Origin of the sequence: Brevibacterium sp. UBA7493 (genome assembly GCF_002479565.1) — a bacterium.
Lineage (GTDB): Bacteria > Actinomycetota > Actinomycetes > Actinomycetales > Brevibacteriaceae > Brevibacterium > Brevibacterium luteolum.
The window spans coordinates 267,816-320,380 of sequence record NZ_DLOD01000010.1 but is presented as its reverse complement, the minus strand read 5'-3'; the positions used below and the strand labels follow the sequence as shown (position 1 = coordinate 320,380).

48 protein-coding genes and 3 pseudogenes are annotated in these 52,565 nt (G+C 67.4%); 28 read left to right on the top strand and 23 right to left on the bottom strand.

What is annotated here, in order from left to right; all coding sequences use genetic code 11:
• The first annotated feature begins 156 nt into the window (after positions 1 to 156).
• From B4E96_RS07545 to B4E96_RS07525, 5 genes are read left to right on the top strand one after another with little or no spacing between them, the layout of a single operon-like run.
• On the top strand, positions 157 to 1,728 hold the full coding sequence (locus B4E96_RS07545; RefSeq protein ID WP_286957015.1) for a PTS transporter subunit EIIC: 1,572 nt from the start codon (positions 157 to 159) through the stop codon (positions 1,726 to 1,728).
• Complete coding sequence (locus B4E96_RS07540) at positions 1,725 to 2,177, top strand: PTS sugar transporter subunit IIA (RefSeq protein ID WP_286957013.1); 453 nt, start codon at positions 1,725 to 1,727, stop codon at positions 2,175 to 2,177. The genes B4E96_RS07545 and B4E96_RS07540 overlap by 4 nt, the downstream gene beginning before the upstream one ends.
• Entirely contained in the window at positions 2,174 to 3,406 is a 1,233-nt protein-coding gene (gene nagA, locus B4E96_RS07535; protein ID WP_286957012.1) for an N-acetylglucosamine-6-phosphate deacetylase, read from the top strand. The genes B4E96_RS07540 and nagA overlap by 4 nt, the downstream gene beginning before the upstream one ends.
• Entirely contained in the window at positions 3,403 to 4,161 is a 759-nt protein-coding gene (locus tag B4E96_RS07530) for a glucosamine-6-phosphate deaminase (RefSeq protein WP_338076765.1), read from the top strand. Before nagA ends, B4E96_RS07530 begins: the two co-directional genes overlap by 4 nt.
• Before the next feature lie 30 nt (positions 4,162 to 4,191).
• Complete coding sequence (locus tag B4E96_RS07525; RefSeq protein WP_217006354.1) at positions 4,192 to 4,839, top strand: HAD family hydrolase; 648 nt, start codon at positions 4,192 to 4,194, stop codon at positions 4,837 to 4,839.
• Positions 4,840 to 5,039: 200 nt separating this feature from the next.
• On the opposite strand, the gene B4E96_RS07520 is transcribed toward B4E96_RS07525, so the two are convergent.
• Together B4E96_RS07520 and B4E96_RS07515 are read right to left on the bottom strand one after the other, a co-directional pair.
• Complete coding sequence (locus tag B4E96_RS07520) at positions 5,040 to 5,927, bottom strand: pirin family protein (RefSeq protein ID WP_349680645.1); 888 nt, start codon at positions 5,925 to 5,927, stop codon at positions 5,040 to 5,042.
• A 110-nt stretch (positions 5,928 to 6,037) separates the two neighbouring features.
• The gene (locus B4E96_RS07515; RefSeq protein ID WP_102161976.1) at positions 6,038 to 6,577 is read right to left on the bottom strand and encodes a YceI family protein; all 540 of its coding nucleotides are present in this window, start codon (positions 6,575 to 6,577) and stop codon (positions 6,038 to 6,040) included.
• Positions 6,578 to 6,791: 214 nt separating this feature from the next.
• Here B4E96_RS07515 and B4E96_RS07510 point away from each other — a divergent pair, with 214 nt between their 5' ends.
• The gene (locus tag B4E96_RS07510; protein WP_217006357.1) at positions 6,792 to 7,283 is read left to right on the top strand and encodes a CrcB family protein; all 492 of its coding nucleotides are present in this window, start codon (positions 6,792 to 6,794) and stop codon (positions 7,281 to 7,283) included.
• On the top strand, positions 7,280 to 7,675 hold the full coding sequence (locus B4E96_RS07505; protein ID WP_102161974.1) for a fluoride efflux transporter FluC: 396 nt from the start codon (positions 7,280 to 7,282) through the stop codon (positions 7,673 to 7,675). The genes B4E96_RS07510 and B4E96_RS07505 overlap by 4 nt, the downstream gene beginning before the upstream one ends.
• 76 nt (positions 7,676 to 7,751) lie before the next feature.
• On the opposite strand, the gene B4E96_RS07500 is transcribed toward B4E96_RS07505, so the two are convergent.
• The 7 genes and pseudogenes from B4E96_RS07500 to B4E96_RS07470 all read right to left on the bottom strand — a co-directional run bounded on the left by B4E96_RS07500 (position 7,752) and on the right by B4E96_RS07470 (position 15,999).
• Entirely contained in the window at positions 7,752 to 8,948 is a 1,197-nt protein-coding gene (locus tag B4E96_RS07500) for a phenylacetate--CoA ligase family protein (RefSeq protein ID WP_170274457.1), read from the bottom strand.
• A 21-nt stretch (positions 8,949 to 8,969) separates the two neighbouring features.
• Positions 8,970 to 9,821 carry an ABC transporter ATP-binding protein gene (locus tag B4E96_RS07495; RefSeq protein WP_170274456.1) on the bottom strand — a complete coding sequence of 284 codons (852 nt, stop codon included), beginning with the start codon at positions 9,819 to 9,821 and terminating at the stop codon, positions 8,970 to 8,972.
• Positions 9,818 to 10,957, bottom strand: a pseudogene (locus B4E96_RS07490) (ABC transporter substrate-binding protein). The gene B4E96_RS07495 and the pseudogene B4E96_RS07490 overlap by 4 nt, the downstream one beginning before the upstream one ends.
• A gap of 136 nt (positions 10,958 to 11,093) precedes the next feature.
• Positions 11,094 to 12,158 (bottom strand): branched-chain amino acid ABC transporter permease, encoded by a 1,065-nt coding sequence (locus B4E96_RS07485; protein WP_286957010.1) that lies wholly within the window; start codon positions 12,156 to 12,158, stop codon positions 11,094 to 11,096.
• 3 nt (positions 12,159 to 12,161) lie between these two features.
• A complete protein-coding gene (locus B4E96_RS07480) occupies positions 12,162 to 13,034 on the bottom strand; it encodes a branched-chain amino acid ABC transporter permease (RefSeq protein ID WP_286957009.1) in 873 nt (290 codons plus the stop codon).
• Positions 13,031 to 15,085 (bottom strand): AMP-binding protein, encoded by a 2,055-nt coding sequence (locus B4E96_RS07475; protein WP_286957008.1) that lies wholly within the window; start codon positions 15,083 to 15,085, stop codon positions 13,031 to 13,033. Before B4E96_RS07475 ends, B4E96_RS07480 begins: the two co-directional genes overlap by 4 nt.
• Positions 15,082 to 15,999, bottom strand: coding sequence for an ABC transporter ATP-binding protein (locus B4E96_RS07470; RefSeq protein WP_259856920.1), 918 nt, complete (start codon positions 15,997 to 15,999; stop codon positions 15,082 to 15,084). The genes B4E96_RS07475 and B4E96_RS07470 overlap by 4 nt, the downstream gene beginning before the upstream one ends.
• A 219-nt stretch (positions 16,000 to 16,218) precedes the next feature.
• Between B4E96_RS07470 and B4E96_RS07465 the strand changes: the two genes are divergently transcribed.
• From B4E96_RS07465 to B4E96_RS07435, 8 genes and pseudogenes are all read left to right on the top strand, one after another.
• Positions 16,219 to 17,004, top strand: a complete 786-nt coding sequence (locus B4E96_RS07465; protein WP_286957007.1) for an IclR family transcriptional regulator — start codon at positions 16,219 to 16,221, stop codon at positions 17,002 to 17,004.
• On the top strand, positions 16,997 to 18,841 hold the full coding sequence (locus B4E96_RS07460; protein ID WP_286957006.1) for an acyl-CoA synthetase: 1,845 nt from the start codon (positions 16,997 to 16,999) through the stop codon (positions 18,839 to 18,841). The genes B4E96_RS07465 and B4E96_RS07460 overlap by 8 nt, the downstream gene beginning before the upstream one ends.
• A 48-nt stretch (positions 18,842 to 18,889) precedes the next feature.
• On the top strand, positions 18,890 to 19,651 hold the full coding sequence (fabG, locus tag B4E96_RS07455; protein WP_259844569.1) for a 3-oxoacyl-ACP reductase FabG: 762 nt from the start codon (positions 18,890 to 18,892) through the stop codon (positions 19,649 to 19,651).
• A 186-nt stretch (positions 19,652 to 19,837) separates the two neighbouring features.
• Positions 19,838 to 20,242: pseudogene (locus tag B4E96_RS07450) on the top strand (alcohol dehydrogenase catalytic domain-containing protein); the annotation flags it as partial.
• Positions 20,243 to 20,375: 133 nt separating this feature from the next.
• The gene (locus B4E96_RS07445; RefSeq protein WP_102161970.1) at positions 20,376 to 21,503 is read left to right on the top strand and encodes an SPFH domain-containing protein; all 1,128 of its coding nucleotides are present in this window, start codon (positions 20,376 to 20,378) and stop codon (positions 21,501 to 21,503) included.
• A 369-nt stretch (positions 21,504 to 21,872) separates the two neighbouring features.
• A pseudogene (locus B4E96_RS13375) lies at positions 21,873 to 22,115 on the top strand (type II toxin-antitoxin system RelE/ParE family toxin); the annotation flags it as partial.
• Positions 22,081 to 22,422, top strand: coding sequence for a helix-turn-helix domain-containing protein (locus B4E96_RS07440; protein WP_165883626.1), 342 nt, complete (start codon positions 22,081 to 22,083; stop codon positions 22,420 to 22,422). The pseudogene B4E96_RS13375 and the gene B4E96_RS07440, both read left to right, overlap by 35 nt.
• Positions 22,423 to 22,704: 282 nt before the next feature.
• Positions 22,705 to 24,210, top strand: a complete 1,506-nt coding sequence (locus tag B4E96_RS07435) for an NCS2 family permease (protein ID WP_257995101.1) — start codon at positions 22,705 to 22,707, stop codon at positions 24,208 to 24,210.
• A gap of 47 nt (positions 24,211 to 24,257) precedes the next feature.
• On the opposite strand, the gene B4E96_RS07430 is transcribed toward B4E96_RS07435, so the two are convergent.
• Positions 24,258 to 25,298, bottom strand: a complete 1,041-nt coding sequence (locus tag B4E96_RS07430; protein WP_286957005.1) for a ketopantoate reductase family protein — start codon at positions 25,296 to 25,298, stop codon at positions 24,258 to 24,260.
• A gap of 325 nt (positions 25,299 to 25,623) precedes the next feature.
• Here B4E96_RS07430 and B4E96_RS07425 point away from each other — a divergent pair, with 325 nt between their 5' ends.
• Positions 25,624 to 26,898: an amidohydrolase gene (locus B4E96_RS07425; RefSeq protein WP_286957004.1), complete on the top strand. Its 1,275-nt coding sequence runs from the start codon at positions 25,624 to 25,626 to the stop codon at positions 26,896 to 26,898.
• A 93-nt stretch (positions 26,899 to 26,991) separates the two neighbouring features.
• Positions 26,992 to 29,058: a threonine/serine ThrE exporter family protein gene (locus B4E96_RS07420; protein WP_286957002.1), complete on the top strand. Its 2,067-nt coding sequence runs from the start codon at positions 26,992 to 26,994 to the stop codon at positions 29,056 to 29,058.
• Positions 29,059 to 29,081: 23 nt separating this feature from the next.
• On the opposite strand, the gene B4E96_RS07415 is transcribed toward B4E96_RS07420, so the two are convergent.
• Entirely contained in the window at positions 29,082 to 29,750 is a 669-nt protein-coding gene (locus tag B4E96_RS07415) for a uracil-DNA glycosylase (RefSeq protein ID WP_286957000.1), read from the bottom strand.
• 111 nt (positions 29,751 to 29,861) lie between these two features.
• Between B4E96_RS07415 and mmsB the strand changes: the two genes are divergently transcribed.
• The 9 genes from mmsB to B4E96_RS07370 all read left to right on the top strand — a co-directional run bounded on the left by mmsB (position 29,862) and on the right by B4E96_RS07370 (position 37,835).
• A complete protein-coding gene (gene mmsB, locus B4E96_RS07410; protein WP_286956999.1) occupies positions 29,862 to 30,758 on the top strand; it encodes a 3-hydroxyisobutyrate dehydrogenase in 897 nt (298 codons plus the stop codon).
• Between the two features lie 84 nt (positions 30,759 to 30,842).
• On the top strand, positions 30,843 to 32,309 hold the full coding sequence (locus tag B4E96_RS07405; RefSeq protein ID WP_286956998.1) for an aldehyde dehydrogenase family protein: 1,467 nt from the start codon (positions 30,843 to 30,845) through the stop codon (positions 32,307 to 32,309).
• Between the two features lie 175 nt (positions 32,310 to 32,484).
• A complete protein-coding gene (locus B4E96_RS07400) occupies positions 32,485 to 32,739 on the top strand; it encodes a DUF3263 domain-containing protein (RefSeq protein WP_102161961.1) in 255 nt (84 codons plus the stop codon).
• A gap of 3 nt (positions 32,740 to 32,742) precedes the next feature.
• Complete coding sequence (locus B4E96_RS07395; RefSeq protein ID WP_102161960.1) at positions 32,743 to 33,351, top strand: LytR C-terminal domain-containing protein; 609 nt, start codon at positions 32,743 to 32,745, stop codon at positions 33,349 to 33,351.
• A 250-nt stretch (positions 33,352 to 33,601) separates the two neighbouring features.
• Positions 33,602 to 33,805: a cold-shock protein gene (locus B4E96_RS07390; RefSeq protein WP_191726470.1), complete on the top strand. Its 204-nt coding sequence runs from the start codon at positions 33,602 to 33,604 to the stop codon at positions 33,803 to 33,805.
• Positions 33,806 to 34,076: 271 nt separating this feature from the next.
• A complete protein-coding gene (groL, locus tag B4E96_RS07385; RefSeq protein ID WP_102161958.1) occupies positions 34,077 to 35,702 on the top strand; it encodes a chaperonin GroEL in 1,626 nt (541 codons plus the stop codon).
• 199 nt (positions 35,703 to 35,901) lie between these two features.
• Positions 35,902 to 36,645 (top strand): sulfite exporter TauE/SafE family protein, encoded by a 744-nt coding sequence (locus B4E96_RS07380; protein ID WP_286956996.1) that lies wholly within the window; start codon positions 35,902 to 35,904, stop codon positions 36,643 to 36,645.
• Between the two features lie 110 nt (positions 36,646 to 36,755).
• Positions 36,756 to 37,592 (top strand): hypothetical protein, encoded by an 837-nt coding sequence (locus B4E96_RS07375; RefSeq protein WP_165883616.1) that lies wholly within the window; start codon positions 36,756 to 36,758, stop codon positions 37,590 to 37,592.
• Positions 37,593 to 37,595: 3 nt separating this feature from the next.
• Positions 37,596 to 37,835 (top strand): RNA-binding S4 domain-containing protein, encoded by a 240-nt coding sequence (locus B4E96_RS07370; protein ID WP_102161955.1) that lies wholly within the window; start codon positions 37,596 to 37,598, stop codon positions 37,833 to 37,835.
• 156 nt (positions 37,836 to 37,991) lie between these two features.
• Here the strand turns inward: B4E96_RS07370 and pspAB are convergent, their stop codons facing one another.
• The 10 genes from pspAB to B4E96_RS07320 all read right to left on the bottom strand — a co-directional run bounded on the left by pspAB (position 37,992) and on the right by B4E96_RS07320 (position 48,026).
• The gene (gene pspAB / locus B4E96_RS07365; protein ID WP_286956994.1) at positions 37,992 to 38,591 is read right to left on the bottom strand and encodes a PspA-associated protein PspAB; all 600 of its coding nucleotides are present in this window, start codon (positions 38,589 to 38,591) and stop codon (positions 37,992 to 37,994) included.
• Between the two features lie 48 nt (positions 38,592 to 38,639).
• Entirely contained in the window at positions 38,640 to 39,542 is a 903-nt protein-coding gene (gene htpX, locus B4E96_RS07360) for a zinc metalloprotease HtpX (protein WP_165883615.1), read from the bottom strand.
• 40 nt (positions 39,543 to 39,582) lie between these two features.
• Complete coding sequence (gene pspAA, locus B4E96_RS07355; RefSeq protein WP_102161952.1) at positions 39,583 to 39,885, bottom strand: PspA-associated protein PspAA; 303 nt, start codon at positions 39,883 to 39,885, stop codon at positions 39,583 to 39,585.
• 2 nt (positions 39,886 to 39,887) lie between these two features.
• Positions 39,888 to 40,685, bottom strand: coding sequence for a PspA/IM30 family protein (locus B4E96_RS07350; RefSeq protein WP_286956993.1), 798 nt, complete (start codon positions 40,683 to 40,685; stop codon positions 39,888 to 39,890).
• Between the two features lie 222 nt (positions 40,686 to 40,907).
• The gene (locus tag B4E96_RS07345) at positions 40,908 to 41,198 is read right to left on the bottom strand and encodes a WXG100 family type VII secretion target (protein WP_102161950.1); all 291 of its coding nucleotides are present in this window, start codon (positions 41,196 to 41,198) and stop codon (positions 40,908 to 40,910) included.
• 153 nt (positions 41,199 to 41,351) lie between these two features.
• A complete protein-coding gene (locus B4E96_RS07340) occupies positions 41,352 to 43,079 on the bottom strand; it encodes a trypsin-like peptidase domain-containing protein (RefSeq protein ID WP_286956992.1) in 1,728 nt (575 codons plus the stop codon).
• On the bottom strand, positions 43,063 to 44,859 hold the full coding sequence (locus B4E96_RS07335; RefSeq protein WP_414632681.1) for a sensor histidine kinase: 1,797 nt from the start codon (positions 44,857 to 44,859) through the stop codon (positions 43,063 to 43,065). The genes B4E96_RS07340 and B4E96_RS07335 overlap by 17 nt, the downstream gene beginning before the upstream one ends.
• Before the next feature lie 45 nt (positions 44,860 to 44,904).
• The gene (locus B4E96_RS07330) at positions 44,905 to 45,666 is read right to left on the bottom strand and encodes a response regulator transcription factor (RefSeq protein ID WP_165883612.1); all 762 of its coding nucleotides are present in this window, start codon (positions 45,664 to 45,666) and stop codon (positions 44,905 to 44,907) included.
• A gap of 73 nt (positions 45,667 to 45,739) precedes the next feature.
• Positions 45,740 to 47,398, bottom strand: coding sequence for an FMN-binding glutamate synthase family protein (locus B4E96_RS07325; protein ID WP_414632680.1), 1,659 nt, complete (start codon positions 47,396 to 47,398; stop codon positions 45,740 to 45,742).
• A 76-nt stretch (positions 47,399 to 47,474) separates the two neighbouring features.
• A complete protein-coding gene (locus B4E96_RS07320) occupies positions 47,475 to 48,026 on the bottom strand; it encodes a CGNR zinc finger domain-containing protein (protein WP_170274437.1) in 552 nt (183 codons plus the stop codon).
• A gap of 183 nt (positions 48,027 to 48,209) precedes the next feature.
• Here B4E96_RS07320 and B4E96_RS07315 point away from each other — a divergent pair, with 183 nt between their 5' ends.
• Complete coding sequence (locus B4E96_RS07315) at positions 48,210 to 49,235, top strand: EamA family transporter (protein ID WP_286956991.1); 1,026 nt, start codon at positions 48,210 to 48,212, stop codon at positions 49,233 to 49,235.
• Positions 49,236 to 49,247: 12 nt separating this feature from the next.
• On the opposite strand, the gene B4E96_RS07310 is transcribed toward B4E96_RS07315, so the two are convergent.
• Positions 49,248 to 50,423, bottom strand: coding sequence for an MFS transporter (locus B4E96_RS07310; RefSeq protein ID WP_286957022.1), 1,176 nt, complete (start codon positions 50,421 to 50,423; stop codon positions 49,248 to 49,250).
• Positions 50,424 to 50,573: 150 nt separating this feature from the next.
• On the opposite strand from B4E96_RS07310, the gene B4E96_RS07305 reads away from it, so the two are divergent.
• Positions 50,574 to 50,792 (top strand): hypothetical protein, encoded by a 219-nt coding sequence (locus tag B4E96_RS07305; RefSeq protein WP_286956990.1) that lies wholly within the window; start codon positions 50,574 to 50,576, stop codon positions 50,790 to 50,792.
• On the opposite strand, the gene B4E96_RS07300 is transcribed toward B4E96_RS07305, so the two are convergent.
• A complete protein-coding gene (locus B4E96_RS07300; RefSeq protein ID WP_286956989.1) occupies positions 50,789 to 52,522 on the bottom strand; it encodes a DNA repair helicase XPB in 1,734 nt (577 codons plus the stop codon). The genes B4E96_RS07305 and B4E96_RS07300 overlap by 4 nt on opposite strands.
• Between the last annotated feature and the right edge of the window lie 43 nt (positions 52,523 to 52,565).

Here is a 52,565-nt window from a genome sequence, read left to right as displayed (position 1 = left end):
CGCCGTCGAGGCCGCCGGCGGGAAGGCCAAGACCGCCATCCTCATGATCCTCGCAGGCCTCGATGCGCCCGCAGCCGAAGACGCACTCGCCGCAGCCGGCGGCGTACTGCGTGAAGCCCTCACCACCCACACCCCGAACTCCCCGAAGGAGCAGTCATGACCGCATCCCCGCAGACCATCTCCCAGGAGGTGCTCGCAGCCCTCGGCGGGCCCGGCAATGTCGACTCCGTCGAGAACTGCATCACCCGCCTGCGCCTGCCGGTAAACGACCAGGACCTCGTCGACACCGCCGGCCTCAAGGCCATCGACGGTGTGCTCGGCGTCGTTGAGGACCAGACGATGCAGGTGATCCTCGGACCCGGCCTCGTCGACGAGGTCGCCGGTGAGATCGAGCGGACCCTCGCCTCGGGACCGGCAGACGATCAGGCGACCGGCACCTCGGGAACGGACACCTCGGGAACGGGCGCCGCAGCCGGAAGCACGGCCGCCAGCGCTGGCGCGGCTGCCGGAACCGCGGCAACCGAGCCTGACACGGCCGGGCGGCTGCAGCAGCGCGGCTCGGACATGAAGGCTAAGCAGAAGGAGCGCAACCGCACGCCGGTCAAGGCGTTCCTGCGCCGGGTGGCCAACATCTTCCTGCCGCTCATCCCCGCCCTCATCGCCTGCGGCATCATCGCCGGCATCAACGGCCTGCTCACCAACCTCGTGCAGAACGGCACGTGGACGTGGGCGGCCGGCGTCACCCCGATCCTCACCGCGATCGCCAGCGGATTCATGAGCCTCATCGCCGTGTTCGTCGGCATGAACGCCGCCAAGGAATTCGGCGGCACCCCGATCATCGGCGGCGCGGTCGCAGCGATCATCCCATTCGCCGGTGTCGCCGAGGTCACGATCTTCGGCACCGAGCTCGCCCCCGGACAGGGCGGGGTCATCGGCGCGCTGCTGGCCGCCGTGCTCGCCGCCTACGTCGAACGCTGGACCCGCACCTGGGCGCCGCGCTCGCTCAGCATGCTCATCGTGCCGACCTTCACCGTCCTCGTCGTCGGCGTGCTCACCCTCTTCCCGCTCATGACCGTCGCCGGCTGGATCGCCGAGGGCATCGGCGTGGTCGCCAACCAGCTGCTGCAGGTCGGCGGTGGCATCGCCGGATTCGTCCTCGCCGGGCTCTTCCTGCCGCTGGTGATGTTCGGCCTGCACCAGGCGCTCATTCCCATCCACGCCACCCTCATCGAACAGGCCGGCTTCACGGTGCTGCTGCCGATCCTCGCCATGGCAGGCGGCGGCCAGGTCGGTGCGGCCGTTGCAGTGTTCCTCAAGGTCAAGGACGCCAGCATGCGCCGGACCATCAAATCCGCGCTGCCGGCCGGTGTGCTCGGCGTGGGTGAACCGCTCATCTACGGCGTGACCCTGCCGCTGGGCCGGCCCTTCATCACCGCGTGCATCGGCGGGGCGTTCGGCGGTGCGTTCATCGGCGTGTTCAACCAGCTCGGCACCACCGTCGGGTCGACGGCGATCGGCCCGAGCGGGTGGGCGCTGTTCCCGCTGACCACCGGCAACCAAGGCATCGGCCCGGCCGTGGCGATCTACGGATTCGGTCTGCTCGTGTCCTATGTGGCAGGCTTTCTGGCAACATACTTCTTCGGGTTCTCCAAGCAGAGCCTGGCAGAGCTCAACCGGCCCGAGGCTGAGCATCCCGTCACCGACTCAGAGCAGGGAACAGCGCTATGACCACACCCATCACCGCCCCGATCTCCGGCACCGTCATCCCGCTGTCGGAGGTCCCCGACCCGGTCTTCGCCGAGGAGATCGTCGGGCCTGGTGCCGCCATCGACCCCGGTGAGGCAGCCAACCTGACCGCCGTCGCCCCGGTCGCTGGGACGCTTTCGAGCCTCAAGCCGCACGCCTTCGTCGTCTCGACCGCTGACGGCCGCGGCATCCTCGTCCACCTCGGCATCGACACCGTCGAACTCTCCGGCGCTGGCTTCGAACTCCACGCCGAGCAGGGTGCTGAGGTCGCAGCCGGCCAGAAGCTCATCACCTGGGACACTGCGCCCTCGCGTGAGGCCGGCAAGTCGCTCGTCGTGCCGGTCATCGTGCTCGAAGCCGAAGCCGGCGACCTCAAGGTCACCCCCGCCGCCGAGGTGGCCGCAGGCGACGGCCTCATCGAACTGGCATGAGCGAGTCCGCCGACCAGCAGGCCAGCACACAGCCGGGCGCGGGGACGCTGCTCATCGACGACGTCCGCCTCGTCGACGCCGAACGCGACATTGCGTCTGGCTGGGTGCTCGCCGATGCCACCGGGATCCTCGACCTCGGGGCCGGCACCGTTCCCGAGGTGCCGGCTGGCTGCCAGCGTGTGGCTGGGGCTGGCCGGGTGCTCACCCCGGGGCTTGTCGACATGCACTCCCACGGGGCCGGCGGCGGGTCCTTCGACGGCGGGCCGGAGGAGGTGGCCACCGCACTGGCCACGACTGCCGCCCACGGGGTCACCCGGTCGATGCTCAGCCTGGTGACCAGCTCGGCTGATGACATCGTCGAGACCCTGCAGTCGATCGCCGCCCACGCTGACAAGCAGGCGTCCGACGCCGGGGCAGACAGCGAGGACCCGGCTGGTGCCGGGATCCTCGGCGTGCACCTCGAAGGCCCGTTCATCAGCCCGGACAAAGCCGGCGCTCACGACGTGGCCCTCATGCAGCATCCCACCCCGGAGCTCATCGACCGGTTCGCCGAGGCCGGCGGCGGCTGGCTGCGCTATTTCACCATCGCGCCCGAACTGCCCGGCGCACTCGAATCGATCAGCCATGCCGCCAGGCAGGGCATCCGCATGGGCGTCGGCCACACCGTCGCCGACTACGCCACCACCCGCGCAGCCTTCGACGCCGGGGCGACACTGCTGACGCATGCCTTCAACGCGATGCCCGGCATCCACCACCGCGAACCCGGCCCGATCATGGCCGCCCTCGATGACGAACGGGTGACGATTGAGCTCATCCTCGACGGCGTCCACGTCGTCGAACCCGTCGCAGCCCACCTGTGGCAGGCCTGCCGCAGCCGGCTGGCACTCATCACCGATGCGATGTCGGCAGCCGGATTCGGCGACGGCAACTACATGCTCGGCAAGCTGGCCGTCACCGTCGAGAACGGCGTCACCCACCTGACCGGCACCGACACGATCGCAGGCTCCACCCTCACCCTCGATTCCGCTCTGCGCCGGGCCATCGGCCTCGGCGTCGGACTTCAGGAGGCCATCGCAGCCGCCACCTCGGTCCCGGCCGCCAGCCTCGGACTCGCCGACCGGTACGGAACTCTGGCCCCAGGCCAGGCGGCTGACTTCGTACTATGGGGTGACGACATGACCGTGACCGGCGTCTTCCGAGACGGCCGCGAGATGAGGAGTGAACAATGATGCACGTGGTGACCGGCGAGGACATCGCCGAACTCATCTCCGAAGCAGCCGACCAGGTCGAAGAGCTCGTCCGCGCCAACCCCGAGGCCGTCATCGGCATCGCCACCGGCTCAACCCCCGAACCGCTCTACGCCGAACTCACCCGCCGTGCCGGTGAGGGTCTCGACCTCTCCGGTCTGCGCATCACCTGCCTGGACGAGTACATCGGCCTGCCGGCCGAGCATCCGCAGAGCTACCGGCACTACATCGCCGAGCAGATCCTCGAACCCTGGGGCATCGACCCTGCCCACACGGTGCTGCCCGAAGGTGACGCCGCCGACCCGGACGCCGCTGCCGCTGCCTTCGAAGATGGCATCACAGGACTCGGCGGAGTCGACCTGCAGATCCTGGGGATCGGGCCCAACGGTCACATCGCCTTCAACGAACCCGGCTCACCGGCCGACTCCCGCACCCGGGTCGTCGACCTCACCGCTGAGACCCGCGAGGCCAACTCCCGGTTCTTCGACTCGATCGACGAGGTGCCCACCCAGGCGCTGACCCAGGGGATCGGCACGATCCTCGAATCGCGCAAGGCGATCATGCTCGCCTTCGGCGCAGGCAAAGCCGAGGCGGTCGCCGCGATGATCGACGGGCCGGTCGATGAGGCCGTGCCCGCCAGCGCCCTGCAGGACCACCCCGCGCTCGAGGTGTTCCTCGATGCGGCAGCCGCCTCCCGCCTCGTCAGCGGAGACCCCCGAAGCACCGACGCCGGCTGAGACCAGCAGGCTGAAGAGGAGACCGACCGCATGCGACTGACCTGCCGGGCCATCCTGTTCGACATCGACGGCACACTCGTCGACTCCACCGCCTCCGTCGAACGCACCTGGCGGACCTGGGCAGGCGAACAGGGCATCGACGCCGACGCGATCCTGCGCACCAGCCACGGCCGGCGCAGCCAGGACGTGCTCATCGAGCACATCGACGCAGACCAGGTTGAGGCGGCCATGCGCCGGCTCAACGAACTCGAAGTCAGCGACACCGACGGCGTCATCGCCCTGCCCGGCACCCGCGACATCCTCACCTCGCTTCCGGCCGGCAGCTGGGCTGCCGTGACCTCAGGCGAACGGCACGTTATGGTGCCCCGGCTCAAGATCACCGGGCTGCCGGTGCCCGAGGTGCTCGTGACGTCTGAGGACGTCGAGAACGGCAAACCCGATCCCGAGGGGTATCTCGCCGCTGCCCGTCAGCTCGGTGTCGACCCGGCCCAGTGCCTCGTCATCGAAGACGCCCCGGCCGGCATCCGTGCCGGGCTCGCAGCCGGTGCCCATGTGCTCGGAGTAGCGACCTCGCATGCGATTGATGAGCTCACCAACGCGCATGCCCGCGTGCCCGATCTGACTGCCTGCCGGTTCACTCCGGCAGACGACGGGATCATCGTCGAGATCACCGACTGATTCGAGGCCGGCTGGCTGAGCAGAGCAGCCGACAGGTCGCTCAGCTGCGTGGCCGCAGCCGGGCGTTCGGCAGCCGCGGGGCCGGCAGCGGATCCGGCGTGCCGGCCGGGAACGGACCGAAGTCCATGCCTGCTGCCGCAGCCGGAAGCTCAGTGTTTCGTGCCTCGGTGCCGGCCGCCTCGGCGTCGGGGTGACCGATCTCAGCCTGCCCGCCGGAAGGCGATGACCTCGTCATGGCTGCGGGCGACGAAGTTCCACCACATGACGATCTGCTCACCCAAAGGCCGGCCGCCGATGAGCACCGCGCGCACCGCCTCGTCACCGGCGGCGATCGTCAGCTGGTCTGAGCCCGGCGGCACATAGGCAAGCTCGCGCGACGTCACCGCGGTGGCGTCCCCGCCGGCAGACGCCACGCCGCCGCTGGCCCTCAGCTGTGCGGCACCCTGGTCGACGAGCAGCCCGAGCTCATATTCCGGGTCGACGTCGAAGCGTACCTGCTCGCCGGGTTCGACGTGGATCTGTGCGGCCAGCGCTTCGACCCGTGTCTCAACGGGGGAGCGCAGGCCGGCGCACTCACCCAGATACGTCCACACCTGCCCGCCGGGCAGTTCGACCGCCTCGGCGACATGATGCTGGGAGCCCGGCTGGCCGAAGCGCTCGGATTCCGGCAGCGCGTACCACAGCTGCACGCCGTGCAGGATCCGGGTGGCGGGGTTGGAGAACTCCGAGTGCGAGATCCCGGAGCCGGCGATCATGAGGTTGACCTCGGCGGGTCTGACGGTGTTGGCGAAGCCGGTCGAATCGGTGTGCTCGACCTCGCCGGCGAACAGCAGCGTGACCGTCGCCAGGCCGGTGTGCGGGTGCCGGGGGACGATCATCCCGCCGGTGGCGGCGACGTCATCGGGGCCGAAATGGTCGACGAAGCACCACGGGCCGATGAGCGACCGGGCCCGCTGCGGCAGCGTGCGGTGAACCGTCATTGCCCGCGGCCCGCCCAGCGGCACCTCCCGGGGTGTGAGGATCTCGGTGCCGGCCGCCTCGGTCCCGGCGCACACCCGCTCAGGCGGATCAGGTTCGGTGTTACTCATCGCAGTCCTCTCGTCTCCCTCAGTCTAGAGAGCACTCGGGCCCCGGAACAGGGTCGTTCCAGGGCCCGAGTGCGGGGCGGGCAGGCACTGACTCTGCCCGGGCTTTAGGGTCAGTCCTCGCTGCGGACGAAGGCTGCGTCGATGGTGATGGTGACGGTGTCGCCGACGAGCACACCACCGGCCTCGAGGGCGGCGTTCCAGGTGATGCCGAAGTCCTTGCGGGAGATCTTCGTCGTCGCCTCGAATCCGGCGCGGGTGGCGCCGAACGGGTCGACGGTCGCGCCGCCGAACTCGACATCGAAGGTCACCGGGCGGGTGGTGCCCTTGATGGTGAGGTCGCCGGTGAGCTCGAACTCCTCCTCGGTGCCCTCGACACCGGTGGAGACGAAGGTCATCTGCGGGTGCTGGGCGGCGTCGAAGAAGTCCTCGCCGGTGACGTGGGCGTCGCGGTTCTCATCGCCGGAGTCGAAGGAAGCGGTCTGCACGCTGGCCTCGACGCGGGAGTCGGCGATCGAGTCGCCGACGGTCAGGGTGGCGTCGGCGTCATTGAAGCTGCCGCGCACTTTGCTGATGCCAGCGTGGCGGACGATGAAGCCGATGAGCGTGTGCGACATATCAAGCTTCCAGGTGCCAGGGGTGAGAGTGGTCATGATGCTCCTTCACGAGATCGGGAATGTGCTGACGGCGGCGGTCTGCCGGCCGAACAGTCACTACTCTAACGCCATGTAATTTAAACTTCAACTAAAGGGGGTGTGTGATGCGCCACGCTGGGTGTGCTCCAGGGGCCGCGCCCGAGGCGGTGGCTGGCTTGGGTGCATCGGATAGCCTGATCCGGTCGACAGTCAGCAGGCAGGAGGGGAGCCGATGCGCACAGGCCGGGCCTCTGAGCTCTCACCGCTGCTGCTAGCCGCTGTCTTCGCAGGCACCGCCGCTGGCAGCCTCGCCCGCTGGGGGCTCGGGCTTGCGATCCCGGCCGGCTACGGGATGCTCGCGGTGCTCATCGTGAATCTGGTCGGCAGCTTCTGCCTCGGGCTGCTGCTCGAAGCACTCGCCTGGAGGCAGGACAGAATGCCGGCTGACTGGTTGCGGCTGGCGCAGCGCGGCCTGGGCACCGGGCTGCTCGGCGGGTTCACCACCTACAGCGCCCTCACCGTCGATGCCGCCGCACCATTCGCTGCAGCGCTCGCCAGGCCGGCAGCGCTGACCGGACAGGCGACAGGTCACGGAGTCGAGACCGGGATGCTGCTCTGGGCAGCCGGCAGCGTCGTCATCACGCTCATCGGCGGGGTCATCGCGGCCGCGCTCGGGATTGCTGCGGCTCGCCGGTGGACCCGACCGCGCGGGGAGGTGCGATGACTGCTGTCCTCCTCGCACTGGCCGCCGGCTGCGGCGGGGTGCTGCGCTATGCCCTCGACATCCGGCTGGCGCGTCTGCGCGTCGCGCAGGTGCCGATGGCGACGGCGCTCATCAACGTCACGGGCTCCTTCGCCCTCGGCCTGCTCACCGGACTGGCCATGGCCCTGACCCGCACAGGACTGCCGGGCAGCGCGCTGCCTGGCTGGCTCGTCATCACCGGAACCGGCTTCCTCGGCGGCTTTACGACGCTGGGCACCGCAAGCGTCGAGACCGCCCGGCTGCTGGCCGGGGGCCGGATCCGCGCCGGGCTCACCTACGGGCTCGGGATGATGCTCACCGCCCTGGCCGCCGCGGCCCTCGGGGTACTCACCGGCTGGCTGCTGGCCGGGTGAGACGACAAGACGGCCGCATGAATGTGCGACGGCGTTTGCCGGCTCCCTGCCCAGATGGGAGACCGGTTTCAAGGGTTCAGTCCCAGTTGCGGGCATCGACGAGGATGCCCTCGTCGCCGGGAAGCTCATCGACGGCACGGACCTCAGCATTGAACCGCAGGCCCGCCCGGATCTCCTCCGCCGCTGAGGCGAGAACCGCCTCGGCGTCGGCACCTGCGGCGGGCACGATCTCACACGTGACCTCATCGCGGTGGCCGGTGCGGGTGATGACGAACCGGCAGGATTCGACACCGTCGACCCGGCTCATCACCTCGGCCGCCTGGCGGGGGTGGAGGAACATGCCGCGGACCTTGATCGCCTGCCCGACCCGGCCGAGCACACCGGCCAAATAGCGGCGGCCGCGGGCATCGGTGGCCGGCTGGCCGTCACCATCGGTGACCCAGGCCGAGAGATCCCCGGTGCCGAACCGGATGAGCGGCGCCTCGGGACGCACGAGCGAGAGCACGACCTCGCCCTCGTCGGCATCGAGGCGCTCACCGGTGTCTATGCTGCACACGGCGACATCGATGCCGTCGGCGGTCACCATGCCCGGATGCTGCCCGTCCTCATAGGCGATGAGCCCAGCCTCGGCTGAGCCATAGGCCATCCGGACGCTGGGCACCCACTCGGTCAGTGCCGCACGCAGCTCATCGGGCAGCGGCTCGGCGGTCACGAGCGCCCAGCGGACCGGGAAGTCGCCCGGGGTGCCGCCGGCAGAGGCGTGGACGTCGATGAGGGCCTTGAGGTAGCTCGGCAGTCCGACGTAGCCCCGCACCCCGAGGTCGGTCAGCGCCCGGACCTGCAGCTGCTGGCTGCCGATCCCGGCCGGCAGGACGGTCGCCCCGGCGGCGCTGATCGCCTCATCGAACATCGCCCCAGCAGGGGAGAGGTGGTAGCCGAAGCAGTTGGCGACCACATCACCGGGTTCCAGCCCTGCCGCACGCAGCGCCTCGCCCCAGCGCCACGGGTCAGCGCCGGGAGGCTGCGCCTCGTAGATCGGGCCGGGGGACTGGAAGATCCGGCGCGGGGTGAAGCTCGGGCTCAGATGCGCGCGGCTGGCGAGAAGCTCGTCCTTGCTCTGCACCGGCAGCGCATCGAGGTCTGCCAGCTCAGCAGCGCCTGCCGGGTCGAAGCTGTGCTCGGCGAACCGGGCTTCAAGTTCCGGGTTGCCGGCCAGCGCCTCTTCCAGCTGCTGGGTGAAACCGGCGGGCACACGGGTGTCCTGGGCGTTCATGTTCTCTCCTCACCTCAGCGATCAGAGCCAGCGCTTGCGGCGCTTGTAGTGCTTGACGTCGCGGTAGCTCTTCTTCCCGTCGCCGCCGATGCCGAGGTAGAACTCCTTGACATCCGGGTTCTCGGCCAGTGCCTTGGCCTCGTCTTCGAGCATGATCCGGCCCTGCTCCATGATGTAGCCGTGGTGGGCCACCGACAGCGCGGTCTGCGCGTTCTGCTCGATGACGAGCACCGTCAGCCCGGTCTCGGCATTGAGCCGGCCGATCGTCTCGAAGATCTCCTCGACCAGCAGCGGGGCCAGGCCCAAGGAGGGCTCATCGAGCATGAGCAGCTTCGGTTCGGCCATGAGCGCCCGGCCGATCGCCAGCATCTGCTGCTCGCCTCCGGAGAGGAAGCCTGCGGTGCGTGAGCGCATGTCGCCGAGCTTGGGGAAGAACTCGTAGACGAAGTCGAGCTGCGAGCTGATGTTGCCCTTCTTCGTGTACCCGCCGGCGGCGAGGTTCTCGGCCACCGTCAGGTGCGGGAACACATGCCGGCCCTCCATGCACAGGCTCAGCCCGTGCTTGACCCGCTCGGGTGCGTCCATCCGGGTGATGTCGGTGCCGGCGAAGGTGATCGACCCGGAGGCGACCTCACCCTGTTCGCTCGGCAGCAGCCCGGAGACGGCCTTGAGGGTGGTCGACTTGCCGGCGCCGTTGGAGCCGAGCAGGGCGACGATCTGGCCTTCGGGCACGGTCAGCGACAGGCCGCGCAGGACGAGGATGACGTCGTCGTAGATGACTTCGATGTTGTTGATCGCCAGCAGGGCGGCGGGCTGGTCGCCGGCCCCCGGCCCCGGGCTCGCGCCCGGGGCCGTCAGCGGTTCGGCGGTCATGGGGTGACTCCCGATTCGATCTCCTCCATCGCGCCGTCCTTGACCTCGTAGAGGTTCGACGACGTCGAGCCGCGGTGGGAGTCCGCGGAGAACTCGACGGTGCCGTCGCCGATGACCTCACCGGTGTCGATGCCGCCCATGGTCTCCAGTGATTCGCGGATGTTCGCGCCGGTCAGGTCGTTGCCCTCCTTGATGGTGTGGCGGATGCCCTCGGCCATGACGTGCATCGTGTACCAGCCCTGCACGTAGCTGGTGATCTTCGAGTCCGGGTCCTCGTTCTTCTCCTCGAGGTAGGACACGATCTGCTCGTGGCCGGGCTTGTCGGCGTTGAGCGGGGCGATCGGCTGGACCATGACGTGGCCGTTGGCGGCATCACCGGCAGAGGTGATGAACAGCTCGTTGGCGCACCAGTTCAGGCACACGATCTTCTGGTCCCCGCCCTGGGCCTGCAGGTCCTTGGCCAGCTGCGCGGCAGGCGATGAGACGTTCTGGATGACGATGTACTTCGCGTCGCTGACCTGACTGAGCAGGCCGGCGTAGTTCGTGGTGCCAGCCGGCATCGCGTAGGACTTGTAGTCGATGTCGAGGCCCTTCTCATCGACCCAGGCCTTGCCGTCCTCGACCGGGGAGGTGCCGAACGGCGAGTCGTGGTGCAGCACGGCCACACCAGCATTGCCGCCGGCGTCCTCGGCGATCCAGTTGAGCGCCACACGCATCTGGTCGGAGTAGGTGGGGGCGACGAGGAAGTTGTACGGCGACTCCTCGGGATCGGTCAGGTCCTCGGCGAAGGATCCGGACATGAACGGCAGCTCGTCGTTGGCCACGCGGGTGCGCAGCGCTTCCGTGTCGCCGGTGCCTTAGCCCTGGATGGCGACGGCCTCGTCGTTGACGTAGCGGCGGTAGAGTTCCTCGGCCTTGGGGATCTCGTAGGCGTAGTCGTTCGACTCGGCCTTGATCTCCCGGCCTTCGATGCCGCCGTTGGCATTGAGGTAGTCGACGTAGGCGAGCATGCCCTGGTTGTAGGGGGCGCCGACGTCGCCGGTAGCGCCGGACTGGTCGGCGATCATGCCGATGACGATCGGCTCATCGGAGTCGGCGCTGGCCGATCCGCCCCCGCCGCATGCGCTCAGCAGCATGAGGGAGGCCGCCGACAGGGCGATTCCCGAGGTGATGGTGGTGCGTTTCATGGTTCCTCCTGATGTTGTGCACCGGTCCAGTGGTGCGGCTGCTGCGCAGCGGGTGGTGATGGTGGATGATGTCGAGGTCGGATGGTCAGTAGCGGAACGGCCAGTAGCCGAAGTAGTCCTTGATCCGCTGCCAGATCCGTTGGAGTCCGCGCGGTTCGGCGATGAGGAAGACGATGATGACAAGGCCGAAGATCGCATGCTCGAAGGCCGGCAGCTGGCGCTGCAGCATCGGTGCGACCCCGCCGAGGGCGTCGGCGACCATGCGGACCATGACCGGCAGGAAGGACATGAAGATCGCCCCGTAGATGGAGCCGGCGACCGAGCCCATGCCGCCGACGATGATCATCGCCAGGTACAGGATGGAGACGTCGATGGTGAACTTCTCCCACGAGATGATCTCCGTGTAGTGCGCCAGCAGCGCACCGGCGAGTCCGACGTAGGCGTTGGAGACGGCGAAGGCGGTGAGCTTCGTGCGGGTGAGGTTGACGCCCATCGCCGAGGCGGCGATGTCTTGGTCGCGCACGGCCATGAAGGAGCGGCCGACGCCGGTGCGGAAGAGGTTGGTGGCGGTGATGGCGACGATGACCGTGATGATGAGCAGGATGACGTACCACTGCTGTTCGAAGCTGGAGCGTTCGATCCGGAAGCCGAAGACCTCCAGCCGGTTGACGTCGACGAAGCCCTGTCCTTCGGTCAGCCAGCCCCAGCGGCGGACGATGAAGATGATGACCATCTGCGAGGCCAGGGTCGCGATCGCCAGGTACAGTCCCTTGAGCCGCAGCGCCGGCAGGCCGATGATGACGCCGATGACCGAGGTGAGCACGACGGCGCACACGATCGAGGTCGGTGCCGGCATCCCCATCCGGTCGGTGAGGATGACCGAGGTGAAGGCACCGACGGCGAGGAAGCCGCCCTGGCCCAGTGAGATCTGGCCGGTGTAGCCGACGAGGATGTTGAGGCCGATCGCACCGACGGCTGCGATGAGTGCGGTGTTGGCGATCGAGAGCCAGTAGTTGTCGAAGATGAAGGGCAGGAGGATCGCGATGACGGCCACGAGTGCCATCCGGACCATCTGCGGGCGGGTGTGCCACAGCCGCATCTCCGAGTTGTAGGACCGGTGGTGGCGACCGGTTTCGATAGCTGCAGACATGGATCAGACCCTTTCGATCCGCTTCTCGCCGAACACGCCGTAGGGGCGGACGAGCAGGATGAGCACGAGCACGATGTACGGGATGACCTCCGCCAGGCCGGGATCGAGGTAGCCGGAGACGAAGGCGGTCAGCAGGCCGATGGTCAGGCCGCCGACGATGGTGCCGGGCACCGAGTCGAGTCCGCCGAGGATGACGACGGGGAAGACGAGCAGGCCGAAGCTGACGATGTTCATCTCCACTGCGGTGACGTCGGCGAGCAGGATGCCGGCGATGAGCGCGCTGATGGCGGCCAGCCCCCACGACATCGCGAACACGCGGCGCACGGAGATGCCGACGGTCATCGCCGCCTGCTGGTCATCGGCGACCGCGCGCATCGCGATGCCGTGCTTGGACTTCTGGAAGAACAGCGTCAGCAGAGTCAGCACGATCGCGGCGATGAGCAGCACCCACAGCCGGTTGGCCGGCACCGATCCGCCGAGCAGGGACACCGAGTTCGTCGGGAACAGTGCGGGCATCGCCCGCGGCTGGGTGCCGTAGAACATCTGCACGAGCGCACTGAGCAGCCCGGCCAATCCGATCGTCACCATGATGATGGAGATGTGGCTCTGCCCGACCATCGGCCGCAGGATGAACCGCTCGACCACACCGCCGACGATGACGGCGATGACGATGCCGATGATGAGCGCGACGATGAGCGGCAGCTGGAAGATGACCCAGGCGGTGTAGAAGGTGTAGGCGCCCATGAGGAGGAACTCGCCCTGCGCGAAGTTGATGACGCCGGTGGCCTTGTAGATGAGCACGAAGCCCAGCGCGGCCAGCGCCAGGATGGCGCCCTCGGAGAGGCCGAAGATGACAAGGGTGATGAAGGTGCTCACTGTCGACCACTCCAGACTTTTCTGCGTCCCCGGCCGGCGGGAACGGTGTAGGACTCAAGATCGAAGATCCGCAGCGGGATCGACCGTTCGACGACGGAGCCGTCCTGGTAGGTGATCGCCGCGGAGATGGTGACTTCATCGACCTCCGAGGCCAGCGCCTCGATGATCGAGCCGTAGCGTTCGGCGATGACGGAGCGGCGGACCTTGCGGGTGCGGGTGATCTCATCGTCATCGGGATCGAACTGCTTGTGCAGCAGCACGAAGCGCCGGATCCGGATCGTCTCGGTCAGGTCCTCATTCGCCCGGGCGAGCTCCTCGGCGATGAGTTCGTACACCTCGGGTTTGGCGGCCAGGTCGGTGTAGGTGGTGAACGACAGCTTCTCGTGCTCGGCCCACGCAGAGACGGTCGCCGGGTCGAGCGTGACGATCGCGCACATCGGATGCTCGGCGTCGACCGTCTCGGGGTTGGTGACCCCGGTGCCGGCGAAGACGACGGATTCTTCGATGTAGGGGGAGAACTTCAGCTTGTTCTCGATGAAGGCGTGCGAGTACATGGTGCCGTCGGCTGCGGTGACGACGTCCTTGAGCCGGTCGACGACGACGAGGTGACCGGCCTCGTCGAGGTAGCCGGCGTCGCCGGTGTGCAGCCAGCCCTGCGGGGTGACGGTCTCGGCGGTGGCTGCGTCGTTGAGGTGGTAGCCGCGGAACACCGAGGAGGAGCGCAGCATGATCTCCTGGTTGTCGCCGAACTGCAGTTCGGTGCCCGGCAGCGGTTCGCCGACCGAGGTGTAGGAGACTCCGTCGTCGCGGTGGACGACGGCGATGCCGCAGATCTCGGTCTGGCCGTAGATCTGCTTGAGGTTGACGCCGATGGCGTGGAAGAACTGGAACACGTCCGGGCCCAGCGGGGCACCGCCGGTGTAGCAGCGCTTGATGCGGGTCAGCCCCAGCTGTTCGCGCACCGGGCGGGTGGCCACCGCATCGGCGATCGAGCCGATGAACTTGTCCCACCCGCTCAGCCGCTTGCCGGAGGTGCGCTTGCTCGCCAGCCGGTCGGTGATCTCATAGCCCCAGCCGAAGATGCCGCGCTTGATCTTCCCGGCCTCGTCGATGCGCACCTGCACCTCTGAGAGCATCGACTCCCAGATCCTGGGTGGGGCGAACATGACGTCGGGGCCGATCTCGCGCAGGTCGGACTTCTGGGTGGTGGCGTCTTCGGGGAAGGAGATCGTCAGCCCGCAGTACAGGCCGCAGGCGACTGCGAGCATCTGCTCGCCGATCCAGGCAAACGGCAGGATCGAGACGTAGCGGTCCTTGGCGACGATCGGGTCGATGGCTGTCAGGTGCTCGGCCATCGACAGCAGGTTGGCGTGGGAGAGCTCGGCGAGCTTCGGCTTCGAGGTCGTGCCCGAGGTGGTGCAGATGACGGCGAGGTCATCAGGGTGGCCGGCGGCGATCTGCTCATCGAGCCAGCCGGGATTCTCAGCCGCCCAGGCACGGCCGGCGTCTTCGACGTCGGTGAAGTCGAGCAGAATCTCATCGGTGTACTGCTCCAGGCCGTGCGGGTCGTAGAAGACAATGTGCTCGACGAGCGATTCAGCGCCGAGGTCGGCGTGCAGGCGCAGCAGCTTGTCGACCTGCTCCTGGTCTTCTGCCACGACGACGCGGGAGCCGGCGGTGTGCAGGATGTGGGTGAGCTCGCTGCCAAGCGAGGTCGGGTAGATGCCGACGACGCTGGCGCCGAGAGACTGGCAGGCGAGCTCTGCGATGAGCCACTCTGGGCGGTTGTCGCCGAGCACGGCGACGATGTCCCCGCGCTTGACGCCCAGCGTCACGAGCCCGTGGGCGAAGTCGCGGACCCGCTCGCGGTAGAGCTGCCAGCTCATCGGCTGCCAGATACCGTAGCGCTTCTCCTGCATCGCCACCCGGTCCGGGTGGGCGGCGGCGAGCGCGTCGAGGTACTGCGGCATCGTCTTGGTGATCGCGTGCGGGGGCCGGTCGGCGGTGAAGCCGCGGCTGCCAGTGGTGTTGTGCTCAGGTGCGGCGGTCATCGGACTGCCTCCGTTCCCAGATAGGCCTCGATGACCTGCGGATCGGCCATCACCTCAGCAGGAGTGCCGTCGGCGATGACGCGGCCGAAATCGAGGACGGTGACGCGGTTCGAGATGTCCATGACGACGTTCATGTCGTGTTCGATGAGGACCATCGAGACGCCGGCGAGTTCGTGGACGTCGAGGATGTAGCGGGCCATGTCCTCCTTCTCCTCGGCGTTCATGCCGGCCATCGGCTCATCGAGCAGCAGCAGGGCCGGCTGCAGCGCCAGCGCCCGGCCGAGCTCGACGCGCTTCTGGATGCCGTAGGCCAGCGTGCCGACCGGCTTCTTGCGGTAGGCCTGCAGCTGCAGCAGGTCGATGATCTCCTCAACGATCTCGCGGTGCTCGATCTCCTGCCGGCGGGCCGGGCCGAGCCACAGCATCGCCGAGAACACGTTCTGGCGCATGTGGATGTGCCGGCCGAGCATCATGTTCTCCAGCACCGTCAGATGCTCGAAGAGCTCGATGTTCTGGAAGCTGCGGGCGACGCCGAGGCGGGCGACCTTGTTCGGTGCCAGGCGGGTGAGCGTCCGGTCGGCGTACTCGTGCGGCTGGTCGGTCGAAGCGCGGCGTTCGCGCTCCTCGGGTGAGTGCTCGCCGAGGTGGCGGCCGGTCTCGCCGACGACGTAGCGCAGCGCGATCTCGCCCTCGGTGGGCTTGTACAGTCCCGACACGCAGTTGAGCAGTGAGGACTTTCCGGCGCCGTTGGGGCCGATGACGGCGTGGATGGTGCCGGAGGTGACGGTGAAGCTGACATCGGAGAGCGCGCGCACTCCGCCGAATCGCAGCGACAGGTCGGACACCTGCAGAAGCGGCTGCCCCGGCGGCATGGTGCTCCCGTTGAGGGAGTGTCGGTAGGCGCGTGTTCGCACGTGATCTCCTTGCGTCGTTGCGAAAGCGAGAGTGAGACAGACCGCTGTGATCGGCATCACTGTTGAGATAGACAATAGGTTTTCAATATGTGAAAATCAATACTCTCAATAGAAAAACTTTTCAGTCTTTCGGTTCTGCATGTCACGTTTGCATGTGGCAAGCTGACAGTCAGGCATCCGGTGACCGCCGGTGGCTTACGTTCAGGAAGGGGGCCGCATATGGCCGGTGAGGGCAATGGCGTCGGAGCCGATGGCAGCACCACCGGCAATGGCTCAGCCCGTGGGGGCCTCGGCACCATCCGCAACGCGGTCAGGCTGCTCGACCTGCTCGCCGAGGGCCCGCCGCTGCACCACCTGACCGACCTCGCCGCCCGCTCGGGCATGTCGGTGCCCACCGTGCACCGGCTGCTGCGCTCACTCGTGCAGGCCGACTACGCCGTGCAGGACCCGGCGACCTCCCGCTACGGGCTCGGCCCGCAGCTCACCCGCCTGTCGAAGCACTACCTGGCCCGCAACACGATCCTCGCCGCGCTCGCCCCCTTCGTCGTGGCGCTGCGCAACCAGCTCGACGCCACCATCAGCATCTACGTGCTCGCCGGCCGCGAGGTCATGTGCATCGACCAGGTCGACGGCGATGACCGCGGGCCCTTCCGCCACTCACCGCGCGCCCTGCCGGCCCTCGACACCGCCGCCGGGCGGGTGCTCGCCGCCCACGCCGCACCCGAGGTGTGGGCTGAGGTCCTCGCCGGCGCCTCACCTGAGACCGTGGAACTGGCAGAAACCCACCGTCAGCAGTGGGCGAGTGCGAACCACATCCACCTGCCGGCCATCGTCGCCGACCACGTCGACGAAGTCGCTGTGCCGCTGCGCGACGCCGAAGGCGCAGTCGTGGCAGCCCTGGCCGCCGATGTGCCTGCCGGAGCCGACGAGGCCCACGTGCGCAAGGCGGCTGCGGCGCTCGAGCGCACCGCGGTCTCCTGCGGAAGGAGCATCGGCAATGGCTGAGGCACCCGCGCCCTTCACCGGCATCGACCCGAACACGCTCACCGCCGACTGGCAGCCGATCATCGACCTCCTCGACTGGACGGCTGCTCCCAGCAGTGTCTGGCAGCCCGGACCCTATGGCGGGCAGTGGTTCCCCGGTGGCCGGATCGACCCGCTTTTCAACCTCGTCACCCGCCACGCGCGCGCCAACGGCTCGAAGATCGCCCTGCACTGGGAAGGCGAATCCGGTGAACGGCTCTCCTTTACCTACGCCGAACTTGCCACCGAAGTTGCCGCCGTCGCCACCGCGCTGCGCGGCCGCGGCGTCACCGACGGCGACGTGGTGGCCTTCCACACCGGCTGGCTGCCCGAGACGGTGTTCGCGGTGCTGGCCTGCATCGACATCGGCGCCCGCTGGTCGATGCTGCCGATCTCCCTGCCCGCCGAGGCCCTGGCCACCCGGCTCGCTCAGCTGCAGCCGAGCCTGCTCATCACCCAGGACGGCGCCTGGCGGCACGGCACCGTCATTCCGCTCAAAGTCCGCGCCGATGACGCCCTGGCTTCAGCTGAAAGCGTCGAACACACCCTCGTCATCCGCCGCACCGGCCTCAACGTGCCGTGGTTCCACGGCGACCACTGGTTCGACGACCTCACCCACGCTGCTCGCCCGGCCGCCCGCCGCGTTGAGACTGCGACCAGCGCAGTCGATTCCGGACGGCCGATCGACGCCCACCTGTGCGCCGGCCACCTCGCAGCCCCCGGCGCTCCGAGTCTGACGACCTGGCACTCCTTAGCCGCCGTCTTCGCCACCGCCGCCGCCTTCCATGGTGCGGTGCGCACCGGCGGCACCTTCTGGTGTGCCGGCGACGTCTCCTGGGCGGTCTCGCAGTGGCACGGCCTGCTCGGCCCGCTGCTGTACGGCGACACCATCGTCGTCTACGAAGGCACCCTCGACGTGCCCCACCACCAGCGGGCCTTCGAGATCATGAACCGCTACGACGTCTCGACCTTCGTCACCACCCCGGCCGTCATGCGCACGATGCGCTCCTGGCACGACGACGTCACCGCCGCCGGCAGCGTCGCCGCCCTGTGCCGCGTCGTCACCGCAGGCGAACCGGTCGAACCCGAGCTGCGCCGCTGGATGCAGCGCGCCTTCGTCGAAAACGGCTGCGAGGTCGTCGACGGCTGGGGCCAGATCCTCTTAAGCGGCATCGTCTTCGTCCACGGCGGCAGCTGCCAGCTCGGCCGCGGGGTCATCTCTGTCACCGACGCTGATGACCGGCCGGTCGAACCCGGCCACACCGGCGAGCTCATCGTCACCGCACCCCTGCCCGGCATGGTGAGCACCGCCTCGGGAGCGGGCGCCGAGGACACCATCTGCGCGCCCTTCACCCGCCGCCCGGACCTCGGGTTCGCCAGCGGCGACCTCGTCCTCGTCGAACCCGACGGCGGCTTCACCTTTCAGGGCCGGATCGACCCGGCGATCTCCGTGTCCGGCCAGCTCGTCTCGCTCACCGCCGTCGGCCAGCTGCTCGAAGACCACCCCTTCGTCGACGCCGCCCGCGCGGTCGCCGTGCGCGACCCCGAGCACGGCCGCAGCGTGTGGGCCGCCGTCGTCACGAGCGAACCGGCCTCCCGCCAGCTGGCCGTCGACCTCATGAGCTCGGTGTGCGAGATGCTCGGCGGACTCGCGAGGCCGCGGGCGATCGTCTTCGTCGACACCCTCGATGCCGACCTCGACCGGCAGCTGCTCGGCCGGGCCCTGGCCGGGCTCGTGCCCGCAGGTGCGGAATGGGGACAGCTGCGCTGGGCCGATGTGCTCGCCCACTGCCGCCTGCAGGACCGCAGATCTCGCTAGACTGAGAACTGCTGACACGCACTCCACCCGAAAGGCGGATGACAGATCATGGCAGGACTTCTCACCGGACGGAAAGCTCTCGTCACCGGAGGCACGCTCGGCATCGGCCGCGGCATCGCCGAAACCCTCATCGAACACGGCGCCACGGTCGGCGTCACCGGTGTGACCGACGATGAGGTCACGGCCGCCCAGAACGACGGGCTCAGTGCCTACCTGCTCGACGTGCGCTCCCGCGACAACTGCGAAGAGGTCATCGCCTCCTTCGTCAACGACCACGGCGGACTCGACCTGCTGTCGTCGAACGCCGGGGTGTACCCGCAGGCCCGCATCGACGAGATGACCGATGAGGACCTCGAATCGATCTTCGCGATCAACACCTTCGGCACCGTCCACATCGTGCAGGCCGCCCTGCCGGCCCTGCGGAAATCGCAGGCCGGCCGCATCGTCGTGACCTCGTCGATCACCGGCAACTACACCGGCTTCCCCGCCTGGTCCCACTACGGAGCGACGAAGGCCGCCCAGATGGGCTTCGTCCGCTCCGCCGCCATCGAACTGGCAGCCGACGGCATCACCATCAACGCCGTGCTGCCGGGCAATGTGCTCACCCCGGGCCTGAAGGACATGGGTGAGGCCTACCTCAAGCAGATGGCTGCAGCCGTGCCACTGGGCTACCTCGGTGAGCCCAGCGACATCGGCCACACCGTCGCCTTCCTCGGCTCCGACGGCGCCCGCTACATCACCGGCCAGGGCATCGTCGTCGACGGCGGGCAGATCCTGCCCGAAAGCCCTGAGGCCCTCGCCGAGGCATAACCCGGCCACCGCCTCGGGACCGGGACCACCGCCTCGGGAGCGGAACCACTACCACCTGCAGACGCGGCACCCCATCAGACGGGATGCCGCGTCCAGAGTGTTCCGCCACGGATGCGCCACCGGTAATGTGACAAGTGCCCCCTGCAGCCGCGCTGCGGCCGCGCCCCGAGCCTCCAGGAGAGAGCCATGGGCACCATGAAAGCCGCCGTCGTCACCGAATTCGGCAAAGACCTCAACGTCAGCGACTCCACCGACATCCCCACCCCCGGCCCGCACGAGGCCCTCGTCAAGCTCATCTCCACCGGCGTGTGCCACACCGACCTGCACGCCGCCCACGGCGACTGGCCCATCAAGCCCAGCCCACCGTTCGTCCCCGGACACGAGGGGGTGGGCCGCGTCGAAGCCATCGGCGACGACGTCACCTCCGTCAAAGTCGGCGACATCGTCGGCAACGCCTGGCTTTGGAGCGCCTGCGGCGACTGCGAATTCTGCCGCACCGGCTGGGAGACGCTGTGCGAGAAGCAGCAGAACGGCGGCTACTCCGTCGACGGCTCCTTCGGCGAATACATGCTCGTCGACGCCCGCTACGCCTGCGGGAGGTGGTGCTGGAACCGAGACCGATGTGCGGGAACTGTTACACGATCGTCGTCTCAACCTGTGGGCACCGGCGATAGGCTGGAAGCCACACCTCTCACGCCCCCAACCCAATAGGACTGGAGCACTTATGGACATCGGCGCGATCATCGGGATCCTCGTCGCCCTCGGCGTTGTCATCGTCATCCTCATCGTCGTGGCAGCCCTGCTGTTCGGCGGCCTGCGCTCAAGCATCTTCTTCACCGTGCACACGCAGGAGAACGTCATCGTCGAGCGCTTCGGCAAATTCAAGAAGGTCGCCAAGCCCGGCCTCAACACCAAGGTCCCGTTCATCGAGACGACGACCAAGCCGATCTCGCTGCGCGTCCAACAGCTGGAGGTCAACATCGAGACGAAGACGAAGGACAACGTCTTCGTCATGGTGCCGGTGGCCGTGCAGTACCTCGTGAGTGAGGACAAGGTCGTCGACGCTTACTACCGGCTGGCCAACCCCGAAGAGCAGATCCGCTCCTACGTCTTCGACACCGTCCGCTCAGCCCTGTCGACCCTGACGCTGGATTCGGCCTTCGAGTCCAAGGACGACATCGCCACCAGTGTTGAGCACCGGCTGTCGGCGCAGATGGCCGGCTACGGCTTCCGCATCGTCAACACCCTGGTCACCGACATCTCCCCGGATCAGCGGGTGCGCGATTCGATGAACTCGATCAACGCCGCCCAGCGCGACCGTGTGGCCGCCCAGGCACTGGCCGAGGCCGACAAGATCAAGCGCGTCACCCAGGCCGAAGCCGAGGCCGAGTCCAAGCGCCTGCAGGGTGAGGGTGTCGCCGGACAGCGCAAGGCGATCGCCACCGGTATCGCCGAGCAGTACGAGATGCTGCGCCGCGCCGGCATCGAATCGACCGCCGAGCAGCTGCTGCTCATGACCCAGTACTTCGACACGATGCAGGATGTCGCCCGCAACGGCCGCTCGAATGTGCTCATGCTGCCGAGCAACCCCGGTGCGCTCGGCGACCTCACGACCGAGATCCGCAATGCGCTGCTGACCTCGCATGAGTCCGAGCGGGCGATCTCCGACTCCGACAGCGACTCCCGCCAGGAGCGCCTTGAGGCCCAGCGCCGTGAGCGCGAAGAGGCCGACCGTGCTCGTCGCGCTCGCGAGCAGTCCGCTCAGCAGCAGGCGCGCCGGGCAGCCGACCAGGCTCGCCAGCAGCAGCGCCGCGACTTCCCTGAGCCGCCGGACTTCATGCCCGGCATGTGAGGCTGAGGCTCACGCTCCACGCACCACAGCACGCCCCGACTGGCAGCCGCCAGGCGGGGCGTGAGTGGATTCAGGGGTCGCGCTGATGATCGCCTTTTTGCGGGCGTTGCCGTGGATGCCGGCAGAACGTGCTCGGTAATCCTCCGGTGAAGCGCCGCCGGTGCGCGAGACCGAGTGAAGCTCGGGACTCTTGGCGTGTGCGCGTAATCGATTTCGTTCGCGCTATTGTGAGTAGAGCTTCCATGGTCTGAAATTGAGGTGTGGAGCATCGACGCTGAGTTGATTGAGCCATGGGTAGCTTCGTTGGACGAAGATTCACGTGCTCAGCTGTTCGCAGCAATCGAAGTGCTGTAAGCAGCCGGTCCGCAGCTCGGCCGGCCGCTCGTTGACACAGTGACTGCATCGCGGCATCGGAATATGAAGGAGCTGAGGCCCGGTTCGTCGGGCCGTTCGGAGTTGCGGGTGCTTTTCGCCTTTGATCCGGAGAGGCGGGTGATCATGCTCGTTGCTGGTGACAAAGCCAGGAACTGGGCTCGCTGGTACAAGGTGAATATCCCGGTGGCCGACGATCTATTCGATGAGCACGTACGACGATTGCGGGGGAGTGATTGAAGTGGCATTGAGTTATGAAGAGCTGAAGGCGAAGCATCCCGTGGATCGGGCGGCGGTCGAGGCGCACAAAGCCCGCATGCTCGCCGAAGTCCGTGCCTACCGGTTGCGTGAGCTTCGTGAGCAGGCCGGACTGACACAGGCTCAGCTTGCCGAGCGCATCGGCGTTGGTCAGCGGCAGGTGTCAAAGATCGAATCCGGTGATTTGGACAGCGCGAAGGTCGGAACGGTCCGCCGCTACCTCGAAGCGGTAGGCGGGAGTCTGGCAGTCGAATACGTCATCGGCGATCAGCGAGTTCAGGTGGCGTAACTGAGAGTTGGGGTGTCCCCAGAACGTGGTGACTATTCGGACTCGAGCGTCGTTGCGCCGGACCAACGACGGTGTCACCCGGTGCCGAGCTGAGCCTCACCCTCTGAACGCCGTGACGTCAGGCTTGTGGGTCAGATCTGCGCCGCTGTGCACGGCAGAGTCGCCCGCTTGTGCCGTTTCGTCCTACCGAGGCGTATACTTGGACATCGTCCGCGCCGAGGTGCGCCCTCGTGGCAGTCGGACACACCCCACCATCTGAGACGAAAGGCACGCGGCACCCCCGTGAGCACACAGCACCAGGACACCACCGCCTCGGGCGCGGCAGGCGGATTCTTCGGAACCGGCGGCACCCTCGACCGCTTCTTCCACATCACCGAGCGCGGCTCGACGATCGGCCGCGAGATCCGCGGCGGCTTCGCGACCTTCTTCGCGATGAGCTACATCGTCGTGCTCAACCCGCTCATCATCGGCGCCTCGATGGACTCCACCGGCCACTTCCTCGGCGGCGGCACCGAGCCGAACCTGCCGGCCGTGGCCGCGGCGACCTCGCTCGTCTCGGGTATTCTCACGATCCTCATGGGCGTCGTCGGCAACTTCCCGATGGCCGTGTCCTCCTCGCTGGGGCTGTCAGCCTTCCTCACCTACGGCATCGTCGTGCTGCCGGGCATGACCTGGGCTGATGCGATGGGCCTGGTCGTCATCGAAGGCGTCATCCTCCTCATCCTTGTGCTCACCGGCTTCCGCGCGGCGATCTTCAACGCCGTACCCGGCCAGCTCAAGACCGCCATCAGCGTGGGCATCGGCCTGTTCATCGCGCTCATCGGCATGATGAACGCAGGCTTCCTCTCCAAGGGCGAGGGCGCGGCTCTCGAGCTGGGCACCGGCGGATTCCTCTTCGGGTGGCCGGTCCTCATCTTCCTCATCGCGCTGCTGGGCCTGTTCGTCATGTGGTCAGCCCGCGTGCGCGGGGCGATCCTCTACTCGATCCTCGGGGCGACTGCGCTCGCCCTCATCGTCGAGGCGATCGTCGGCATCGGCCCGAAGACCGGCGCCGACGGCGAGATCGCCAACCCCTACGGCTGGGGTCTGACCGTCCCGACGCTCAACCAGGAATGGCTGAGTCTGCCCGACCTGTCGCTGCTCGGCAGCTTCAACCTGCTCGGCTCCTGGCAGCACATCGGCATCGTCGCCGCCTCACTGGCGGTGTTCACACTCCTGCTGGCGAACTTCTTCGATCTGCTCGGCACCATGGTTGCGATCTCGAAGGAAGGCGACATCGTCGACGCCGACGGCGAGATCCCCAACTCCAAGCGGGTCATGGTCGCTGACGCCTTCGGTGCGATCGGCGGCGGACTGGGCTCGATGTCGTCGAACTCCGGGTTCATCGAGTCGACCGTCGGCGTCGGCGAGGGCGCGCGCACCGGCCTGGCCAACGTCATGGCAGGCCTCATGTTCCTGCTCACCATCGTCGCCGCGCCGCTGGCCGCCGTCATCCCGACCGAGGCGGCCGCCCCGACGCTCGTGCTCGTCGGCTTCCTCATGATGCAGCAGGTGCTGCGCATCGACTGGGCCGACGTCGAGATCGCGATCCCGGCATTCATGACCGTCGTCCTCATGCCGTTCTCGTACTCGATCACCAACGGCATCGGCGCCGGCTTCATCAGCTACGTCGTCATCAAGGTGCTGCGCGGCAAGGCCCGCGAAGTCCACCCGCTCATGTTCGTCACCGCGGCGCTGTTCGTCGTCTACTTCGTCTCCGGGCCGATCCAGAACGCCCTCGGCAGCTGAGGTCGGCCGGCGGCAGTCGCGGTGGCGGCGCGAGTTGCGCCGGCCGGTCAGTCGAGGATCACGCGCCTGAGCGCTGCCAGCCGCTCCTGCGGGTCGGCCGGGATCTGGCCGGCGAGGTCGTCGCCGGCCGCCAGCGCTCGGCACCACCGCATGACGAAGGCGTTCTTGCCCACCGGCACCCCGAGTGTGTTGCCGATGCGCACGATCTCCCCGCCCAGGTAGTCCGTCTCGATCGAACCGGTGCCGCGGGCCAGCGACTGCCAGGACGACGAGGCGAACTCCTCGACACCGTCGACTTCGCCGATCTGGATCCGGTCCTCGATGTCGAAGGCCTTCGGACTCGAGCCGACGTGGTCGATCCCGGCTGCGGCGTAGACGGCCTTCGCCTCGGCCTTGAGCGCATCGTTGAGCTCGCCGTATTCGATCCCGGGCCCGAGGATCGAGTCGAGCCCATTGGCCAGATTCGTCAGAAGCTTGCCCCAGATATGCGGCCACAGCTCATCGGCACTGCCGAGCGCCTCGGCGGCGAACCCGGCCGTGCGCGCATCGGTCACGAACTTCCGGGCGGTGGCCACCGCCTCGGGATCGGCCGTGACGGGACCGGCGAAATAGGCGCCGTGATCCGGCTGCATGCGCGTGATGACCTCGCCGGGGGAGAGGAACAGTGCCGGCATCCACACGGTCGCCGCGACCACCGTGCGGAAGTGCCGGGGTGCCTGCCGGGCGGCCTCGGTGCCGTTGAGCAGCAGGACGATCGGCAGCAGCTCACCGGCGGTGCCGATGACCGTGCCCGAGGCGCCGGTCACCGGGCGATCGGCCCACTGCGGCAGGGCGGTGAGCGCCTGGTTCGTCTTCGTCGCCAGCACGAGTACGTCACCGGTGCGCAGCTCGACCTCTTCAGGGGAGCGGGCGAGCTCGGGGCGGGCGGTGATGGTGCCCGACGGAGTGCGCATCGCAAGGCCGCCGGCGGCGATGGCGTCGGCGTGCTCGCCGCGGGCGATGACGGTGATGGACAGGCCGGCGTCGCTGCCGGCCGCTGCCAGGGTGCCGCCGATCGCGCCGGCCCCGATGATGACGTACCTGTTCATGCTTCCACGCTACCAATACCGGCGGCAGCGGGCAGGCGTGGGAGAAGTTTGCAAAGTTATTCACGGTCTCACGTCTGGATTCCATGAATAACTTTTCTCACTTTCGCCGGCGGATGCTTCAAGGGAAAAGTTTGTGGAGCTGTTCATATGTGGAGGCTCTGAAAATATGAATAGCTCTACAAACTTTCGCCTCGACCGCCGGTGCCTAGGTCACCGGTGCGCTCCAGCCGTTCCCGTTAGGGTGGAGGGGTGGCCTGCCGGCCCAGCACCGTTTGGGCCGAGCAGCACCACCGCCGCACCGCCCGCACAGCCGTGAAGGAGCCCCATGTATCAGCCCGTCGCCGTTCCGCCGCGCCGCACCGTCGCCCTGACCGGAGCCCGGCTGCTGCCGATCGCCGACGCTGAGGGCAACCCGGCACCTGAGATCGCCTCCGGCACGATCGTCCTCGACGAGGGCACCATCACCGCCATCGGCCCCGACGCCGAGGTCGAGGTGCCCGCCGGTGCCGAGGTCATCGACGCCTCCGGCACGGTCATCGCCCCCGGCTTCGTCGAAAGCCACGCCCACATGGGCGTCCACGAGGACGGTGAGGGCGGCGAGAACAACGACGTCAACGAGATGACCGACCCCGACGGTTCGGCCCTGCGCGCCCTCGACGCGATCAACCCCGCTGACGTCGGCTTCAAGGACGCGCTGCGCGGCGGCGTCACCACCGCCGTCGTCAAGCCCGGCTCCGGCAACCCGATCGGCGGGCGGACCGCCGCTCTCAAGACCTGGGGGCGGGTCGTCGACGAGATGCTCATCAGCCAGGACATCTCGGTCAAGTCGGCGATGGGCGAGAATCCCAAGCGCATCTACGGCGAGCGCAAGCAGACCCCGGCCACCCGCCTCGGGGTCGCGAAGGTCCAGCGCGAGGCCTTCGTCAAGGCGCGGAACTACATCGCCAACCGGGCGGCCGCCGCCGAGGTGGGGGTCCCCTTCGATCGGGACCTGGGCCTGGAGACGCTGGCCGATGTGCTGACCGGTGACCTCGTGTGGGATCAGCACTGCCACCGCGCCGACGACATCGCCACCGCGATCCGGCTGGCCGAGGAGTTCGGCTACCGGCTCATCATCAACCACGGCACCGAAGGCCACCTCATCGCCGACTACATCGCAGAGAAGGGCCTCGACGTCATCGTCGGCCCGCTCATGACCTCCCGGTCGAAGGTCGAGCTGCGCCACCGCACACTGGCGACCCCGGCAGCGTATGCCAAGGCCGGGGTGCGGTTCGCGCTCACGACCGACCACCCGGTGGTGCCGATCTTCTTCTTCGTCGACCAGGCCCGGTTCGCCGTGCGCGAGGGACTCGACCCCGCGATCGCGCTGCAGGCGATGACGATCCACCCGGCGGCGATCCTCGGTCTCGATGACCGTGTCGGATCCTTAGCGGTGGGCCGCGACGCTGATATCGTGCAGTGGAGCGCCCATCCGCTCGACTTCGATGCGCGTGTCACCAGCGTCTACGTGTCCGGCCGGCACGTGTACACGCACGATTTCGCCAGCGGTGAGGCATTCGTGGCCGACCCGTTCGGCCCCACCCGGATCCACGAGCCGTGAGCACCGACCGTTCGTCCAGCGGCAGTTCACGTGAGCATCAGATCCATCAGGTAGAACCGAGATCAGACACAGTGTGACGGACAAGAAGGACCAGTGGCAGAAGACAGCGATCGCCCACCGCGCCGGCGCCTGCTGCGCCCGCGCAGCCGCAGCAACGGATCACGTGCCGCGGCAGGCGATGGCGCACGCCACGACTCACACGAGAGCGAAGCTGCGCGGCGAGCCGGAGCCGAACGGCAGACCGGAACGAGCGATCTCGGTGCGGACGCCAACCAGCCGCTGAACACCAACGAGTACACCGGATCGACCGCCGGCGCCGCACTGCGCACCACCGGCGGGATCCCGCAAGAGACCGTCGCCGAGGCCACGGAGAAGGCCCAGACCGCCCGGCGGCGCGGGCACAAACAGCTCAAGACCCGCGCTCCGCGCGGCAGGAACGGCAGGCGTGCCGGCTCGGCATCTGCTGCCAGCCCGGCCACCGCCTCGGGAACGGCCACGACTCCGGCGACCTCACGCCTGGAGCAGGACCCGGTCGACCCGTCCGAGGCGCTCACCCCGCCGGTCGCCCGCGGCGCCGACGGCAGCTACGGCACGGGTCGGTCGTCCTCCACCCAGCGGTTCCGCCGCAACGGCAGCTCCCGCAGCATCGTCGAGAAGACCAACGCCGCCGGCTCCTCGTCGAAGCGGATGGCCGAACGGCTCGCCCGCAAGGCCGTCGGGCAGATCACCGGCGATTCGATGCCGGCGACCGACCCGATCCCGATCGTCGCCACCCTCAAGGGCACCCCGTATCAGGCGCCGGTGCAGAGCCAGGCGAAGGGCGAGGAGGAAGCCCGCAAGATCATGGAGCTGGCCGTCGACATCGGCTGGATCATGCTGCGCGCCGGCGCCCCGACTGCCGACGTCGAGGTCTCCGTCATCGCCACCTGCACCGCGCTCGGCCTGCCGACCGTCGAAGTCGACCTGACCTCGAACTCGCTCAATGTGCACTACTCCGACCCTGAGGGCCGGCTGCTCAACGTCATGCGCGTCAGCCGCGAGGAGTCGATCCACTACTCGAAGCTCGCCTCCGTCCACAAGCTCGTGACCGACATCGTCGACGGCAAGGTCGAATACCTCGAAGCCAGCGAGCGGATCGACGCGATCCGCCAGCAGCGCCGGCCGTTTGCCGGCTGGTTCGTCGCCCTGGCCTGGGGCATGCTCGTGACCTGCTTCGTGCTGCTGCTCGGCGGCTCGGCAGTCTCAGCGGTCATCGGCTTCGGCATGGCGATCATCATCGACCGCTTCGGTGCGCTGCTCGCCCGCTTCGACGTGCCCCCGTTCTTCACCGCGATGGGCCAATCGACGTTTGCGACCGTGCTGGCAATGGCGGCCTGGACATTCGGGGTCATCGCCGCGCCCCAATATCTCGTCGCCGCGGGCATCGTGCTGCTGCTGCCGACTGCCGGTCTCATCGCCGCGGTGCGGGACTCGCTGACGAACTTCCCGCTCACCGCCTCGGCGAAGGCCGTGGCCGTCGGCACGACCCTGGCCGGCATCGTCTCCGGCATCGCCCTGGGCATCATGATCGGCCGGGCGATCGGGCTCTCACCGATCGAGGTGATCGTCACCTCCGGCGGGGTCGAGGCGCTCACAACGATCATCTCGCTCATCGCCGCGATCCTCGTCGGCATGTGCGGTGCGATCGGCATGCAGGCGGCCAAACGCCAGATCGTCATCGCCGGGCTCATCGGCGGCGTCGGCTTCGTCATCTACGTCGGCTGCACGCTGCTGGGCCTGGGCAATGTCGTCACCTGCTTCATCGCCGCCACGGTCGTCGGGCTCATCGTCCGGCCGGTGGCGCTGCGCCGCGGCGCCCCGCCGATCGTGCTGCTGCTGCCGGGCATCTTCCCGCTGCTGCAGGGCCTGTCGATCTTCTCCGCCGCCTACCAGATCGTCCAGCCGCAGGATGCGATCCCGCTGTCGATGGGCCTGTCCTCGCTGTTCACCGCCGTGACGGCCAATGCCTCGATCGCCGTGGGCGCGGTGTTCGGCGACTTCCTCGCCCGCCCGATCTACCAGCGGGTCAAGGACCGCCGCGAGAAGTCCGATGCCGTCGCCGACGCGACCGCCGGCGCCCACCCGACGTCGACCTCGGGCACGGGGCAGGTCTCCAGCTGAAGCAGCCGGCGCCTCCCGGCTGCTTAGGGCAGCTGCCAGTCGATCGGCTCGCCGCCGCGCTCAGCCAGCAGCGCATTCGCCCGGCTGAACGGCCTCGAGCCGAAGAACCCGCGCGAAGCGCTCAGCGGCGACGGGTGCGGGGACGCGACGATCGGCACATCGCCCAGCCGCGGTGCCAGGGATTGCGCATCCCTGCCCCACAGGATCGCCACGAGCGGCCCGCCGCGGGCGGTGAGCACCTCGATCGCCCGATCGGTGACCGCCTCCCAGCCCTTGTTGCGGTGCGAGGCCGGGGAACCGGGAGCGACCGTCAGCACCCGGTTGAGCAGCATGACCCCCTGCTCCTGCCAGGGGCGTAAGTCCCCGCTGCTCGGGGCCGGGGCACCGAGATCGGCCTGAAGCTCTTTGAAGATGCTCGTCAGCGAACGCGGCAGCGGCCGCACATCCGGAGCGACAGCGAAGGACAGCCCGATCGGATGCCCGGGCGTGGGATACGGATCCTGACCGACGATGAGCACCCGCACCCCGGACAGCGGTTCGCGGAAGGCGCGGAACACATCGTCACCGGCCGGCAGGTACTGGCGGCCGGCGGCAAGTTCGGCGCGCAGGAAGTCGCCCATCGCGGTGATCTGCCCGGCCACCGGGGCCATCGCCTCAGCCCAGTCCGGGGCCATGATCTTCTCAAGACTCATACCGCCATCGTAGCCAACGGTGACCTCCACAACCCCCGGCGTGACCGGCAACACAGGCGGGCGCTATGCTCAACACAGCGCGTACACCCGCATCGATCCGAAAGGACTCCTATGTCGACGATCGCATGGATCGGCCTGGGCCACATGGGCCTGCCGATGACGAAGAACCTTATGAAGGCCGGGCACACTGTGCGCGGCTTCGACCTCTCCGAACCTGCCATGAACGCCGCCGCCGAGGCGGGGGTCACCACGTGTGCCTCGGCCGCCGAGGCGCTCGACGGCGCCGAGGTCGTGTTCACGATGCTGCCCAAGGGCGAGCACTCGCTGGCAGCCTACGGCGGCGACGAGGGCATCTTCGCCAAGGCCGCACCCGGCACCCTGCTCATCGACTCCTCGACGATCGACGTCGCCAGCTGCCAGCAGCTGCACGACCAGGCCAAGGAAGCCGGCTTCGAGTTCGTCGACGCGCCGGTCTCCGGCGGCATCGCCGGTGCCGAGAAGGGCACCCTGGCGTTCATGGTCGGCGGCGAAGAGGCGGCAGTCGAGAAGGCGCGCCCGTTCATCGAGCCGATGGCCGGCAACGTCATCGCCACCGGTGCTCCGACGACCGGGCAGGCGGCGAAGATCTGCAACAACCTCATGCTCTTCATCAACATGGTCTCCACCTCCGAGGCCGCGGTGCTCGCCGACCGCCTCGGACTCGACCACTCGGTGTTCTACTCGATCGCGAAGGTCTCCTCCGGTGACTCGTGGCCGCTGCGCACCTGGTACCCGTACCCCGGCGTCGTCGAAACCTCACCGGCCAATGAGGACTTCGCGCCGACCTTCACCGCCGACCTGGCGCTCAAGGACATCAACCTGGCGCTCGCCGCTGGTGAGGACACCGACACCGACCTGACACTCGGCACGATCGTCAAGGGCATGCTCCAGCAGGTCTCGGATGCCGGATCCGGCGGCAAGGACTGCTCGATTGTCAAGAAACTGGTCGACGGCTCCTTCGGCGCCTGAGCTGGCTGCAGCCGCAGCGGGCACACCGCTTTGAACCCCTGTCTCCCCTCACACTGAGGGCCCCTGTTGTGAAAGGACCACACGATGTCAGATTTCCCGCAGCCCACTGACTGGCACATGCTCATCGGCGGCGAATGGGTCGACGCCCTCGACGGGTCGCGCGCCGATGTCATCACCCCCATCGACCGCAACGTCGTCATCGCCCACGTGCCCAACGGCAAGGCCGAGGACGCCGACCGCGCCGTCAAGGCCGCCCGCGCAGCCTTCCCGGCCTGGTCGGGCCTGCACTTCAAGGAGCGTCAGAAGATGCTGACGAAGTGCGCTGATGCCCTGGAGGCCAACATCGACGAGCTCGCCGAGCTCACCGCGCTCGACACCGGCAACGCCAAGCGCACTCAGGCCCGTCCCGAGGCGACGATGCTCTCGGAGATCTTCCGCTACTTCGGCGGTGTCGCCGGCGAGGTCAAGGGCAATACGCTTCCCGCCGGTGAGCAGCAGCTCAACTACACGAAGCGCGTGCCGCTCGGCGTCGTCGCCGGCATCCTGCCGTGGAACTCGCCGCTCATGATCGCCGGCTTCAAGACCCCGGCCGCACTGGCCGCCGGCAACACGATCGTGCTCAAGTGCGCTGAGGACGCACCGCTGACGATCCTGAAGATGGCCGAGATCTGCTCGGAGTTCCTGCCCGACGGCGTCCTCAACGTCGTCACCGGCAAGGGCTCGGTCATCGGCGAGGCCCTCGTCCAGCACCCGGATGTCGACAAGGTCTCCTTCACCGGCTCGACCTCGGTTGGCCGCCACGTCGCCGAGGCGGCTGCCAGCCGCCTGGCGCACTCCTCGATGGAGCTCGGCGGCAAGAGCCCGAACATCATCTTCCCGGATGCGGACCTCGAAGCCGCACTCGATCAGGTGCTGCTCGCCACCCGTTTCGCTCGCCAGGGCCAGTCGTGCACGATGGGTTCGCGCCTGTTCCTGCACGCCGACATCTACGATGACTTCCTCAGCAAGCTCGTCGAGAAGGTCAAGGGACTCACGGTCGGCGACCCGCGCGATGAGGCCTCCGACATCGGCTGCGTCATCAACCAGAAGCAGTACGACCTCGTCCAGGAGTACATCGACCACGGCAAGGCCGAAGACGGCGTCGAGGTCGCCTACGACGGCCATGACAGCCTCGAGGTCGGCGAACCGGGCTTCTACCACGCCCCGGTGATCTTCGCGCAGGCGAAGAACGACTGGAAGACCTCCCAGGAGGAGATCTTCGGACCCGTCCTGTCTGTCATCCGGTTCTCCACCGAAGACGAGGTCGTCGAGATGGCCAACGACTCCGACTACGGCCTGGCCGCCTACGTCTTCACCGGCGACCTCGGCCGCGGACTGCGGGTGGCCGACCGGATCCAGTCCGGCTGGGTGCAGGTCAACCAGGGCGGCCCGCAGGTCGTCGGCCAGGCCTACGGCGGCTTCAAGACCTCCGGCATCGGCCGTGAGCTCTCCCTGGAGGGCATGCTCGAAGGCTTCACCCAGATCAAGCAGGTCAACGTCAAGATCGGCTGACCCGCCCAGCAGACCCGCGGCTGACCCGTTCGCGGGTCTGCCCAGATGCGAGGCGCCGGTGCGGTGCTGCAGTCCAGCACCGCACCGGCGGCTTCTGCATGACCGGCACGCCCGCCTGAAGCACATGCGTGTCATTCTTCGCTAGACTGTGGCTATCCGACAGAAGGCAGGTGGCATGAGCGAGCAGGAGCTCACCGAACTCGAATCCCGCGTACTGCGCTTCGAGCGCCAGTGGCATACCTACGGAGGTGCCAAGGACGGCGCGATCCGCCAGGAGTTCGACATGTCGGCCCCGGCCTACTTCCAGCTGCTCAACACCCTGCTCGACAGCCCCGCGGCCTATGCCGCCGACCCCATCCTCATCAAACGGCTGCGCCGCATCCGCGAGAGCCGTCACCAGCACCGCGCCCGCACGCGCATGGCGAGGTAGCCGATGGCCAAGTACCCACGCGACGAATTCGACGACCTGCAGCCCACCGGACGCAAGGGCGCCCACCGCCGAGGCGGGCCGATCTCGCAGGGCGGGGCGATCGCGCTCATCGCCGTGCTCGCCATCGCCGCACTGCTCGTCGTATTCGGTGCTTTCAACATCATCCGCCAGTCCGCCTCGAACCCCGAGGAGAACGTCGCCGAGACCCCGGCAGCCACCGAAGGGGCCGAGCCGACCGAAGAGGAGACCACCGATCCGGCCGTCGACGTCGTCGACAAGACCGCCGAGGTCCACGTCCTCAACGGCTCCGGCGTCACCGGTGCTGCCGCGAAGTTCCGCGAGCACCTCGAATCCAACGGCTGGAACGTCACCGACGTCGGCAACCACTCGACCAACGAGTCGTCCTCCGTCGTGTACTACTCCGATGACGAGTACGAGATGCAGGCCGGCGCACTGGCCGCCGAACTCGGTGTCGAGACCGTCGAGAAGTCTGCGGAGTTCCCCGGCCAGGTCACCCTGCTCATCACCTCCGACATCGCCGAGAAGGACCTCGACAGCCTCGGCGGCGACGGCGACTCGACCGACGGTGCCACCGAGGGCACCGGCAACTGAGCACCGCGGTTCCGCATCCGCTCGGAAACGCGCCATTCCGCGCCTGTGTTTGCAGGGAGCGCCAGCCGTGGCATAGGCTGGCGGCAATGTATGAGATACAAGGAAACTTGCCGTAACCGACAGTCTTCCGGGCATACAGTGACCCGCGTCGATCGCGGTGCTGCCTCACCAGGGCAGCGGCGTGACCGGCACGAACAACGGAGTTCCTCGGATAGGTGCCCCGCTGCAGTACGCATGATATGGAGTAGAAATGACGCAAGGCACGGTCAAGTGGTTCAACGCTGAAAAGGGCTACGGCTTCATCACCGTAGAAGGCGGAGACCAGGACGTCTTCGTCCATTGGACCGCGATCGAGATGGACGGATACCGCTCGCTTGAAGAAGGCCAGCAGGTCCAGTTCACGGTCGGTGAAGGCGGCAAGGGCCCGCAGGCAGAATCGGTCACGGTGCTCTGAGCACTCCCGACCGGCGCTGCCCGCCGATCACCAGAAGAGCCGGGTTGCCCCCGGCTCTTCGCATGTCGCCCCTGCCTGCACCCGCACCGCTCCCGAGGTGTGGGTGCAGTTTTGCACTCTCGGGTCGAGAGTGCTAAATCTAGTACTGGTAAATCTCGGCCCCGAGAAGTGAGACAGGCTGCTGTGGAAGGGAATCAGCAGAACCGGCTCTGCCGTCGCGGGCGCTTGGGACCGGGAAGACATGCCACTCCGTTCAGGGAGGACCAGCCATATGGCAAAGCTCATCTCATTCGATGAAGATGCACGCCGCGGACTCGAAACCGGACTCAACACCCTGGCCGATGCGGTCAAGGTGACCCTGGGACCGCGCGGCCGCAACGTCGTGCTCGAAAAGAAGTGGGGCGCACCGACCATCACCAATGACGGTGTCTCCATCGCCAAGGAGATCGAACTCGAGGATCCGTACGAGAAGATCGGCGCCGAGCTCGTCAAGGAAGTCGCGAAGAAGACTGACGACGTCGCAGGCGACGGCACCACCACCGCCACCGTTCTCGCTCAGGCTCTCGTCCGCGAGGGACTGCGCAACGTGGCCGCCGGTGCTGACCCGCTCAGCCTCAAGCGCGGCATCGAGAAGGCTGTCGCAGCTGTCTCCGATGTGCTGCTCGAGACCGCCAAGGACGTCGAGACCAAGGAGCAGATCGCTGCGACCGCTGGCATCTCGGCAGGCGACCCGGCCATCGGCGAGCTCATCGCCGAGGCGATCGACAAGGTCGGCAAGGAAGGCGTCGTCACCGTCGAGGAGTCGAACACCTTCGGCCTGGAGCTCGAGCTCACCGAGGGCATGCGCTTCGACAAGGGCTACATCTCCGGTTACTTCGTCACCGACGCTGAGCGTCAGGAGACGGTGCTGGAGGATCCCTACATCCTCATCGTCAACTCCAAGATCTCGAACGTGAAGGACCTGCTGCCGGTCCTCGAGAAGATCCAGCAGTCGGGCAAGCCGCTGCTCATCATCGCCGAGGACGTCGAGGGCGAGGCACTCGCTGTGCTCGTGGTCAACAAGATCCGCGGCACCTTCAAGTCCGTGGCCGTCAAGGCTCCGGGCTTCGGCGACCGCCGCAAGGCGCAGCTGGCCGACATCGCCATTCTCACCGGTGGCCAGGTCATCGCCGAGGAGGTCGGACTCAAGCTCGAGAACGCCACCCTCGACCTGCTGGGCACCGCCCGCAAGGTCGTTGTCACCAAGGACGAGACCACCATCGTCGAAGGTGCCGGCGACGCCGATGAGATCCAGGGCCGCGTGCAGCAGATCCGCACCGAGATCGACAACTCCGATTCCGACTACGACCGCGAGAAGCTGCAGGAGCGTCTGGCCAAGCTGGCCGGCGGCGTGGCAGTCATCAAGGCCGGAGCCGCAACCGAGGTCGAGCTCAAGGAGCGCAAGCACCGCATCGAGGATGCCGTGCGCAACGCCAAGGCCGCAGTCGACGAGGGCATCGTCGCCGGTGGTGGCGTGGCACTCATCCAGGCCGGCAAGACGGCCTTCGAGAAGCTCCAGCTCGAAGGCGACGAGGCCACCGGTGCCTCGATCGTCAAGGTCGCCATCGACGCCCCGCTCAAGCAGATCGCCACGAACGCCGGCCTCGAGCCCGGCGTGGTGGCCGAGAAGGTCCGCAACCTCGACTCCGGCCACGGCCTCAACGCCGCTACCGGCGAGTACGAGGACCTCATGGCCGCAGGCATCAACGACCCGGTCAAGGTGACCCGCTCTGCTCTGCAGAACGCCGCCTCGATCGCCGGCCTGTTCCTCACCACCGAGGCCGTCATCGCCGACAAGCCTGAGAAGGCACCGGCCATGCCGGGCGGCGAGCCGGATATGGGCGGCATGGGCTTCTGAGCCGCTGAGAACTGAACGACCGGCCGCATAGCCGGCGCGTCAGAACCCAGCCAGGCGGGGTGGAAGAGTCAGACTCTTCCACCCCGCCTGCTCTCATTCACCACGCCCCGAGCAGCGCCCTGACCTGCACCGCACCAAAATCTCAGCAGCCGCAGAACCTCCCGCTGCAGGGCTTATGAAGCGCTAAGCTGAGCTCATCATGCCCGTCATCACCTTCATCCTGCTCGCCGTCTTCGTCGGCGCACTGTCCCAGCGCGTGACAGGGATGGGCTTCGCGCTCGTCTCCGGGCCCTTCCTCGTCCTCCTTCTCGACCCGATCTCCGGGGTCGTGCTCGTCAACATCGTCGGGCTCGTCTCCTGTGCCGTCGTCTTCGCCCGCACCTGGCGCGACGTCCACTGGGGTACACTCAAGATCCTCGCCATCACCTCGGCGATCGGCACGATCCCCGGGGCCTGGCTGGCCTGGACGATGCCCACCGCACCTCTGCAGGCCCTCATCGGTGCCATCGTCGTCATCGCCCTGGCAGCCTCGATCGTCATCGGCCGCGTCGGCAAGGTGCTGCCGGTCAACACCGGCGGCATCGCCACCTCGGGGCTTGTCGCCGGGGTCATGAACGCCGCCTCCGGCGTCGGCGGCCCGGCCTTCAGCACCTATGCCGTGCTCACCCGCTGGGAGCAGCGCAGCTTCGCCGCGACGATGCAGCCTCTGCTGGCCATCGCCTCGGTCATGTCGATCATCGCCAAGGTCGCCTTCGACCGCACCGCGATCCCGCACCTCGGGCTCGGCCAGTGGCTCATGGTCTTTGCCGCCCTGGCCGCCGGACAGATCATCGGCGAGCTGACCGCCGAGCGCATCCCGGTCAAGGTTGCCCGCGTCGGCATGATCACCATCGCCTTGGCCGGCGGTGCCGCCACGCTCGTCAAGGGACTGGCGGGCCTGTGAGCTGAACCCCGCGCGCCGTATTCACGCGTGCTCCTCAGAGTGCACTAAGGTTCGCCGGTGATAATGGGGCAGTCAGCTGCACTCGTGATGGAAGAAGGATCGGACGGGGCATGGGATACGTCTTTCTCGGTTTGCTCATCATCGTCGGTTCACTCATGTTCTTCGGCTCCCGGCGCCAGAAGCTGCGCGAACGGGAGGAACAGGCAGAGGAGCTCAGCTTCGTCACCCAGTCCGCAGCCGAGGACGTCACGTCCTTCGGCGAAGAGGTCGCTGACCTCGACATCGTCACCACCGGCGCCGACCTCGACGAAGGCGGCCGCCAGGACTACCAGCGCGCACTCGACGCCTACGACACCGCCAAGGAGACCCTGGAGCGCGTGCAGAAGCCCGAGGACATCCGGCACGTGACCGAAGCGCTTGAGGACGGCCGTTACGCGGCCAAGTGCGTGCGTGCCCGCGTCAACGGCGAGCCGCTGCCCACCCGACGTCCGCCGTGCTTCTTCAACCCGCAGCATGGACCCTCGGTCGAGGAGATCGACTGGGCTCCGGTCGGCGGCCAGTTGCGCCCGGTGCCGGTGTGCGCTGCTGACGCTGAGCGCATCGCCGTCGGTGCTGAGCCTGCCGTGCGCAAGGTCGCCACTGCTGACGGGCTGGGCCGCCGCGCCTATTGGGAGGCCGGCCCGAGCTACGCCGAATACAACCGCGGCTACTTCAACTCCTACGCCGGCTCCGGCCTGCTTCCCGGCGTCCTCATGGGCGCTATGCTCTTCAACGGCTTCGGCCACGGCTGGGACGGCTCCTACGCTGACGGCTTCAACGACGGCATGAACGCTGACCCCGGCGGCATGGACGGCGGTGACGCGGGAGGCTTCGACGGTGGAGGCTTCGGTGACGGAGGCGGCTTCGGCGATGGCGGTGGCTTCGGCGACTTCGACTTCGGGTTCTGATCCGTGGAGACTGTCGAGATCAGCTCCGGCGATATCCGCCTCGGTCAGCTGCTCAAGCTCCACGGCGTTGCCGAGCACGGCGTCATGGCCAAGGACATGATCGCGTCCGGCGATGTCCTCGTCAACGGCGAAGTCGATACGCGCCGCAGCGCCAAGATCGTCACCGGGGATGTCATCTCCGTCCCGGCTGCCGGCGTCGAGTTCACCGTCGCCCAGGCCCTGGAGCCTCCTGCGGTCAGCTGACCGGCCGGCAGCAGCACTGCCATCCCCTTTCTGACATTTCGTGCAGACTCCAGAATCGTCGAGTCTGCACGAAATGCACATTCAGCCGAGTTCAGGCGTGCGTTTCGTGTCGGCTCGATGATCGAGCAGTCGACACGAACTGCACGCGGGTGCGTCTCAGCGGGTCAGCTCTGGCCCAGCGGTCCGGTCCATGCCCGGGGCATCCCACAGCGGTGACCACTTCGTCAGATCCTCTTCGAGGGGAACCTCGCCTTCGAGCAGGCCCTTGAGCTGGATCTCCAGGGCGTTGTCGCGTCGGTGCTGGCCGACCTGCACGAAGGGGTAGAAGGTGCCGCGCTTGTACAGGTAGACGATCGCGGCCGCGCGGCCGTCGGCGTCACGGAAGTACAGGGCGGTGCACAGCAGCATCGTGTCGAAGCCCTGGTTGACCAGCGCTGAGTTGATGGCGTGCATGTTCGTCGCCAGGTTCGAGATGTTCGCCTGGGCGTCGGTGATGACCTGCCAGGTGAAGCCGTAGCCGTCGTTGACCTGTTCGACGTCGCAGTCGGGGTCCTTGGCGATGAGCTCGCGGCTCTCCTGCTCGGCCTCGGCGAAGGCGCGGCCTTCGACCTCGCGGAAGCACACGGCGCCGACGCCAGTCGGGGTGAACGTCGAGGATGACTGCAGGGTCAGCGACAGGTTCGGCAGCGCGAACAGGTCATCGAGGTTGGCTCGCTTCGGCTTGCTGCGGCCCAGAATCGCGTCGAGAAATCCCATGCGCTCAGTCTACGAGTCCGGTGCCGAGGTGTGGAACCAGCGGTGAGGTCATGACGGGCGGGAGAGTTGGCCGGAGATCTTGTTCAGCTGCTCCAGGCGCTTCTCCAGGCTCGGGTGGGTGGAGAACCACTGGCGGACGTCGCGGCCATTGATGGCCGGGACGAGGGCGAGGTGGTTGGCGCTGGCGGTTTTGCGCAGGTCCTGCGAGGGGATCTGCGTCATCTGGCCGCTGATCTTCACCAGTGCCGAGGCGAGTGTCGATGGCTGGCCGGTGAGGATCGCGGCAGCACGGTCAGCGGCCAGCTCCCGGTAGCGGGAGAGCACGCGGATGAGCACGAAGCTGAGTGCGTAGACAACAGCACCGACGATCATCATCGCCAGCATCACCGGCAGGCCGTTGTTGTTGCGGCTGCGTCCGCCGGTGTAGAAGCCTGCGCGCACCATGAGCGAGGCGACGACGCCGGTGACACCGGCAACCGTCATGACGGTGACGTCGCGGTGGGCGACGTGGGAGAGCTCGTGGGCCAGGACGAGCTCGACTTCCTTGGGTTCCAGGGTGTCGAGGAGACCGCGGGTGACGCAGACGACCGAGTGCTTCGGCGACCGGCCGGTGGCAAAGGCGTTGGGCACCGGCGAATCGGAGTACGCCACCCGCGGTTTGACGGTGTCGGACAGCTGGCACAGCCGGTCGACGATGACATGCAGTTCGGGCGCCTGTTCGGGTGTGACAATCCGGGCGCCCATCGCCTTCAACGCGATCGAATCGGAGAAGTACCACTGGAAGAAGAAGGCGCCTGCGCTGACGATCACCGCGATGACGACTCCGCCTGGGCTGCGGCCCAGGATGTACCAGATCGCCACCATGAGCAGCACGAAGATGAGGCCATTGAGGAACATGGCCGTGCTCATCCGGAATGTCAGCCCGTGGTCTTTGACGAAACGGTTCTTCATAGTCCTTCTGCCTTGCTGCTGTGCCAACGGCTGGTTCTGCTCAGCCCTGAGGGCCGGGGGAGTCCAGGTCAGGGATCAGGCCAGAGCCGTCGACCAGCTGTCGGATGTCGTCGATGCTCGCATCAGCGAACGGGACGACGATGTCGGAGGTGCCGAGGAAGTCATCTGCCACGGGCGTGCCGTGGGAGAGGATGTAGGAGCGCAGGTCGTGAAGCGCGGCACTCGTCTGCTCCTCATCTCCGGACTGCACGGCCTGCTCGACCTTGTCGTCATAGGCCTGGAGGGCGTCCTGTTCGACGTCGGCGACGTCGAACTGGCCTTCGCCCATGATGCGCACGATCATGATCAGCCCTCCTGCCGGGGGTTCTCAGCCGAGGCCTGCGAGTCGGCGGTCTCTGCGTCGACGGGGGCCTCGCGGATGATCTCCGGGCGGTTCGACTGGCCGCTGGGCAGACCGTCGCGCAGTCGGGCGAGCTCCATCTCGACATCGCTGTCGCTGGAGAGCGCGTTGAGCTGGGCGTCGATGTCGTCATGCGGGGCACCGGTCGGATCGTCGAGCGCACCGGAGGCCAGCAGCTCGTCCATCGCACCGGCGCGAGCCTGCAGCTGCGCGGTCTTGTCCTCGGCGCGCTGGATCGCCAGACCGACATCGCCGAACTCCTCGGAGATTCCCGAGTATGCCTCGCTGATCTTGGTCTGGGCTTCTGCGGCGTTGTAGTTGGCCTTGAGGGTCTCCTTGCGGGTGCGGAAGGAGTCGACCTTGGCCTGCAGGCGCTGCGAGGCCGTCGTGAGCTTCTGCTCCTCGGCCTGCAGGTTCTGGTGCTGGGTCTGCAGGTCGCCGATCTGCTGCTGCAGGCCTGACTTGCGGGTCAGCGCCTCACGGGCGAGATCCTCGCGACCGACTTCCAGGGCCTTCTGCGCCTGGGACTGCAGCTTGTCCTGCTGCTTCTCCAGCTGACCGATCTGCAGCTCAAGACGCTTGCGGCTCGTGGCCACATCGGCGACGCCGCGGCGCACCTTCTGCAGCAGCTCGAGCTGCTTCTGGTACGAGTAGTCCAGCGTCTCGTTGGGATTCTCGGCCTTGTCCAGGGCCGAGTTGGCCTTGGCGCCGAAGATCATCTTGATGCGTTTGAAAATGCTCATCCCGGGGAGTCTCCTTCGAGCTCAAGCTCAGTTCTGCGTTCTCCCTCACTCTACTGCGTGAAATTGGAAAAAGCTTGAGTCGGATCGGCCTGAATGCCAGGCCCCGGGTGGGTTCTGTGGAGTTGAATGACGCGGCGCCACCGGCACGCTGCAGCCGGATTCATCTGCCGGATCATCCCGGCCTCATCCGGCTGCTTTCCGGCGCACCGGCGGCGCGCACCATCAGCGGGAGAAGCGCTTGCGGTTGGCCTCCTCCACCTCCGAGTACTGCACGCCGGCAGCCGAGAGGGCGTCGCGGATGCTCTCGATGCTCTCCTGCACCTGCCGCTGCACGACCTCCCATTCGCCAGCCAGCTGCTGGAAGCTCTCAGCGGCACCGCCGCGCCATGAGTTCTCCAGACTGCGCAGGTGGCTCATGAGGCTGGCCGCCTCATTGTGCAGGACCGTGCATGATTCCCGCGTGCGCGTGACAGTGGCTTCGATCTCCTGGGCATCGACCTGAATGACAGCCATCCCCGGCTCCTTTCCTGTGGTGAGAATTGCTGTCCTCCATTCCACGGGAGAGCACCACGGGTCACCACACGACAACGGCCGGGTGTGGACAGCGTCTCGTGTCCACACCCGGCCGCGCGATCGTGTCAGCTGCTGTTCACGGCAGGCTGCCGGTCACTTCGCCAGCAGCGTCGTGTCGATCTCCTGCTCCTGGCCACCGCGCACCAGGGTGATCTTGACTGTCTGGCCGACCGCATGGGAGCGGATGAGCGCCTGCAGTGCGACTGCGTTGTTCACCTGGGTGCCGTTGACAGCGGTGATCTCGTCATCGGCCTGGATCCCGGCCTGCTCGGCAGCCGAGCCGCCCTGCACCTCGGTGACCTTCGCAGCACCGCGGGCGATGCCGTTGTGATCGACCTGGGAGTCCTGCACCGCCACGCCGAGTGCGGCGTGCTCGGCCTGGCCGTTCTGGATGAGCTGGTCGGCGATGTTCTTGGCCTGAGCGACCGGGATGGCGAATCCGATGCCGATCGAACCGGCCTGGCCGCTCTGCTGGGCATCGCGCAGCGTTGCTGCCGAGGAGTTGACGCCGATGAGCTTGCCGTTGCCGTCGACGAGCGGGCCACCAGAGTTGCCCGGGTTGATCGCTGCATCGGTCTGGATGGCGTTGGTGATTGTCAGCGCCCCCTGCGGGTCCTCGGCGTCCTCACCGATGTTCTCGGTGGTCACAGGCCGGTTGAGCGCGGAGACGATGCCGGTGGTGACGGTGTCGGCCAGGCCGAGCGGGTTGCCCAGCGCCATGACCGGGTCACCGACGCGCAGCTGGCTGTCATCACCGAGCGGCAGCGGAGTCAGGCCCTCGGGTCTCTGGCGCAGCTTGAGGACGGCGATGTCGGTCTCGGGGTCGCGTCCGGCGATATCGGCCTCGACCGTGTCGCCGTTGTTGAAGACGACGTTGACCTGGCCGCCGGGGGTATCGGCTGCGGCGATGACGTGGTTGTTCGTCACGATGTGGCCAGCACCGTCGTACACGAAGCCCGAGCCCAGTCCGTGCACCTCACCGTTGACGCCGACCCGGATCGCAGCGACCGACTTCGAGGCGGTGTCGGCGATCGCTGCCCAGTCCGGGGTCTCCTGCGTGCGCTGCGGGGTGTTCTGCGGATCGGTCTGGGATTCCTGCTCCTGCCCGCCGAAAGCCTGCATGCCGTACATGGTGCCGGCACCCAGCGCGCCACCGAGCAGTACGGCCAGCAGCGTGAACAGGGTCAGCGCACCCCAGCCGGGACCGCGTCGCTCACGGCGTGCCGGGGCGGAATGCGGGCCTCCGTCGATGGGCCCGCCAGGAGGCGGTGTCTGTCCGCCGCCGAAGCCATAGCTCGGCGAGCCGGTGCCGGTTGCACTGCCAGTCGCTGTCGGTCCGCTGGCTGCGTTCGCACCCAGCCCACCACCGAGGCCGGTCCCAGCGCCGAACCCGGTTCCGGCTTCAGCCGCTGCTCCGGTTCCAGCACCGTGGCCGGGTCCGTCACTGCCGGGCCCCGAACCGACCGGCCCGCTGGGATGAGTACCGGGACGAGTGCCAGGCTGGTGTGCCTGCGGTGCGCTCGCCGGGGCCTGCGGGAACGTGCGCGGGGGCTGGCTGGGCCGCGGCTCGGCTGCGGGCGGGAAGGGCCGACCGGCCGGGGTGCCCGCGCCGGAACCCTGACCGGAGACAGGACCAGAACCGTATCCGGAACCGGGCAGCTGGCTGGGCTGGGAGCCGTAGGAGGCCGTTGGTGAGGCGGGACGCAGAGGGTCGTCGCTGGTGGGGAAGGTCCGTCGGGTCTGCTGGGAGTGGCGGCCGGGCTGCGCCGGTCCGGCGGGGCGCTCGTAGCCGTCGGCAGGGTGCTCAGGCGTGTGGCTCATCAGTGTCCTTTCCTTGCGCTTCGGACGCAGCGGGGGTGTCGAGTGGGATCGGCAGGTCGACGCGGAAGGTCGCGCCGCCGCCGGGAGTGGGGTGCACGGTGATCCGGCCCTGGTGGGATTCGACGATCGCCTTGACGATCGACAGGCCCAGGCCGGAACCTCCGGTGTCACGGTTGCGGGAGGCATCGAGGCGGTAGAACCGCTCGAAAATGCGTGGGACGTCCTCCGCGTCGATGCCGTCGCCGTGATCGCGGACCTCGAAGCGCACCCGGCCGGCGGGGAACCCAGCGAGCTTCTCGCTCACGCTCACACCCCCGGCTGCGGAGACGTCGGGGACGATTGTCTGCGCCGTGCCCGAGGCGGCGGTTCCGGTCTCGGAGGCAGCGGCGCTGCCGGTGGCCGGTCTGGTCTTGGGGTCGGTTCTGTCGGTCTTGTCGCGTTTGAAGATCCGAACCGGGCCGGTGACGAAACCAGGCGCCTTGGGCTTCGGATCCACCGCCTCGGGAGCGGGAGGCTCGGCGGGCACGCCGACGACGCCGACGGCGAACTCGATCGCCGTCTGCGGTGGGGTGTGGCGCACGGCATTGCCGGCGAGGTTGACGATGACCTGGCGCAGCTTGGCCTCTGAGCCGTAGATGACCGGGATGTTCTCATCAGCGTCGCCGCCGTCGAGGCCGATGAAGCTGATGTCGCGATCCGGGTCCTGGGCGGCGGCGTCGGCGGCGGCGTCGCGGACGATCGCGCAGATGTTGACCGGGCCGAGCTCTGCCTCACGGCGCTCATCGAGGCGGGCGAGGACGACGAGGTCTTCGACGAGCACGCCCATCCGCTTGGCCTCGGCTTCGATGCGGTCCATCGCCTGGCCGATGTGCTCAGGGTCCTTGAGTGCGCCCTGCCGGTAGAGCTCGGCATAGCCGCGGATCGTCACAAGCGGGGTGCGCAGCTCATGGGAGGCATCCGACACGAACTGGCGGATGCGCTTCTCTGAACGCGTCTGGCCGTCGAAGGAGTCCTCGATGCGGCCGAGCATGGTGTTGAGCGCTGCTGAGAGTCGGCCGAGCTCAGTGTTGCGGGGATACTTCGACACACGCTGAGAGAGGTCGCCGGCGGCGATTCGCGAGGCGGTCTCCTCTATGTTCTTCAGCGGCCGGAAGGTGTTGGTGATCGCGAAGTAGCCGACGCCTGCCACCAGTGCCAGGGCGAGCAGGCCGATGCCGACCATGGTGTTGCGGGCTCGTTCGCTGATGCCGTCGACGTCCTTGTCAAAGGGCACGGCGACGGCGACGAGCCACGGGGTTCCTTCGACTTGGAGCGCGAGCGCCCGCCAATGCGAGGAGGTGCCCTCGACGGTGAAGGGGTGGCCGGCGCGTTCGCTGACGAGTGACTGATTGATATCGGGCAGGTACGGCACATTCGTCGGGTCCGGAGCGACTGGCTCGAAGGCGGTATTGCCGTCGTTCGAGTAGAACTGCACGTAATAGGAGCCGGGCAGCAGATTGCGCAGCGACTCCTCCTGCGGATTCGACTGCACCTGATCCCCGCCCTGCAGGGGTGCGGGTAGGAACACCTGCTCAGCGGCCTGAATCGCCAGGGCATCCGAGGCGCTGATGAGCCGCTCATCGGTGCGCTCGATGAGGCTGGCGCGGAGGTTCTCGAGCACCCATGCGCTCGTGCCGGTGAGCACGAGCAGCATGAGCGTCATCATGATCGTCAGCAGCTTGGTGGTCAGCGACCATTCCTCCCAGATGACGGTCTGCTTGCTCTTGCGGTGACGATTCACAGGCGTGACGATTCTCAGCTCGATAGGGGGTCAGGTGTCAGATGCTCACTTGGTCTCGGGTGTGCGCAGCATGTAGCCCACGCCGCGCTTCGTCTGGATCATCGGGCGCCATTCGGCCTGCACCGGGTTGCCGGCTTCATCGGTTTCCGGGGCGGTGTCGATCTTGCGGCGCAGGTAGGAGATGTAGGACTCGACGATGCCGGTGTCGCCGCCGAAGTCGTACTCCCACACGTGGTCGAGGATCTGCGACTTCGACAGCACGCGGTTGGCGTTGAGCATGAGGTAGCGCAGCAGCTTGAACTCGGTGGGCGAGAGGTCGACGAGGATCCCGCCGCGGCGCACTTCATGGGTGTCGTCGTCGAGTTCGAGGTCGCCGACCTGCACGACTGCTCCCTCGTCCTCTTCGAGGCTGTGGGTGCGGCGCAGCACCGCGCGGATGCGGGCGACGACTTCTTCGAGGCTGAAGGGCTTGGTGACGTAGTCATCGCCACCGACGGTCAGGCCGGTGATCTTGTCGGAGGTGTCGTCACGGGCGGTGAGGAAGACGACCGGGATGTGCCGGCCGGTCTGGCGCAGCCGGCGGGTCACGGTGAAGCCGTCCATGTCCGGGAGCATGACGTCGAGGACGAGCAGGTCGGGTTCGCTCTGCTCGGCCAAGCGCAGGGCCTCAGCGCCGTTGCCAGCGGAGATGACGTCGAAGCCGGCGAAGCGCAGGCTGGTGGAGAGGAGTTCGCGGATATTGGGCTCATCATCGACGACCAACAGGGTGGCCTCAATGTCTTCGTGTTCGAGATGTCCTGAAGTCATGGCCCCATCCTGGCACATGAGTCTGGAGGTTTTCTGGACTCTAGCTGGATGCAAATGTGCTGTGCGTCACATGTCAACCGACCGGTTTGTCATCGGTGTCGACATCGGGGTGGACGGTCTCGCCCTCGCCTTCCTCCTGATGGACCCAGTTGGGTCCGAAGAAGTCAGCAGTAGCCTCGTTCCAGTCCTCCAGCCACCCGCGCGGCGGAGCTTTGAGCAGCTCGCCTTCCTCCATCCAGTTGAAGACGTGCGCGTAGGACATCACCTCGGTCTGGGAGACGCGCTTGCGCAGCATCTTCGGCGAGAGCTGGTCCGGTCGGGCGACGCCGAGAGTCGAGAGCATCTGCTTGGCTTCATCGACGGTGGCCTTGTGGTAGTTGTGGACGGCTACGGATTTCGAGGGCACGTGCAGCGAGCGGGCGAGTTTGGGGTCCTGCGTAGCCACACCGGTGGGGCAGTGGTTGGTGTGGCATCGCTGTGCTTGGATGCAGCCGACTGCCATCATCATCGGCCGGGCCGCCAGGCAGAAGTCGGCGCCCTGGATGAGCCGGCGGACGATGTCGTTGCCTGAGGCGATCTTGCCCGCCACCCCGAGCTTGATGTGCTTGCGCAGCCCGACGCCGACGAGCGCGTTGTGCACAACGTGCAGGCCCTCGGTCAGCGGGGTGCCCATATGGTCTTCGTATTCCAGTGGCGCGGCGCCGGTGCCGCCCTCGGCGCCGTCGATGACGATGAAGTCGGGCAGAATGTCGGTCTCGAGCATCGCCTTGCACATGCCGAGCACGTCACGGCGCATACCGACGCACAGTTTGAACCCGATCGGCTTGCCTCCCGAGAGCTCGCGCAGCTGAGAAATGAACTCCATGAGCTCGCGAGGGGTCTGGAATGCCGAATGGGCAGGCGGGGAGATGCAGTCCTCGTCGAGCGGTACGCCGCGGGCCTCAGCGATCTCCGGGGTGATCTTCTCCGCCGGCAGCACGCCGCCCAGACCGGGTTTCGCGCCTTGGGAGAGCTTGATCGAGATCGCCTTGACATGCGGGTGGCGGGCTTTCTCCTCGAACTGCTCGGGATTGAAGTTGCCCTCGGAATCACGGCAGCCGAAGTAGCCGGACCCGAATTCCCAGATCAGATCGGCGCCGCTTTCGAGGTGGTACTTCGTCAGCCCGCCCTCTCCGGTCTCCTGGGCGAACCCGCCGCGGGCTGCTCCCTGACTCATCGCCATGACGGCGTTCTTCGACAGGGAGCCGAAGCTCATCGAAGAGATGTTGAACAGCGAGGAGTCGTACGGCTGGCTGCACTGCGGTCCACCAATGCGCACCCGGTGCTCGCCCTCCGGGATCGGGCCGGGCTGTGCAGCATGGATGAGATACTCGTAGCCCGGTGCACGCACCTCGAGCTCGGTGCCGAAGGACTTGACCGAATGCGTGCCGTTGGCACGCTCATAGATGAGGTCGCGGACATCGCGGTCGAACGGCTTGCCGTCATAGTTGCGCTCGACGAAGTACTGCTGGACCATCGGGCGGATGGTCTCCATCATGTACCGGCCGTGGCCGATGACCGGGAAGTTGCGCAGCACCGCGTATCGGTGCTGCACCACGTCGTAGACGGCCACGAGCAGCAGGATGGCTGCGGCTAAGACGAGGATCCACCACCACGCGCTCAGTGCCAGCGCCATTGCCGCACCGACCGCCATGACGAAGAGTATGCCGATGAAGATACCGATCGCGATCATATTCTTTAGCCTACGACCAAAGCCGAGCTGCCTGAGGGAGGAACGTGCCCTGCTTTTCGCGCTGTCGGCGCACAGCTCAGGCCGGTTGCTCCTCCTGTCGCTTGCGGTAAGCGGCCACGTGGGTGCGGTTGGCGCAGTTGCCCGTGTCGCAGAAGCGCTTCGATCGGTTGCGTGAGAAGTCGACGAACACGGCGTTGCAGTCCTCGGCCGCGCATACCTGCAGGCGGGAGAGCTCGTGCTCGCGGATGAGGTCGATGAGCGCAAACGCGATGTCGATGGCGAAGCGGTCCGGCAGCGGCGCGGTCTGGGCGGTGCCGTGCAGGTGCCAGTCCCAGCCGTCATGGCGCACGAGCTGGGGGAGTGCGTTGCAGCGCAGCAGTGTCGAGTTCACCGCCGCGACCACATCCTCGATCGCATCGGAGTCGAAGACGGTCTCGAAGTCCTCCCGCACCGCGTGGGTCAGGTCGACGTCGGAGCTCGTCGCCGCGATCGGGGCCGAGAAGTCGTGCCGACGCGCGAACTCCTCGATGGCTCCGGCATCGGCCAGCAGCTCCTGGTCGTTGCGCCCGGAGTTGATGAGGTCGACGAGCATGACCAGGACGGAGCGGTTTTCATCGGTGAGAGACATGCTGGCCACAGTGTAGCGAATACAGCCTGTGATCAAGCTCACGCGAAATCTGTCTCGTCATGACCATCGTCGCGTTGACTCGTGAGCTCTGCCTGCTGTTCACTAGAATGAGTGTCAGTCCGTCATGAGTCAAAGTGGTAACACTCATGACACGCCACTCCGTTCGTCGTGGGGAGGGAAACCGTGAATCGTCAGGCTGTCTCGGGCCTTGTGCTCATCCTGCTGTCCGCCTTCTGCTATGCCGCAGCCGCACCGATCGGCAAGGTCATGTATGCCGGCGGCTGGACCCCGGAGGTCGTCGTGTTCCTCCGCGTCCTCGGCACCGGCCTCGTCCTCCTCATCCCCACGCTCATCGCCATGCACGGCCGCTGGCACGCGTTCGCCCGCTGGCAGACCTGGCGCGACGTCATCACCTTCGGCATCGTGTCTGTCGCCGGAGTCCAGCTGCTGTTCTTCATGTCGGTCGAGCACCTCGATGTCGCCATCGCGCTGCTGCTCGAGATGACCGCCCCGCTCATGATCGTCGTGTGGGTGTGGCTGCGCAGCCGCATCCGCCCCAGCTCGCTCACCTTCGTCGGCATGGGCCTAGCGATGTTCGGCCTGGCCTTCATCCTCGACCCGCGCGGCGCGCAGCTCCACCTCGGCTCGGTGCTGCTGGCCCTGGGCGCAGCCGTCTGCCTGGCGTGTTACTTCCTCGACTCGGCCAAGGCTGAGATGTCGGTTCCGCCGATCGCGCTCGTCGGATTCGGGATGTTCGTCGGCGCTGCCGCCGTGGGCGCCTACGCCTTCGCCGGCCCGCGCGCCCAGCAGCTGACCACCGCGCCCATGTCGCTGGGCTCAGTGCCGGTCACCTGGTGGCAGGCGATCGCGCTCATCGTCCTCGTCACCGCTGGCGCCTACGTCACCGCCGCCTTCGGCATCCGCATGATCGGCGCGACGGTCGCCAGCTTCGTCAACCTCATCGAGGTGCCGTTCTCCGTCGTCATCGCCTGGCTGGTGCTCGCCGAGCTGCCGGTCTACGCGCAGGCCGTCGGCGGTGTGCTCCTGCTCGCCGGTGTCGTGTTCATCAAGATCGGCGAGAGCCGCACGGCCGCCCGCGAGGTCATCGTCTCCGACGTGCCGGTCGCTTCGCTTCCGGTCATCGAGCACATCGCCGTGCCCGAGGCGCTGCGCACCCGCAGTGCCGCTCCCGAGGCGGTTGGCGCCTGACCTCCGGCCGGTTCAGTCGGCATCGTCGTCGCGTTCGGCAGGTGGCCTCCGGTCATCGAGATACCGGTTGACCACCGGGATCCAGGACACGGCGACGCCGATGAGAACTGCGGCGATGCCTGCCACGGTCAGTCGTGCGCTGACGTCGGCTGCTGCGCCGATGATCGGGTTGACGGCGATCCCGACGAGGCTGCCGAACGAGCTGGCGATGTTGAGTACGGTCGCCCGGCGTGCTTTCGGTATCACCTGATTCGCCACCGCCAGGGTGATCGGGCCGCGGGCGTGCATACCGATAACGACGAGGACGAAACCGCTGATGACGCACACACTGTGGGGCACCGCCATGAGCCCGAATCCTGCTGCCCCGCAGCCCATCGCCAGCAGCAGGGCGCGCTTCCTGCCGATCGCTGCCTCGATCCAGCCGGCCCAGTGGTTGTAAAAGGCCGCAGCCAGCTGCGCACCCGCAGCGATGAATCCCCACGCGGCCACCGGAACCCCGGAAGCTGCGAACAGCGGCTGATTCAAGGTGAAGACCGCATGGAACAGCACGAAGCACGCACCTGAGGCAGCAACCACATGCAGCAGGATCGGGGTGGAGAAGAGCAGGACGACTCCCTGCCGCAGCTGGTCCAGCGAGGATTCGCTCTCACGCGTCGGTGAACTCGTGCCGGTCGGCTGGGCTGGCAGCAGGCCCGTGGCGAGAGCGCCGATTGAGGCTGCGACTGCGGTGGCGATCGCTGGCCAGGTGATATCGACCGCAGCGAGCAGGCCGCCGCAGGCTGAAGCAATGACTCCGGCGGTCAGTTCCAGTGAGCTGAGGTGTCCCCACACTCCGACGCCTCGGTCCTCAGCTGCAGAGCCGAGCGCGTCGTAGATATAGGCGTCGAGTGCGCCGGTGAGCATGGCAATGCCCATACCGCTGAGGGCGAAGGAGACACTGAAAGCGAGATGGGACCCCGCGAGTGCGAACAGCGTTTCGGCGACAGCGATGAAGCCGAACCCTGCGATGATCACCCATCTGCGGTCGATGCGATCGGCGACGATGCCGCTGGGCACCTCCGCGACGAGGATGCTCGCACCGAGGATCGTCTCGAAGATGAAGATGTCTGAAAGAGACTGACCCCGGCTCAACAGGAACAGCGCGCTGACCGGGACGTAGAAGCCCAGGCCGCTGGCGACAGTCGCCAGGGCGATGGGGAACAGGTGGGCATTTCCCCAGACGTCAGTCCAGGGTGAGCGGTTCTATCGCATCACGACTCCATCTTCTTCGGTGATCTGACCTTCACCCTACCTGCCGGCAGGCGGTCTCGTCGGGGGACCGAATCACATACTGATCCTATGGCGGCACCAATCTCGGGCTCAGCTGAGCTGTTCGATCGGATCAACCGGTGTGCCCGGGAACAGGGGCTGACGCCGGTGGCGCTCATCGAACGACTCCTCGATGACGAGGATCGTCGCCGGCGCATAGAGGCCTTCGGCCGCGCCATGCGCAATGCCCCAGATGACTATTGGGGTGAGTTCAGCCGCTGGGAGGCTGGCACCGGGTCCCCGCTCTAACGCCCGAGCTGGTCGGCGTTGAGGATGGTGTAGCTGTATCCCTGCTCGGTGAGGAATCGGCGGCGGTGGGCGGCGAAGTGCTCATCAACGGTCGAGGCCGCCACGACCGTATAGAACGTCGCAGCTTCAGCGTGCGGCTTGGGTCTGAGGATCCTCCCGAGGCGCTGGGCCTCTTCCTGCCGGGAGCCGAAGGAGCCGGAGACCTGGATGGCGACCGAAACCTCGGGCAGGTCGACGGAGAAGTTCGCGACCTTCGAGACGACGAGCACTGAGATCTCCCCGGCCCGGAACTTCGCGAACAGCTCCGTGCGCTCCTTCAGCGGTGTCCTGCCGGTGAGCACGGGGGCGTCGAGGGCCTCGCCGAGCTCTTCGAGCTGGTCGAGGTACTGGCCGATGACGAGCACCTGCTGGCCGGCGTGCTGGGCGGCGATCTTCTTGACCACCGGGATCTTCGCATCCGAAGCGGCTGCCAGCCGGTAGCGGTCCTCCCCGTCGGCGTGTGCGTAGGCGCGCCGGGTGCCGGCATCGAGCCGAACCCGCACCTCGTAGCAGTGGGCCTCGGCGATGAAGCCGGCGGCCTCGATCTCCTTCCACGGCGCCTCGAACTGTTTGGGGCCGATGAGGGAGAACACCTCTTCCTCCCGTCCGTCCTCGCGCACGAGAGTGGCGGTCAGGCCGAGCCTGCGGCGGGCCTGCAGACCTGCGGTGAGGCGGAACACCGGGGCCGGCAGCAGATGCACTTCGTCGTAGATCACCAGCCCCCAGTCGCGGGCATCGAGCAGCTCCAGGTGGAGGTAGGAGCCCTTCCGGCGGGTGGTGAGGACTTGGTAGGTCGCGATCGTGATCGGCCGGATCTCCTTGACCGAACCGGAGTACTCGCCGATCTCGTCGGCGGTCAGGCTGGTGCGCCTGAGCAGCTCGGCCTTCCACTGCTTGGCCGCTACCGAATTCGTCACGAGGATGAGCGTCGTCGTGCCGACGGCGGCCATGGTCGCCGCCCCGACGATCGTCTTGCCCGCCCCGCACGGCAGCACCACGACCCCGGACTCACCGTGGGTGAACGCATCGACGGCCCGCTGCTGGTACTCGCGCAGATGCCACGGCTGACTGTTGCCCACGACACCGGTGCTCTCCGCTCCCGAGGCACCGGTGCCCTCCGCACCCGAGGTGCCCGTCGCCTCGGTGCCGGTGTCCCCGGTGGTGGCCGACAGCTCGATCTCATGCTTCTCACCATCGACGTAGCCGGCGTGGTCGGAGACCGGGTGGTCAAGGCGCAGCAGCCGGTGCTTGAGCTCGCCGCGCTCCGAGGGGTGCACGCGAACGGTGTGCTCATCGATCCGGGTGCCGACCAGTGAGACGATCTCCGGATGCGTGATGAGCTCACTCAGCAGTTCCGCGTCCTGGCTGTGCAGGACGAGCCCGTGGATGGGGGACTGCTCGAGGGTGAGGACCCCGAAGCGCTCCATTGTTTCGACGATGTCGAGCAGCAGCGCGTGCGGGACCGGGTGCTTGGCGTATTCGAGCAGTGCGTCGATGACGGATTCGGGATCGTGGCCGCTGGCCCGGGCGTTCCACAGGCCCAGCGGGGTGATCGTGTACGTGTGGATGAGCTCCGGCGTCTTGGCCAGCTGCGCGAACGGGGCGATTGCGATCGCCGCCTCGGCGGCCTCCGGGTGGGTCGATTCGAGCAGCACAGTGCGATCGGCCTGGACGATGAGGGGACCGTTCACAGGCGGTCCTCGCTGCCCGTTCCCTCGCTGCCCGTGCCCGAGG

Bases quoted from the DNA above. Each gene is read 5' to 3' on its own strand.
- B4E96_RS07545 (WP_286957015.1), top strand. From the start codon at position 157: ATGACCGCATCCCCGCAGACCATCTCCCAGGAGGTGCTCGCAGCCCTC.
- B4E96_RS07540 (WP_286957013.1), top strand. From the start codon at position 1,725: ATGACCACACCCATCACCGCCCCGATCTCCGGCACCGTCATCCCGCTG.
- nagA (WP_286957012.1), top strand. From the start codon at position 2,174: ATGAGCGAGTCCGCCGACCAGCAGGCCAGCACACAGCCGGGCGCGGGG.
- B4E96_RS07530 (WP_338076765.1), top strand. From the start codon at position 3,403: ATGATGCACGTGGTGACCGGCGAGGACATCGCCGAACTCATCTCCGAA.
- B4E96_RS07525 (WP_217006354.1), top strand. From the start codon at position 4,192: ATGCGACTGACCTGCCGGGCCATCCTGTTCGACATCGACGGCACACTC.
- B4E96_RS07520 (WP_349680645.1), bottom strand. From the start codon at position 5,927: ATGAGTAACACCGAACCTGATCCGCCTGAGCGGGTGTGCGCCGGGACC.
- B4E96_RS07515 (WP_102161976.1), bottom strand. From the start codon at position 6,577: ATGACCACTCTCACCCCTGGCACCTGGAAGCTTGATATGTCGCACACG.
- B4E96_RS07510 (WP_217006357.1), top strand. From the start codon at position 6,792: ATGCGCACAGGCCGGGCCTCTGAGCTCTCACCGCTGCTGCTAGCCGCT.
- B4E96_RS07505 (WP_102161974.1), top strand. From the start codon at position 7,280: ATGACTGCTGTCCTCCTCGCACTGGCCGCCGGCTGCGGCGGGGTGCTG.
- B4E96_RS07500 (WP_170274457.1), bottom strand. From the start codon at position 8,948: ATGAACGCCCAGGACACCCGTGTGCCCGCCGGTTTCACCCAGCAGCTG.
- B4E96_RS07495 (WP_170274456.1), bottom strand. From the start codon at position 9,821: ATGACCGCCGAACCGCTGACGGCCCCGGGCGCGAGCCCGGGGCCGGGG.
- B4E96_RS07485 (WP_286957010.1), bottom strand. From the start codon at position 12,158: ATGTCTGCAGCTATCGAAACCGGTCGCCACCACCGGTCCTACAACTCG.
- B4E96_RS07475 (WP_286957008.1), bottom strand. From the start codon at position 15,085: ATGACCGCCGCACCTGAGCACAACACCACTGGCAGCCGCGGCTTCACC.
- B4E96_RS07465 (WP_286957007.1), top strand. From the start codon at position 16,219: ATGGCCGGTGAGGGCAATGGCGTCGGAGCCGATGGCAGCACCACCGGC.
- B4E96_RS07460 (WP_286957006.1), top strand. From the start codon at position 16,997: ATGGCTGAGGCACCCGCGCCCTTCACCGGCATCGACCCGAACACGCTC.
- fabG (WP_259844569.1), top strand. From the start codon at position 18,890: ATGGCAGGACTTCTCACCGGACGGAAAGCTCTCGTCACCGGAGGCACG.
- B4E96_RS07445 (WP_102161970.1), top strand. From the start codon at position 20,376: ATGGACATCGGCGCGATCATCGGGATCCTCGTCGCCCTCGGCGTTGTC.
- B4E96_RS07440 (WP_165883626.1), top strand. From the start codon at position 22,081: ATGAGCACGTACGACGATTGCGGGGGAGTGATTGAAGTGGCATTGAGT.
- B4E96_RS07430 (WP_286957005.1), bottom strand. From the start codon at position 25,298: ATGAACAGGTACGTCATCATCGGGGCCGGCGCGATCGGCGGCACCCTG.
- B4E96_RS07425 (WP_286957004.1), top strand. From the start codon at position 25,624: ATGTATCAGCCCGTCGCCGTTCCGCCGCGCCGCACCGTCGCCCTGACC.
- B4E96_RS07415 (WP_286957000.1), bottom strand. From the start codon at position 29,750: ATGAGTCTTGAGAAGATCATGGCCCCGGACTGGGCTGAGGCGATGGCC.
- mmsB (WP_286956999.1), top strand. From the start codon at position 29,862: ATGTCGACGATCGCATGGATCGGCCTGGGCCACATGGGCCTGCCGATG.
- B4E96_RS07405 (WP_286956998.1), top strand. From the start codon at position 30,843: ATGTCAGATTTCCCGCAGCCCACTGACTGGCACATGCTCATCGGCGGC.
- B4E96_RS07400 (WP_102161961.1), top strand. From the start codon at position 32,485: ATGAGCGAGCAGGAGCTCACCGAACTCGAATCCCGCGTACTGCGCTTC.
- B4E96_RS07395 (WP_102161960.1), top strand. From the start codon at position 32,743: ATGGCCAAGTACCCACGCGACGAATTCGACGACCTGCAGCCCACCGGA.
- B4E96_RS07390 (WP_191726470.1), top strand. From the start codon at position 33,602: ATGACGCAAGGCACGGTCAAGTGGTTCAACGCTGAAAAGGGCTACGGC.
- groL (WP_102161958.1), top strand. From the start codon at position 34,077: ATGGCAAAGCTCATCTCATTCGATGAAGATGCACGCCGCGGACTCGAA.
- B4E96_RS07380 (WP_286956996.1), top strand. From the start codon at position 35,902: ATGCCCGTCATCACCTTCATCCTGCTCGCCGTCTTCGTCGGCGCACTG.
- B4E96_RS07375 (WP_165883616.1), top strand. From the start codon at position 36,756: ATGGGATACGTCTTTCTCGGTTTGCTCATCATCGTCGGTTCACTCATG.
- pspAB (WP_286956994.1), bottom strand. From the start codon at position 38,591: ATGGGATTTCTCGACGCGATTCTGGGCCGCAGCAAGCCGAAGCGAGCC.
- htpX (WP_165883615.1), bottom strand. From the start codon at position 39,542: ATGAAGAACCGTTTCGTCAAAGACCACGGGCTGACATTCCGGATGAGC.
- pspAA (WP_102161952.1), bottom strand. From the start codon at position 39,885: ATGATCGTGCGCATCATGGGCGAAGGCCAGTTCGACGTCGCCGACGTC.
- B4E96_RS07350 (WP_286956993.1), bottom strand. From the start codon at position 40,685: ATGAGCATTTTCAAACGCATCAAGATGATCTTCGGCGCCAAGGCCAAC.
- B4E96_RS07345 (WP_102161950.1), bottom strand. From the start codon at position 41,198: ATGGCTGTCATTCAGGTCGATGCCCAGGAGATCGAAGCCACTGTCACG.
- B4E96_RS07340 (WP_286956992.1), bottom strand. From the start codon at position 43,079: ATGAGCCACACGCCTGAGCACCCTGCCGACGGCTACGAGCGCCCCGCC.
- B4E96_RS07330 (WP_165883612.1), bottom strand. From the start codon at position 45,666: ATGACTTCAGGACATCTCGAACACGAAGACATTGAGGCCACCCTGTTG.
- B4E96_RS07325 (WP_414632680.1), bottom strand. From the start codon at position 47,398: ATGATCGCGATCGGTATCTTCATCGGCATACTCTTCGTCATGGCGGTC.
- B4E96_RS07320 (WP_170274437.1), bottom strand. From the start codon at position 48,026: ATGTCTCTCACCGATGAAAACCGCTCCGTCCTGGTCATGCTCGTCGAC.
- B4E96_RS07305 (WP_286956990.1), top strand. From the start codon at position 50,574: ATGGCGGCACCAATCTCGGGCTCAGCTGAGCTGTTCGATCGGATCAAC.